45 protein-coding genes, 3 pseudogenes and 1 riboswitch (1 of these 49 running past the window's edge) are annotated in these 57,671 nt (G+C 51.1%); of the genes and pseudogenes, 35 read left to right on the plus strand and 13 right to left on the minus strand.

The window, feature by feature from the left end; genetic code table 11:
- From LVQ76_RS08730 to LVQ76_RS08780, 11 genes and pseudogenes are all read left to right on the plus strand, one after another.
- Nucleotides 1-111: pseudogene (locus tag LVQ76_RS08730) on the plus strand (integrase); the annotation flags it as partial.
- Between the two features lie 39 nt (nt 112-150).
- On the plus strand, nt 151-486 hold the full coding sequence (locus tag LVQ76_RS08735) for a hypothetical protein (protein WP_232921432.1): 336 nt from the start codon (nt 151-153) through the stop codon (nt 484-486).
- A gap of 390 nt (nt 487-876) precedes the next feature.
- Nucleotides 877-973: riboswitch (TPP riboswitch) on the plus strand.
- Nucleotides 974-1,009: 36 nt separating this feature from the next.
- On the plus strand, nt 1,010-1,798 hold the full coding sequence (gene thiM / locus LVQ76_RS08740; protein WP_232865196.1) for a hydroxyethylthiazole kinase: 789 nt from the start codon (nt 1,010-1,012) through the stop codon (nt 1,796-1,798).
- Entirely contained in the window at nt 1,795-2,604 is an 810-nt protein-coding gene (gene thiD / locus LVQ76_RS08745) for a bifunctional hydroxymethylpyrimidine kinase/phosphomethylpyrimidine kinase (RefSeq protein ID WP_232921433.1), read from the plus strand. The genes thiM and thiD overlap by 4 nt, the downstream gene beginning before the upstream one ends.
- A gap of 177 nt (nt 2,605-2,781) precedes the next feature.
- Nucleotides 2,782-3,834, plus strand: coding sequence for a class I fructose-bisphosphate aldolase (gene fbaB / locus LVQ76_RS08750; protein ID WP_232865198.1), 1,053 nt, complete (start codon nt 2,782-2,784; stop codon nt 3,832-3,834).
- 237 nt (nt 3,835-4,071) lie between these two features.
- Nucleotides 4,072-5,226: a mandelate racemase family protein gene (locus tag LVQ76_RS08755; protein ID WP_232921434.1), complete on the plus strand. Its 1,155-nt coding sequence runs from the start codon at nt 4,072-4,074 to the stop codon at nt 5,224-5,226.
- Between the two features lie 72 nt (nt 5,227-5,298).
- Nucleotides 5,299-6,933, plus strand: a complete 1,635-nt coding sequence (locus LVQ76_RS08760; RefSeq protein WP_232921435.1) for an ABC transporter substrate-binding protein — start codon at nt 5,299-5,301, stop codon at nt 6,931-6,933.
- Nucleotides 6,930-7,967, plus strand: a complete 1,038-nt coding sequence (locus LVQ76_RS08765) for an ABC transporter permease (protein ID WP_064512345.1) — start codon at nt 6,930-6,932, stop codon at nt 7,965-7,967. Before LVQ76_RS08760 ends, LVQ76_RS08765 begins: the two co-directional genes overlap by 4 nt.
- Nucleotides 7,964-8,869, plus strand: coding sequence for an ABC transporter permease (locus LVQ76_RS08770; protein WP_232904337.1), 906 nt, complete (start codon nt 7,964-7,966; stop codon nt 8,867-8,869). The genes LVQ76_RS08765 and LVQ76_RS08770 overlap by 4 nt, the downstream gene beginning before the upstream one ends.
- Nucleotides 8,841-9,707: an ABC transporter ATP-binding protein gene (locus tag LVQ76_RS08775; RefSeq protein ID WP_232921436.1), complete on the plus strand. Its 867-nt coding sequence runs from the start codon at nt 8,841-8,843 to the stop codon at nt 9,705-9,707. Before LVQ76_RS08770 ends, LVQ76_RS08775 begins: the two co-directional genes overlap by 29 nt.
- Nucleotides 9,708-9,726: 19 nt before the next feature.
- The gene (locus LVQ76_RS08780) at nt 9,727-10,500 is read left to right on the plus strand and encodes an ABC transporter ATP-binding protein (protein WP_151994529.1); all 774 of its coding nucleotides are present in this window, start codon (nt 9,727-9,729) and stop codon (nt 10,498-10,500) included.
- Between the two features lie 22 nt (nt 10,501-10,522).
- Here the strand turns inward: LVQ76_RS08780 and yegS are convergent, their stop codons facing one another.
- Complete coding sequence (gene yegS / locus LVQ76_RS08785) at nt 10,523-11,422, minus strand: lipid kinase YegS (RefSeq protein ID WP_232904335.1); 900 nt, start codon at nt 11,420-11,422, stop codon at nt 10,523-10,525.
- Between the two features lie 196 nt (nt 11,423-11,618).
- A pseudogene (locus LVQ76_RS08790) lies at nt 11,619-12,053 on the minus strand (tyrosine-type recombinase/integrase); the annotation flags it as partial.
- On the opposite strand from LVQ76_RS08790, the pseudogene LVQ76_RS08795 reads away from it, so the two are divergent.
- A pseudogene (locus LVQ76_RS08795) lies at nt 12,049-13,119 on the plus strand (phage baseplate assembly protein V); the annotation flags it as partial. The pseudogenes LVQ76_RS08790 and LVQ76_RS08795 sit on opposite strands and share 5 nt — an antisense overlap.
- A gap of 531 nt (nt 13,120-13,650) precedes the next feature.
- Nucleotides 13,651-14,724, plus strand: coding sequence for an acyltransferase family protein (locus LVQ76_RS08800; protein WP_232921437.1), 1,074 nt, complete (start codon nt 13,651-13,653; stop codon nt 14,722-14,724).
- Nucleotides 14,725-14,838: 114 nt separating this feature from the next.
- On the opposite strand, the gene LVQ76_RS08805 is transcribed toward LVQ76_RS08800, so the two are convergent.
- The 8 genes from LVQ76_RS08805 to LVQ76_RS08840 all read right to left on the minus strand — a co-directional run bounded on the left by LVQ76_RS08805 (nt 14,839) and on the right by LVQ76_RS08840 (nt 28,209).
- Nucleotides 14,839-15,000 (minus strand): hypothetical protein, encoded by a 162-nt coding sequence (locus LVQ76_RS08805; RefSeq protein WP_232921438.1) that lies wholly within the window; start codon nt 14,998-15,000, stop codon nt 14,839-14,841.
- Between the two features lie 502 nt (nt 15,001-15,502).
- Complete coding sequence (trhP, locus tag LVQ76_RS08810) at nt 15,503-16,849, minus strand: prephenate-dependent tRNA uridine(34) hydroxylase TrhP (RefSeq protein WP_232865205.1); 1,347 nt, start codon at nt 16,847-16,849, stop codon at nt 15,503-15,505.
- Nucleotides 16,850-17,096: 247 nt separating this feature from the next.
- Entirely contained in the window at nt 17,097-17,819 is a 723-nt protein-coding gene (gene baeR, locus LVQ76_RS08815; protein ID WP_064559538.1) for an envelope stress response regulator BaeR, read from the minus strand.
- Nucleotides 17,816-19,210 (minus strand): envelope stress sensor histidine kinase BaeS, encoded by a 1,395-nt coding sequence (baeS, locus tag LVQ76_RS08820; protein WP_232921439.1) that lies wholly within the window; start codon nt 19,208-19,210, stop codon nt 17,816-17,818. Before baeS ends, baeR begins: the two co-directional genes overlap by 4 nt.
- The gene (locus LVQ76_RS08825; protein WP_232921440.1) at nt 19,207-20,622 is read right to left on the minus strand and encodes an MFS transporter; all 1,416 of its coding nucleotides are present in this window, start codon (nt 20,620-20,622) and stop codon (nt 19,207-19,209) included. Before LVQ76_RS08825 ends, baeS begins: the two co-directional genes overlap by 4 nt.
- A 146-nt stretch (nt 20,623-20,768) precedes the next feature.
- Complete coding sequence (gene mdtC, locus LVQ76_RS08830; RefSeq protein WP_232921441.1) at nt 20,769-23,849, minus strand: multidrug efflux RND transporter permease subunit MdtC; 3,081 nt, start codon at nt 23,847-23,849, stop codon at nt 20,769-20,771.
- The gene (locus tag LVQ76_RS08835) at nt 23,846-26,971 is read right to left on the minus strand and encodes an MdtB/MuxB family multidrug efflux RND transporter permease subunit (RefSeq protein ID WP_232921442.1); all 3,126 of its coding nucleotides are present in this window, start codon (nt 26,969-26,971) and stop codon (nt 23,846-23,848) included. Before LVQ76_RS08835 ends, mdtC begins: the two co-directional genes overlap by 4 nt.
- Nucleotides 26,971-28,209 carry an MdtA/MuxA family multidrug efflux RND transporter periplasmic adaptor subunit gene (locus tag LVQ76_RS08840; RefSeq protein WP_232921443.1) on the minus strand — a complete coding sequence of 413 codons (1,239 nt, stop codon included), beginning with the start codon at nt 28,207-28,209 and terminating at the stop codon, nt 26,971-26,973. Before LVQ76_RS08840 ends, LVQ76_RS08835 begins: the two co-directional genes overlap by 1 nt.
- Before the next feature lie 251 nt (nt 28,210-28,460).
- On the opposite strand from LVQ76_RS08840, the gene LVQ76_RS08845 reads away from it, so the two are divergent.
- Both LVQ76_RS08845 and LVQ76_RS08850 read left to right on the plus strand, forming a co-directional pair.
- Complete coding sequence (locus LVQ76_RS08845) at nt 28,461-28,808, plus strand: type II toxin-antitoxin system RelE/ParE family toxin (RefSeq protein ID WP_232865211.1); 348 nt, start codon at nt 28,461-28,463, stop codon at nt 28,806-28,808.
- Nucleotide 28,809: 1 nt separating this feature from the next.
- The gene (locus tag LVQ76_RS08850; RefSeq protein ID WP_154155342.1) at nt 28,810-29,127 is read left to right on the plus strand and encodes a helix-turn-helix domain-containing protein; all 318 of its coding nucleotides are present in this window, start codon (nt 28,810-28,812) and stop codon (nt 29,125-29,127) included.
- Between the two features lie 30 nt (nt 29,128-29,157).
- Here LVQ76_RS08850 and yegD read toward each other — a convergent pair whose 3' ends face one another.
- On the minus strand, nt 29,158-30,516 hold the full coding sequence (gene yegD / locus LVQ76_RS08855) for a molecular chaperone (protein WP_232865212.1): 1,359 nt from the start codon (nt 30,514-30,516) through the stop codon (nt 29,158-29,160).
- Between the two features lie 133 nt (nt 30,517-30,649).
- Here yegD and alkA point away from each other — a divergent pair, with 133 nt between their 5' ends.
- Nucleotides 30,650-31,495 (plus strand): DNA-3-methyladenine glycosylase 2, encoded by an 846-nt coding sequence (alkA, locus tag LVQ76_RS08860; RefSeq protein WP_232921444.1) that lies wholly within the window; start codon nt 30,650-30,652, stop codon nt 31,493-31,495.
- A 7-nt stretch (nt 31,496-31,502) separates the two neighbouring features.
- Here the strand turns inward: alkA and LVQ76_RS08865 are convergent, their stop codons facing one another.
- The gene (locus tag LVQ76_RS08865) at nt 31,503-34,835 is read right to left on the minus strand and encodes a diguanylate cyclase (protein ID WP_232921445.1); all 3,333 of its coding nucleotides are present in this window, start codon (nt 34,833-34,835) and stop codon (nt 31,503-31,505) included.
- A 355-nt stretch (nt 34,836-35,190) separates the two neighbouring features.
- Between LVQ76_RS08865 and udk the strand changes: the two genes are divergently transcribed.
- The 3 genes from udk (at nt 35,191) to asmA (ending at nt 38,433) form a co-directional block, all read left to right on the plus strand.
- Nucleotides 35,191-35,832, plus strand: a complete 642-nt coding sequence (gene udk, locus LVQ76_RS08870) for a uridine kinase (RefSeq protein ID WP_034458495.1) — start codon at nt 35,191-35,193, stop codon at nt 35,830-35,832.
- Between the two features lie 152 nt (nt 35,833-35,984).
- Complete coding sequence (gene dcd / locus LVQ76_RS08875; RefSeq protein ID WP_064512248.1) at nt 35,985-36,566, plus strand: dCTP deaminase; 582 nt, start codon at nt 35,985-35,987, stop codon at nt 36,564-36,566.
- Nucleotides 36,567-36,588: 22 nt separating this feature from the next.
- Complete coding sequence (asmA, locus tag LVQ76_RS08880; protein ID WP_232921446.1) at nt 36,589-38,433, plus strand: outer membrane assembly protein AsmA; 1,845 nt, start codon at nt 36,589-36,591, stop codon at nt 38,431-38,433.
- A gap of 98 nt (nt 38,434-38,531) precedes the next feature.
- Here asmA and LVQ76_RS08885 read toward each other — a convergent pair whose 3' ends face one another.
- Nucleotides 38,532-40,112: a TerC family protein gene (locus LVQ76_RS08885; protein WP_232921447.1), complete on the minus strand. Its 1,581-nt coding sequence runs from the start codon at nt 40,110-40,112 to the stop codon at nt 38,532-38,534.
- 795 nt (nt 40,113-40,907) lie between these two features.
- Here LVQ76_RS08885 and LVQ76_RS08890 point away from each other — a divergent pair.
- The 16 genes from LVQ76_RS08890 to wcaJ form a co-directional block, all read left to right on the plus strand.
- Nucleotides 40,908-42,041 carry a polysaccharide export protein gene (locus LVQ76_RS08890; RefSeq protein WP_151994412.1) on the plus strand — a complete coding sequence of 378 codons (1,134 nt, stop codon included), beginning with the start codon at nt 40,908-40,910 and terminating at the stop codon, nt 42,039-42,041.
- 6 nt (nt 42,042-42,047) lie between these two features.
- On the plus strand, nt 42,048-42,491 hold the full coding sequence (gene wzb / locus LVQ76_RS08895; protein ID WP_034458485.1) for a low molecular weight protein-tyrosine-phosphatase Wzb: 444 nt from the start codon (nt 42,048-42,050) through the stop codon (nt 42,489-42,491).
- Between the two features lie 2 nt (nt 42,492-42,493).
- Complete coding sequence (gene wzc, locus LVQ76_RS08900) at nt 42,494-44,662, plus strand: tyrosine-protein kinase Wzc (RefSeq protein WP_232921448.1); 2,169 nt, start codon at nt 42,494-42,496, stop codon at nt 44,660-44,662.
- Between the two features lie 115 nt (nt 44,663-44,777).
- On the plus strand, nt 44,778-45,614 hold the full coding sequence (gene wcaA, locus LVQ76_RS08905) for a colanic acid biosynthesis glycosyltransferase WcaA (RefSeq protein ID WP_232921449.1): 837 nt from the start codon (nt 44,778-44,780) through the stop codon (nt 45,612-45,614).
- Nucleotides 45,615-45,616: 2 nt separating this feature from the next.
- Complete coding sequence (gene wcaB, locus LVQ76_RS08910) at nt 45,617-46,102, plus strand: colanic acid biosynthesis acetyltransferase WcaB (RefSeq protein ID WP_151994408.1); 486 nt, start codon at nt 45,617-45,619, stop codon at nt 46,100-46,102.
- The gene (locus LVQ76_RS08915; RefSeq protein WP_232921450.1) at nt 46,099-47,316 is read left to right on the plus strand and encodes a glycosyltransferase; all 1,218 of its coding nucleotides are present in this window, start codon (nt 46,099-46,101) and stop codon (nt 47,314-47,316) included. The genes wcaB and LVQ76_RS08915 overlap by 4 nt, the downstream gene beginning before the upstream one ends.
- The gene (wcaD, locus tag LVQ76_RS08920; RefSeq protein WP_151994406.1) at nt 47,291-48,511 is read left to right on the plus strand and encodes a colanic acid polymerase WcaD; all 1,221 of its coding nucleotides are present in this window, start codon (nt 47,291-47,293) and stop codon (nt 48,509-48,511) included. The genes LVQ76_RS08915 and wcaD overlap by 26 nt, the downstream gene beginning before the upstream one ends.
- 8 nt (nt 48,512-48,519) lie before the next feature.
- Nucleotides 48,520-49,272, plus strand: coding sequence for a colanic acid biosynthesis glycosyltransferase WcaE (gene wcaE / locus LVQ76_RS08925; RefSeq protein WP_232921451.1), 753 nt, complete (start codon nt 48,520-48,522; stop codon nt 49,270-49,272).
- An 18-nt stretch (nt 49,273-49,290) separates the two neighbouring features.
- A complete protein-coding gene (gene wcaF, locus LVQ76_RS08930; protein ID WP_232921452.1) occupies nt 49,291-49,830 on the plus strand; it encodes a colanic acid biosynthesis acetyltransferase WcaF in 540 nt (179 codons plus the stop codon).
- Nucleotides 49,831-49,883: 53 nt separating this feature from the next.
- Nucleotides 49,884-51,005 (plus strand): GDP-mannose 4,6-dehydratase, encoded by a 1,122-nt coding sequence (gene gmd / locus LVQ76_RS08935; protein ID WP_232921453.1) that lies wholly within the window; start codon nt 49,884-49,886, stop codon nt 51,003-51,005.
- Nucleotides 51,006-51,007: 2 nt separating this feature from the next.
- A complete protein-coding gene (fcl, locus tag LVQ76_RS08940; protein WP_232865225.1) occupies nt 51,008-51,973 on the plus strand; it encodes a GDP-L-fucose synthase in 966 nt (321 codons plus the stop codon).
- 2 nt (nt 51,974-51,975) lie between these two features.
- Nucleotides 51,976-52,455, plus strand: coding sequence for a GDP-mannose mannosyl hydrolase (locus tag LVQ76_RS08945; RefSeq protein WP_232921454.1), 480 nt, complete (start codon nt 51,976-51,978; stop codon nt 52,453-52,455).
- Nucleotides 52,452-53,672, plus strand: coding sequence for a colanic acid biosynthesis fucosyltransferase WcaI (gene wcaI, locus LVQ76_RS08950; protein ID WP_232921455.1), 1,221 nt, complete (start codon nt 52,452-52,454; stop codon nt 53,670-53,672). Before LVQ76_RS08945 ends, wcaI begins: the two co-directional genes overlap by 4 nt.
- Nucleotides 53,673-53,674: 2 nt before the next feature.
- Complete coding sequence (gene cpsB, locus LVQ76_RS08955) at nt 53,675-55,120, plus strand: mannose-1-phosphate guanyltransferase (RefSeq protein WP_232921456.1); 1,446 nt, start codon at nt 53,675-53,677, stop codon at nt 55,118-55,120.
- 185 nt (nt 55,121-55,305) lie between these two features.
- Nucleotides 55,306-56,676, plus strand: coding sequence for a colanic acid biosynthesis phosphomannomutase CpsG (gene cpsG, locus LVQ76_RS08960; RefSeq protein ID WP_232921457.1), 1,371 nt, complete (start codon nt 55,306-55,308; stop codon nt 56,674-56,676).
- A 67-nt stretch (nt 56,677-56,743) separates the two neighbouring features.
- Nucleotides 56,744-57,671, plus strand: the 5' portion of a protein-coding gene (gene wcaJ, locus LVQ76_RS08965; RefSeq protein ID WP_064512211.1) for an undecaprenyl-phosphate glucose phosphotransferase. The gene runs 467 nt beyond the window's last position; 928 of the gene's 1,395 nt are visible here — the first part of the coding sequence; the start codon lies at nt 56,744-56,746; the stop codon falls past the right edge of the window.

The following is a 57,671-nucleotide window of genomic DNA, read 5'->3' on the forward strand; positions in this document are numbered from 1 at the left end:
TTGGCAGAATATAACAGCGAGCGGCCTCATGAATCCCTGAATAACCTGACGCCGGAAGAATACCGGCTGATGGCTGATAACCCGGAAATCTCAAAAAGTGCGTGGAACTAAAACGGGTGTGCTTACAGTTGGCTTACCGCTTTTAAACTAATGGATCAGAAGTATCGTAAAAATGTGGATTTGGCATATGAAGCATTAAGTGATGCCCTTACTGCTATTGATGCTTTAGGTATTGATACGAAAGTAGCAGCTAAAAAATATGCAGGTGTTCGCACCTCTTTGATCCGAACATACTATCTTGCTGTCGAGCACAAAGAAGAAACAAAACTCCCTAAATGGGTGGAGTTCTGGAATGATTTCTATAACGATGAACCGTCTAACGTCATTGTTACCACATTGCTTTCAAGCCTTATAAGTCTTGCTTCTAATGATTCAAAAGCAATGATTAGTAAGTGTACCAGCAGTTTTGAAAGCCACATCGCCTGATCGTTGATATAAACAACATCGCTATTTACTACACGGCCTCGCTTAACAGTGGGGCTTTGTTGTTTCTGCGGCTTGTTAAAAATCAAAAGCAAGGCTTCCAGAGCCTCAATATGGCGTTAACTTCTATCTTTTAATGGGGGTAGGTAAGGCCGGATAAGATGAAACCTTACAGTGGGTAAATCATGGCTTAAATGATTAATCACTCCACGAATATTTGGTTTTAGCAGGTGTGATAATTGGTGTGATAGAAAGTGTGCTATATGTTCATTTATCATACAGGTTTTAAGCTCCTGCCTAGCGTGAAGAAGGGATGCTGACAGGCCGTGAGCAAGTGCTTGCAATTGCGAACTACTTCCCCTACGCTATTAATATTAAACGAAATTGTTTAACTCTCATGACTCGGGGTGCCCTTCCACGTGAAGGCTGAGAAATACCCGTACCACCTGATCTGGATAATGCCAGCGTAGGGAAGTCAGATGCCTGTCAGGTCATCCCTTCTTCACGCCGGGCAGGAGCTTTCAATATGCAGCCTGACCTGCTACCCGGCCACCGTGCCGCGTCGGTTTTACACAATTTACATCAAGCTTCCCCTTTGGTTCACTGCATGACTAACGATGTGGTGCAGAGTTTTACCGCCAACGTTTTGCTCGCTATTGGCGCAGCTCCAGCGATGGTTATTGAGCCAGAAGAAGCCGCACAATTTAGCCCTATAGCCTGCGCTCTACTCATCAATATCGGCACACTTACCTCTGAGCGCAGTACCGCAATGCTTGCAGCCATTCATGCTGCGAACCAATCTTCTACCCCCTGGGTGCTTGACCCCGTCGCGGTCGGTGGCCTGGAGTTTCGTACACAATTTGCACGCTCGATTCTTGAATTAAACCCTGCCGCAATTCGGGGGAATGCGTCGGAAATCATGGCGCTTGCGGGCGAGCACAGTGGTGGGCGAGGCGTGGACAGTACTGTAGATGCTCTTTCAGCTCTACCCGCGGCACTTAAGCTTGCTCAGATTAGCGGTGCAATTGTTGCGGTAACAGGTGAGGAGGATTACGTCACTGATGGGGAGAATGCCTGGAGCATTGCCGGTGGCGGCGCGTTGATGACGCGTGTTGTCGGCACAGGATGTGCACTTTCCGCGGTTGTTGCTGCCTGTTGTTCATTGCCCGGGTCCCGGTTAGACAATGTCGCTTCCGCCTGCCAGTTTATGAAATGTGCTGGCGAGCAGGCCATTGCTGCAAGCCGCGGGCCTGGTAGCTTCATTCCAGCCTTTCTGGACGCGCTTTATGCACTTAATGCGGAGGCTCTGGTATGAAAGGCGTCAAACGCATTAACGCGCTAACTATTGCTGGAACCGACCCGAGTGGTGGGGCGGGTATCCAGGCTGACCTTAAAACGTTCTCGGCATTGGGTGCGTATGGCACCAGCGTTATTACCGCGCTGGTTGCACAAAATACGCGTGGAGTGCAGTCGGTTTATCGTATCGAACCTGAGTTTGTCGCAACCCAACTTGACTCAGTGCTGAGCGATGTTCGCATCGACACTGTCAAAATCGGCATGCTGGCAGAAACAGATATCGTTGAAGCCGTGGCCGAGAGGTTGGCATTTTACCAAGTCAAAAACGTGGTGCTTGATACAGTGATGCTGGCGAAAAGTGGCGACCCGTTGCTTGCTCCTTCGGCGGTAGAAAGTTTACGTCGCAGGTTATTACCGCAGGTGGCATTGATTACCCCGAACTTACCTGAAGCGGCAGCTCTGCTGAATACGGTACATGCTTGCAACGAACGAGAGATGAAAGAGCATGGGGATGCATTGCTGGGGATGGGGTGCAAGGCCGTGCTGATGAAAGGCGGCCATCTTGATGACGCTGAAAGCCCAGACTGGTTGTTTACCCAAAGTGGAGCGCAGCGTTTTACTGCACCACGTGTGCAAACGCGTCATACCCATGGTACTGGTTGCACATTATCCGCCGCACTTGCGGCACTTTATCCACGCTATAACGACTGGCCTCAAACTATCATAGCGGCGAAAAAGTGGTTATCCCAGGCATTAGAACAAGCGGATTCGCTTGAAGTTGGGCAAGGAATTGGGCCAGTTCATCATTTTCACGAGTGGTGGTAATGGGGTAAATTTCCGCCGGGTATAAAACGTTACACCATAAAACAAACCGAAAGTGCTCCCGAGGTGGCGAATACTGTGAGTCGCGGCCAGGATTATGTCTGCCTGTTTTAACAAAAGCAGGCCAGGAGAATCCATCCTCAGCGGGCAGGGTGCTCGCTGAATTTACGGGAGCGTATTATGACTGATATTGCGCAGCTGCTTGGCAAAGATGCCGACAGCTTGTTACAGCATCGTTGTATGACTATTCCGGCAGACCAGCTGTATCTGCCAGGCTCAGATTATGTAGACCGCGTGATGGTGGATAACAACCGCCCGCCTGCAGTGCTACGAAACATGCAAACGCTGTATAACACCGGGCGGCTTGCTGGCACTGGCTACCTTTCCATTTTACCGGTCGATCAGGGTGTGGAACACTCCGCCGGGGCATCGTTTGCGGCAAATCCTCTCTACTTTGACCCGAAAAACATTGTTGAATTGGCGATTGAAGCGGGCTGCAACTGTGTCGCTTCAACCTATGGTGTGCTGGCATCTGTATCGCGACGTTACGCGCATCGCATTCCTTTCCTCGTCAAACTTAATCACAACGAAACGCTCAGTTACCCAAACACTTTTGACCAGACGTTATACGCAAGCGTCGAGCAGGCGTTCAATATGGGCGCGGTGGCAGTTGGGGCGACCATTTACTTTGGTTCGCCAGAGTCACGTCGCCAGATTGAAGAGATTTCAGTGGCGTTTGAACGCGCACATGAGCTGGGGCTGGTCACTGTTCTTTGGGCATATTTGCGTAACCCGGACTTTAAAAAAGACGGTGTGGATTACCACGTAAGCGCCGATCTTACTGGCCAGGCAAACCATCTGGCCGCCACTATTGGCGCGGATATCGTGAAGCAGAAGATGGCGGAGAATAATGGTGGCTACAAGGCGGTGAACTTTGGTTATACCGATGACCGTGTGTACACCAAACTGACCAGCGATAACCCGATAGACCTGGTGCGTTATCAACTGGCCAACTGCTATATGGGCCGCGCAGGGTTGATTAACTCCGGTGGTGCCGCTGGTGGTGAAACCGACCTGACAGATGCTGTGCGTACCGCTGTCATTAACAAGCGTGCGGGTGGAATGGGGCTGATTCTGGGGCGCAAAGCCTTTAAGAAATCCATGTCTGAGGGTGTTAAGTTGATTAATGCTGTGCAGGATGTGTATCTGAACAGCAAAGTGACTATCGCCTGATTTTCTGCGTATTGCAGGCGGGTTAGCGCAAGCGACGCCCGCCGAAAACTTCCCCGCATCCATCAGTTACCTTCATCACAATTCCATAACATTTTGTGAAAAGCATCACGCCCCCCTGGACATATGTCCAAAAAATTACCCGCATTTAAGCACCTTTGAACGAGGCGGAGGTGATTTTTTACGCATAGAGTAAGTGGTGAAACGCTGTTTTAAATTAACAAAGGGACAATGACAGCCGTGAAAATAGAATCCGTAAACGTAACCGTTTTTACTTACCCAACCCGCCGAGTTTCTGACAGTGCAGGCCATTCTCACCCTGGCCCGGAAAGCCTAGCGAAAATAGCGATGCTGACGATTACCACTGATGAAGGTGACTGTGGTTACTCTTTCGCGCCACCAGAAGTGGTGCGCCCATATGTAGTGAATGCATTCTTCCGCAAAGTGCTGGTCGGGCAAGACCCGTTTAACCGCGAACGTATCTGGCAGGATCTGGTGCACTGGCAGCGCGGCAGCGCACACCAACTTACCGAACGTGCACTCTCGTTTGTTGAGCAAGCACTGTGGGATTTAATTGGCCGCAAACTGAAAGTGCCGGTCTACAAATTGCTTGGTGGATTCCGCGACAAAGTGCCTGCTTACGGCAGCACAATGTGCGGTGACGAACTGGAAGGCGGGTTATCCACTCCGGATGAATTCGGCCAGTTCGCTGAAAAGCTAGTCGCTCGCGGCTATAAAGCCATCAAACTTCACACCTGGATGCCACCGGTTGCCTTCGCTCCCGATCCAAAAATGGATGTTAAAGCCTGTGCCGCCGTGCGTGAAGCCGTTGGCCCGGATATCGATTTAATGCTTGATGGCTACCACTGGTACAGCCGCAGCCAGGCGCTGTACATCGGCAAGGCGCTGGAAAAACTCAACTTTGCCTGGTTCGAAGAGCCGATGGAAGAAGAGAGCATGGCATCTTACGTCTGGCTTTCTGAGAACTTATCTATCGACGTTGTCGGGCCTGAAAGCCTCGGTGGCAAACATCATAGCCGCGCAGACTGGGTAAAAGCGGGCGCGTGCGACATCCTGCGTGCCGGAGCGAACGGCGTTGGCGGCATATCACCAACCATGAAAGTTGCTGCACTTGCCGAGTCCTTCGGCATGGACTGCGAAGTTCACGGCAACGGTGCGGCAAGCCTTGCGGTTGTCGGTGCGATTCGTAACTGCCGCTGGTACGAGCGCGGTTTACTGCACCCGTTCCTTGAATACGATGAGCCAGCAGCCTACCTGAACAGCATCGTTGACCCGATGGACGCCGATGGTTTTGTGCATTTGCCACAACGTCCGGGCTTGGGTGAGGACATCAACTTTGACTATATAGAAACGCACACAATAAGCCGTGATTAACCCGTTACAAAAATAATAAGCCCAGGCTGATAGCGCCTGGGTAATCATTACCCTACAAAAACGGTATCTATCATGAATCGAAGCTCCCGACTGAGGGCGTGGTTGCTCACGCTCCTGTTCATGTTCGGCAGTAGCTCGGCGATGGCGAAAACGCCACCTGACCAGCTGATCATCGGCATGAATATGAATAACCTGCTCACCCTCGACCCGGCCGCCATGACCGGTAACGAAGTGGTGGGACTGGTGGTAAACCTCTATGACTCGCTGGTGGAGTTAGACCCGGCGAAACTCACCAACGTGCGCCCGGCACTGGCAACCTCCTGGGATATCTCGGAAGACGGCAACCGTCTGACATTCCACCTGCGCGATGGCGTGAAATTCCACTCTGGTAACGTACTCACCGCAGACGACGTGGTGTGGTCAATGCGCCGTGTTTTGCACCTCAATCTGGCGCAGGCATCAGTTTGGAAATCCTACGGCTTTAGCAAAAAGAACGTCGATGAGCATGTGAAAGCACTGGATGCCTCGACGGTGGAAATCACGCTGCCAAAAGCCAGCGACCCGCAGCTGGTGATTTACTCGCTGGCGGCGTTGGGAAGCGTGGTGGTGCTGGATAGCAAAACCGTCGAACAACATGTGCAAAACGATGACTGGGGTAACCGCTGGTTGACGACCAACGAAGCGGGTTCTGGGCCATTTAGCCTTGATGTATGGCAGGCAAAAGATGTATTGCGTATGAAGCGCAACCCGGATTACTGGCGCGGCGCGCCTAAACTCTCCCGCGTGGTATTCCGTCACTTCCAGGAGTCGCAAACCCTGCGCCTGATGATTGCCAAAGGCGATTTAGACATTGCCAGCAATATGGCGGTATCTGACGTCAACGCGCTGCGTAAAGACCCCGATTTGACCGTCGATGCAGTAAAAAAAGGCACCATATATTACGTTGCCATGAGCATGAAGGAAGCGCATTTCGCCAACCCTAAAGTGCGCGAAGCGGTGCGCTATCTGATTGATTATCAGGGTATCAATAAAGCGTTGATGCCGGGGTACGGCGTGCTACATCAGCGCCCAATTCAATCTGGAATGCCGGCAACGCTTCCGAACCCAGGCTATGCGCTGGATATTCCACGGGCCAAAAAACTGCTGGCGGAAGCCGGTTATCCTGACGGATTTGATACCACGCTGCGCGTACTTGCGGATCAGCCATTCCTCAATATTGCCATCGCGGTGCAGTCCACACTGATGCAGGCGGGAATCAACGCGAAAATCGTGACCGGCACGGGCAACCAGATTTACGGCGCAATGCGCGAGCGTAAGTTTGACATGTTGGTTGGGCGTGGCGGCAGTGGCGTAGAACCGCATCCGCATTCCAGCCTGCGCTCTCTGGTTTACAACCCGGATAACAGTGACGCTGCGCGTCTGACTAACTTCCAGGGTTGGCGTACCAGCTTCTACGACAAACAAATTAATCAGCAAATCGATAAAGCTCTGGTGGAGCGCGACCCAACTAAGCAGCGTGAAGAGTATCAGGCGATTCAGACCCGTTATGACGAGTTGATCCCTGCATTATTGCCGCTTTCACAAATGGTGGATTCGGTGGTGGTGCGCAATGAAGTGCAGAACTACCAGCCGCACCCATCAGCCACCACTTTCCTGCGTGATGTTTATAAAACGCCTGCTGCTGAAAATGGGGAGAACAAAGGATGAGCATGATCTTGCTGGCGCCGGGCGGCCGTGTCCGGCGTTTTTCAAAGCGCTTAAGCCAGGTGCTGGTCACCTTGTTTGGGTTACTGCTGCTGACCTTCTTTATTGGCCGCGTGATGCCAATCGACCCGGTGCTGGCGATTGTCGGCCCGGATGCAGACCAAAGCACCTATCAGCAGGTTTACCACCAGCTTGGCTTTGATCAATCTCTGGCAACGCAGTTTTGGATTTACCTCGGTGGCTTACTGCATGGCGACTTAGGCAACGCCCTGCTGACCGGAAAACCGGTGGTGGACGATATTCTGCGCGTGTTCCCGGCAACCCTTGAGCTGGCGACGGTGGCCATTATTGTCGGTGCGGGCCTTGGTATTCCACTAGGTGTCTGGGCGGCGGCTCGCCGTAACAGCGTGGTGGATTACGCCGTGCGCATTATCAGCCTCGCGGGTTATTCGACGCCGATTTTCTGGGTGGGGATGATGGGGCTGCTGCTGTTTTACGCCTGGCTCGGTTGGGTGGGTGGCGCAGGCCGCATTGATTTAGGGCTGGATGGCATTGTCCCGCGTCGTACTGGATTGTTGCTGGTGGATGCATTACTGGCGGGGAATAGTGCGGTCTTCTTCAACGCACTTAACCACCTGATTCTTCCAGCATCTCTTTTGGGTTTCCACTCGCTGGCTTACATCAGCCGCATGACGCGCAGCTTTATGCTGGCTCAACTGTCGCAGGAATTCATTATTACTGCGCGTGTGAAAGGGCTAACAGAGCGCCAGGTTATCTGGAACCATGCTTTCAGAAACATTCTGGTGCAGCTGTTAACGGTGGTGGCGTTGGCTTACGGCTCTTTATTGGAAGGTGCGGTGTTAATTGAAACCGTGTTCTCGTGGCCGGGTTTTGGGTCCTATCTCACGGGCAGTTTGCTGTTGGGCGATATGAATGCGGTGATGGGCTGTGTGCTGGTGGTTGGGGTGATCTTTGTGTTGCTGAACCTGCTTTCCGACATGCTCTACCAACTCTTTGATCCGAGGACAAAATCATGACCGTCTCCTTTGGAACACCTCAACTCACCGCTGCTGATGAGCGTTCATTACGCTTCAAACGTGCCGGTCTGCGGGCGATTGGGTTTATTGGCAAAATGGCGCGTAATCCGCTGACGGCGATTGGAGGAGGGATTGTTTTCCTGTTGTTGCTGGTGGCAATTTTCGCCCCGTGGATAGCGCCATTTAACCCACTGGTGCAGGATTTGAATAATGCGCTAACTGCACCAAACGCCACACATTGGTTTGGCACCGATGAGTTTGGCCGCGATATTTTTAGCCGCCTGGTTTACGGCTCACGCATCACGCTTTACATCGTATTACTGGTGTCGATAACCGTTGGTCCGCTTGGCTTGCTGCTCGGTGTGACCGCCGGTTACTTCGGCGGAAAAGTCGATATGGTATTGATGCGTGTCACCGACATCTTCATTTCGTTCCCAAGTTTGGTACTGGCACTGGCATTTGTTGCGGCACTTGGCCCCGGCCTTGAACATGTTGTGATTGCAATTACGCTCACAGCCTGGCCGCCGATTGCCCGCCTGGCGCGTGCGGAAACCCTTTCGCTACGGCAGGCTGATTTTATCTCTGCCGTCCGCCTGCAAGGGGCTTCGCCGGTGCGCGTGCTGTGGCGTCACATTGTGCCGCTGTGCATGCCGTCGGTGATTATCCGCATCACTATGAATATGGCGGGTATTATCCTGACCGCCGCCGGGCTTGGCTTCCTGGGGCTTGGCGCGCAACCGCCAGAACCGGAGTGGGGGGCGATGATCTCCAGCGGGCGCACTTACATGATGGAGTGCTGGTGGGTAGTAACGATTCCGGGGCTGGCGATTTTAATCAACAGTCTGGCATTCAACTTCTTGGGAGATGGCTTACGTGACATCCTCGATCCTCGCAGCGAATAACTCGCCGCAACTGCTTGATGTACGCGACTTGAATGTGACATTCGTTAACGGTCGCCAGCAAACCCACGCGGTACGTGGTGTTTCCTTCCAGCTCGGACGCGAAAAGCTGGCGATTGTCGGCGAGTCCGGCTCCGGAAAATCCACCGTCGGGCGTGCGCTTTTGCAGCTTCACCCTAAAAAGGCGCAGATCACCGCCGATCGTATGCAGTTTGGCGACGTGGATTTGTTAAATGCCACGGACGCGCAAATGCGCGATGTGCGCGGCAAACGAATTTCCATGATTATGCAGGACCCGAAATATTCACTGAACCCGGTGATGTGCGTTGGTGATCAAATTGCTGAAGCCTGGCTGACGCACCATCGCGTCGGCCATAAAGAGGCGAAACAAAAAGTGCTGGAGATGCTGGAAGTGGTGCGCATTCGCCAGCCGGAACGCGTCTATAACCTCTATCCGCACGAAGTTTCCGGCGGCCAGGGGCAGCGCATTATGATTGCGATGATGCTGATCACCGACCCGGAAATGGTGATTGCCGATGAGCCGACTTCCGCACTTGATGTTTCAGTGCGTTTGCAGGTGCTGGCGCTGCTGGATGATTTAGTGCAATCGCGTGGACTGGGGCTGATTTTCATCAGCCACGACATTAACCTGGTGCGCAGTTTCTGCGACCGTGTACTGGTGATGTACGCCGGGCGTGTTGTGGAATCTATCGCCGCCAAAGATCTGGATAACGCGCAGCATCCGTATACGCAGGGGCTTATTAGCGCCTTGCCGGATATGGACAAACGGCGTGCGCATCTGCCGGTTCTACAGCGCCAGGCCAGTTGGCTAACGGAATAAGGAGCAACGTATGTCATCCATGATTGAAGTCAGCCAGCTTAATTTAACCTTTGGCGAAGGGGCGAAAACCAACCAGGTGCTGTTCGATGTGAATTTCAACGTTGGGCACGGTGAGATTTTTGGCCTGGTGGGGGAGTCGGGTTCCGGGAAAACCACCGTGCTGAAATGCCTCGCCGGGCTATTCACGCACTGGCAGGGAAAACTGGTGATCGACGGCACCGAGCTTGAGCACAAAATCAGCCGCGAGCGTTGCCGCATGGTGCAAATGGTATTTCAGGATCCGTACGGTTCGCTGCACCCGCGCCACACCATCGGCGATATTCTGGAAGAACCGCTGCAAATTCAGGGCTTCACCGACCGTGACCGGCGCATCAATATGATGCTCGATAAAGTCGGCCTGAACCGCGCGTTTCGCAGCCGTTATCCGCACCAGCTTTCCGGCGGGCAGCGCCAGCGTGTGGCGATTGCACGTGCGCTGATACTTGAACCGGAAGTGCTGCTGCTTGATGAACCTACTTCGGCATTAGATGTTTCGGTGCAGGCGGAAATTCTCAATTTACTTTCGGATTTACAGCAAGAATCGAAACTTACCTATTTAATGGTGACGCACGATTTAGGCGTCATTGCGCATTTATGCCATCGCGTGGGTGTGATGCAACACGGGCGTATTCTGGAATCGCTCGGCACCGATAATTTAATCAGCGGTGCCGCGCAAAATCCGTATACGCAAATGCTGGTTAACGCCAGCCGCCAATATAGCCGTGAAATGGCCCAGCAGGTGGCGCAGTTCTGACTCGACTCAATTGCCCGTCTGCTTAACCCAGCAGCGGGCAGTTTGGTGGCAGACGGCAGCTCAGCGCATTCGGATGGATATCAATGCGGAACTTCTGACTGGTCAGCGGCTCGCCATCAAGATTAAAAGTAATGTCGTGCGGGGCGGTTATCTCAAACCAGGATGAACGCCCATCAATGATATTTGGGTTGTCGTCCGGCTGCGTCAGAGTTTTAAAAATCGCCGGGAGCAACTCATCGCCGGTGAAAATGCGCAGTTCTAACAGCCCATCGTTAATCAACGCCTGCGGGCAAAGTTCTTGTCCACCTCCCGCCTGACGGCCATTGCCGATGCCAATCACCAGCGCGTCGCCTTGCCACTCAAAATTCTCACCACGAATTTCGCAGCGATCCGGTTTGAGCGTGTCGAGGCGAATCAGGCCGTGAACGAAATAGGCGATCCCGCCCAGTGCCGCTTTAAGTTTTTCCGGTGTTTCGGTGGTGATACGCGTCCCGAAACCACCGGTCGCCATATTGATAAACCAGGCCGATTCGTTCACCTGCACCAGATCGATAGGCGTCCCTTTGCCGACAATTGCCAGTTGCAGCGCTTTGTCCAACTCCTGTGGAATGCCGACGCTGGTGGCAAAGTCGTTGGCGGTGCCGAGCGGTAAAATGCCCAACACCGGACGGTGTTCAGGGGCCAGTTGCGCCAGCGCGGTCGCCACTTCGTTTATCGTACCGTCACCGCCTCCGGCAATAACCGTATCAACGCCCATCCTGGATGCTTCTTCAACATAGCGAATCGCATCACCTTGTTCCCAGGTGACGCGGATGTGTAACGTGTACCCCTCATCACGCATGACGCTGACGGCGCTGCGCAAAATATCGTTATTAGCACCTTTGCCGTTCAGAATGACGAGCGATACCGGAAACTGCTCCATGGAAAACCTCTGGAAATGTAATTGAATTCAAAGTGTATCTTATGTGTGGGATTTGCGGGTAAGAACAGGCTGAGTCTGCGGGGTTTAGCAAAAAAGAAGGCCTGCGGAAGTGCCTTTCTCTTTGGTGTTAATAGGGGCTTTCAGCGGTGCAATGCGGCTTTGCACGGTACGCAAGACTACTGAAAGCCCTCAAAAGCTACCCGACTGTGGACACTGTGTGGACGTTTTGTGCGTCAGTTCCGCCACGTAGCGGATTGAGTGACACAGCGTCCTGCAAGTATTCAGGTGCGAAATGAGCGTAGGTCATGGTCTGCTCAATTCTTGAATGTCCCAGTATTCGCTGTAGCGTGATAATGCTGCCTCCGTTAATCATAAAATGAGTAGCAAAACTGTGGCGAAGTGCATGGGTTGCCTGGCCAGACGGTAAATCCGGTTTAACATCCTTCAGTATTTGCCGGAACTCTTTGTAATGAGCATTAGTAAACAGGAATCCGCGTTTATTGCCTGCAATCATTTCAGCCACTTTCTGAGACACAGGAACTGTGCGCGGTTTGTTTGTTTTGGTCTTCACAAACGTCACACGATTCTGAATGATATGCTCTGCTTTTAACTTCACCGCTTCACCCCAGCGGGTAACGAAAGTCGGGCTGATGAACGATGACATGATGCTGACATGGACGCCGCTTGATACCGACGGTAACCCGTTAATTAAACCCCTGATACGTCGCCAGCTAGAGGCCGTGTGTCCGGAGATTGCCGGCGGGCTGCATGTTCCCCGTATTGCGCGGGTGATTGCGCATTCTGAGCCGGTGAGCAGTGGCAACATTGCCAACGAGTTTCGGCCACGCTATGCCGTGGATCTGCAACTGCAGGACGCAGACGGCAACCCGGTAACAGATACACCGCTTTATAAAGCGGTCCAGGTGCCGGTGCCAATGGCTGGCCATGACAGCGGCATGTTCCAGTTTCCACCGGTCGGAACGCTGGTTGAAGTGGCGTTCATGGATGGCCGGCCAGATAAACCCTTTATTCGTCAGACGTTGCCTGACGGCACCAGTCTGCCCAATGTGAAACCCGGCGAGCAGCTGCAGCAGCAACGTGAAGGTGTGGAAACGCGCGTCACCGTTGAAGGGCATATGCAGCGCACCACTGACCAGACGATTGCGGAATCATCTATGCATCGTGAGGTTAAGGCCGACACGGAAAGCCGCACAATCACGCAGCGTGATACGACCATCCAGGCCGGTGATACAACCAAAGTGATGGGGCCAGCCAGGCTAATGGCCGGTGCCATTCAACAGGCCAGCACCGGTGATTACGCCATCGGCACCCAGGCAAACTACGTCGCGCATGTGGCGCAGGACGCCACGACAGAAGTCGGTGGCAATCAGTCAACGAAAGTCACCGGCAACATCACCACAGAATGCGCGGCGCTGGCTGAGAAGATAGCGGGATTGCGTAAGAGTGTTGCCGCCGGCGGGCAGCAGGTGATGGGGCCAACGGTTCATATAGGCAGTGAATCAGTGAACACCCTGCAGATGATGCTGGAAACTATCGACCTGATGCAGCAGGTGGCCACGTTCTGCGCTGCGCATACGCATCAGAACACTGGCGCACCGACGAATGCTGCCGACTTCACGACAGCGGCCACGGCTGCAACAGCCACTAAGAATAAATACAAAGGCTTAATTGCCTGACCTGCCAGCACCATGTGACAGCCCGCCGAGCGCGGGCTTTTTTGTGCCTCAAATACAGCCCTCAGAACGCACCACAGGCCACGCAAAAGCGCCACCACGTCAACGCATAGGCAAGAAGGATCGTCACCACAGCGGCCCGCAGAAACGCAGCCGCAGCCACCCACGGAACGAATCACATCACGGAAACCGCGCTACACCGCACCCGCCTGCGCTCTTTGGGTCATAAAGTTTTTTCAGTTGGGGATTTGTGCAATTGACCTCCGCAGACCGCGCCAGTGCTGGGGATTTCGTGAGAAATGGCCATTGCACAGAATGTAATGAATTTCAGTGAATTTCAGTTTTCTAGGGGAAAGTAAAGGATCAGAAAGGATCGATAGTGTAGGCGTGGCGCGGCTTCGCGCCATTTTCCGTCACTTTAAAGTCTGACTGTTAATCATTGCTTTGAGTAATATTTGGTATCCACGCATTTAGCATGTGAATGCATTCTGGTAATATCATATACACGTTTAATTTGTGGTTATGGTTTTCAGAATGAGTGCAAAAATTAACTCTGTGCAGGCGCTTAGAGGAATAGCAGCGATAATGGTTATGTTTTTTCATTATCGTTTTTTAATAAATGACAGCCATGATGGGTTGGGTGATAAGTTATTTATATATGGTGGCTATGGGGTTGATATATTTTTTGTAATTAGTGGCTTTGTTATTACGTTATCATCAATAGATAAACCGACAGGTTTTCAAGGTGCCTTTCATTTTATAAAGAATAGAGCTAAAAGACTATTGCCAGCATATTTTATTATTTTAATAATCACACTGGCTTTATCTGGTGGTTTAAGTCTATTCCATTACCATAATAAAGTAGAAAATTTAATAAGTGCATTGTTTTTTATACCCATATATGCAAGTAAGTCCCCGGTATTTATAGATACGTCAGAAATCTATGGAGTAAGATGGACGCTAAATTATGAGATGTATTTTTATTTTGTGATGGCATGTTCTATGTTGTTCACTAGGCGTTGGCTTGTAATGTTTGCTTGGTTTGCTATCGCACTGATTGTTGTTCCGGTTTGCCTTACCCAAACAATACCCCTTCAGCCTGGCGTTGTTTTGAGTCAAAGCGCATATTTCAATTTAATGACTAACCCGATGGTGTTCGAGTTTTTAATCGGAGTGACACTCGGTTTGGCATACAAAAAAATAAAATGTGTAAATGGTTACGCTAAAATAATCACAACACTTTTATCTTTACTCTGCATTATGTTTCTTTATAAGAGTCATGGTGGGCTTGATCGGGAAAACATGCAGGTTGGGTTAATTTCGGGACTTTTATTCTTAATAATCATTATTAATGAAAAATTTTTGGAATCTATCACGCCTAGGTTCTTAGTCTTTCTCGGTGAAATATCATTTTCGCTGTACCTTATACATAATGCCATGAACTCAATAGTTAATAGACGATTGGATAAGTTGGGTGTTCCTGATGGCCTAGGTAAGTTTATATTATATTCTGTGTTATCAATATTTTTAGCCTGGCTATCATATCGTTATATTGAGAGAGCAACATTTTCACGAAAGAAGCGCTTACAACTCAGCAATGGTGATTAGTATATTAAGTAATACTTCGCTCCTCAAAAACAGATGAAATTTTGGTGGCAACTGAGGGGATTTTCGTACCCTCAGTTTTGCGCGCAAAAGATTTATCGAAGCAGTGCTCCTCCTCTAAACATTAAGTTTACGGCGCGGGCTGTAGATCGTGTGATTAACAACAATGAATTTCTTGTCTAACCACTGGGTGACTTGTGCTGGTTGAACACCTGTCAGGCGAGCAAAAGAACGCTGATTCCCGTTGTAGTATTTTTCAATGTATTCAAGCAGCGGCATTTCCCATCACTCCAATTTGCATTCATGTTTATGCTGATATAGTAAAACACTATATGAAAAATTGTTAATATTCAGAATAAGAGGAAAGAAAACCCCGCGCAATGGCGAGGCTTTTGGTCGATCTTTGATGAAAATTTTCGATGCGTGGTCAATGCGTGGACATTGATTGAAATAAATCCTTTTATTTCATTTGGTTATCACCAAAAAAGAAGGCCTGCGGAAGGGAGATTCCACAGGCCAATGAGGTGGTTCCTGGTACATATCCGTCATACTTCAAATTGTAGATGCGTTGGCTTTCCTCGTTCACCCCAGTCACTTACTTGAGTAAGCTCCCGGGGATTCACTGCGTCGCCGCCTTTCTACAATTCGAATTATTAGGATATAGCTAGCATTTATGGGTTATGTTTTTCAGCCCGGCGATAATAACCGTATACAGCGAAGCGGTATGTGATCGGTTTCTAAGAAATGTCCTGGCGCGGAAAAAATACCCACAATGAGTGACTTAGCGCGCGTTCTGAGCAACCAAATTGCGCATCAGCAGCGCGTAATCCAGCGAAACATCTTCTGGTACAGGCATCCAAACGGTGTGGCCATCGCCTGGAGCCACTTCAATCGGCTGCGCTTTGGTATTTTCCAGCACCTCAAGTGTGAAAGTGACGTTACCCTGCGGGGTCATTAACTCAAGGCTATCGCCCAACAGGAATTTGTTCTTCACTTTCACTTCTGCCAGGCCGTCACGGCGTTCACCGGTAAATTCACCGACAAATTGCTGACTTTCAGAAACCGAGTGGCTGTACTCGTAGTTCTGATAAGAATCATGATTATGGCGACGTAAGAAACCTTCGGTATAACCGCGATGCGCCAGCCCTTCAAGCGTGGTCAGAAGCGTTGGGTCGAACGGTTTTCCTGCAGCGGCATCGTCGATCGCACGGCGATAAACCTGAGCGGTACGCGCGCAGTAATAGTAAGACTTGGTGCGGCCTTCGATTTTCAGCGAGTGCACGCCCATTTTGGTCAGGCGCTCAACATGTTCAATGGCGCGCAGATCTTTGGAGTTCATGATGTAAGTGCCGTGTTCGTCTTCGAACGCGGTCATGTATTCACCAGGGCGTTTGCCTTCTTCCATCAGGAACACTTTGTCCGTCGGTGCGCCAGCGCCTAAAGTCGGCTCGATGTTTTGCACCGGAATCGGCTCGTGAAGATGCACGATGTTGCCGACATCATCTTCTTTGCCTTCTTCAACTTTGTATTCCCAACGGCAGGCGTTGGTGCAGGTGCCTTGGTTCGGGTCGCGCTTGTTGATGTAACCAGAAAGCAGGCAGCGGCCAGAATAGGCCATGCACAGAGCGCCATGAACGAAGATTTCCAGTTCCATATCTGGCACTTGTTCACGCACTTCAGCGATCTCTTCCAGGGACAGTTCCCGGGAAAGAATCGCACGCGTCAGACCCATTTGTTTCCAGAACTTCACGGTTGCCCAGTTTACGGCGTTGGCCTGCACAGACAGGTGAACGTCCATTTCCGGGAATGCTTCGCGTACCATCATGATAAGACCTGGGTCGGACATGATCAGCGCATCCGGGCCCATATCGATAACCGGTTTCAGGTCACGGATAAAGGTTTTCAGCTTAGCGTTATGGGGAGCAATGTTGACAACCACATAGAATTTTTTGCCGAGCTCATGGGCTTCGTTGATGCCGAGCTGGAGGTTTTCGTGGTTGAATTCGTTATTGCGTACGCGCAGGCTGTAACGCGGTTGGCCCGCATAAACCGCATCGGCACCATAGGCAAAAGCGTAACGCATATTCTTCAGCGTTCCGGCTGGCGAAAGGAGTTCTGGTTTAAACATGATTTTCTCGTTCTGATTTCAGGTCAGAAATCACCGCACTGGGTGCGATGATTTTAAGGCGCGTGCATAAGGCACAGTTTTAGGGCGGGAATTGTAGCGCTAATGCTCGTCATACTTCAAGTTGCAGGGGCGTTGGCTGCGCTCACTTACCCGAATCACTTACATAAGTAAGCTCATCGGGATAACTTCCCTTGCCGCCTACCTGAAACTCGAATTATTTTGAGCATATTAGTTCCAGAAACTACCTTTACGCAATACGGCACTCGTCGGCTTCCCAACGGTAACCCACACCATATACCGCGCGGATAAACGACTGTTCTTCATCTAATGCTTCGAGTTTACGGCGCAGGTTTTTAATATGGCTGTCGATGGTGCGGTCAGTCACTACGCGGTAATCATCGTAAAGCTGGTTAAGTAGCTGTTCGCGGGAAAAGACTTTGCCCGGTTCGTGGGAAAGGGTTTTTAGCAGTCGGAACTCAGCTGGTGTTAAGTCCAGCAGCTTGTCGCGCCAGCTTGCCTGGAAGCGTCCTTCGTCAATGATTAACGGGCTGATTTCGTCGGCAGCTACCGGGTCGCGCTGGCGTTTGCAGCGGCGCAAAATAGTTTTCACGCGCGCCACCACTTCACGCGGGCTGTACGGTTTACAGATGTAATCATCGGCACCAATTTCCAGCCCTAATAAGCGGTCGATCTCTTCGATTTTGGCGGTGACCATCACAATCGGAATTTCCGAGAAACGACGGATTTCGCGGCATAGCGTCAGGCCATCGGTGCCTGGCAGCATCAAATCAAGCAGGATCAAATCCGGCGGTGTCTGGCGCACGAAAGGCAGCACTTTGTCGCCGTGGGTAATCAACTCTGGCGCATATCCCGCGGCACGTAAGTAATCAATCAACAGTTGGCCGAGCTTCGGCTCGTCTTCAACAATTAAAATACGCGGTGTGTTTTCGTCAATAGGTAATTCGGTCATACAGGTCTCAACGATTCTGGCTCCAGCGGTAACTCTACTGTAATGCTTACCCCGCCGAAAGGCGAATGCGAGGCGTAAAGCTTGCCGTTATGGGCCGCAACGATATTCTGGCAGATGGACAAGCCGAGGCCGGAGCCGCCGCTTGCGCGGTTGCGCGAACCTTCAGTGCGGTAGAAACGCTCAAACAGCATGGTGAGTTGTTCATCGCTGACACCCGGCGCGCTGTCGGCAAAGTGCATGACAAAACGTTGATTCACCACTTCGCCGGAGATAACCAGCTGGCCGCCCGCATCGGTGTAGCGCAGGCTGTTTTCCAACAGGTTATTGAATAACTGCATTAAACGATCGCTGTCACCGAAAATGGTGGCGCTATCAGGCAGCGCCAGGCTAATGCTTAAACCACGTGAGTTAAAGCGTTCGCGGAAGGCTCCCGCCACAATTTCCAACAGGTTAATGATATCCAAAGATTTCTTCTGGTAGGCCAGTGCGCCTTCGTCAGACATCGACAATTGGTGCAGGTCATCAACCAGTTTGGTCAGTGTGGCGACTTCCATTTGCAGTGACGCCACGGATTCCGGCGTGAATTTGCGCACGCCATCCTGAATCGCCTCCAGCTCGCCGCGTAAAATCGCCAGCGGGGTGCGCAATTCATGGGAAATATCCGCCATATACGCGCGGCGCATATTATGGTTTTTCTCAAGCGTGCTGGCGAGCTGGTTAAAGTCCTGCGCCAGTTTGCCGAGTTCATCCTGGCTGGTGGAGTCCACGCGGGTGGTGAAATCCCCGGCGGCAAGTTTGTGTGTCCCTTCAACCAGGCGCTTAACCGGTGCCAGCAGGCCACGCGCTAACAGGAAGGTTGCGGCGGCGGCGAGCAATGTTGCCAGGCCGACGATTATCCAGCTGGTACGTCGTTGTTGACGGTCGAAATTAATATCGGTGTTGCGCGTCAGGCGTTCAACCGGTGAAGCGACAACCCAGCCTGCATCACGGCCATTAACGTTTATCGCCCGGCGCATACCGTCTGTGGGAACCGGGCCACGTGGGCCAACCAGCACTTTGTAATCCTGGTCGACGACCCAGAATTGAGTGCGCCAGCCGTGCGGTGGCAGGTTGTTATTTTCTACATCGCCATGCTCGAATGAACGCAGCAGCTTGAACATAAAGCGATCATTATTGCGCAGAAACTGCCAGTTTCCGTGCTGTTCATACTGCTCGCCCAACGCGTCGCTTAGCATCTCCAGCCGCTGTTCATTGCCGCGTTTGATGTAATCAATAAACCCATGTTCGAAACTGAGCCGCACACCCCAGTGCATGATTGCCAGCACCAGCAAGCAAGTCGAGAAAATCGCGAGGAACAATTTGCCGGTAATTCCAGGCCGCCAGAGCTTCATGAGCTCCTCCTTTTGCGTCGCGCAATCACGACATTTTTGGTGGTGTCTTTCGGGACGCGAGCAAAAATCAGTGCGGGCAGGGCGATAACCACCGCCATGCTGAGATACGTATACATAAACACGCTGTGGACTACGGTGCTATCTGCCGTCAATTGATGATGACCGTACATTCCCAGTAACAACCCGGCGATGGTGACGCCGATACTCATTGAAAGCTGCATCACCATTGAGAGCATGCTGTTGCCGCCGCTTGCCAGGTCATCAGGTAAATCTTTCAGCGTCAGCGTGTTCATTGAAGAGAAACGCGTTGAGTTCACCATGCCGAGCAGGAACAACACCACTGGTAGCAGGTAGTACCAGCCCAGCAGCGCGGTTGCCATAAACAGCAGAATTACCAGCGCTAAACCGAGCGTGGTGGCGACTAACACATTGCGATAGCCAAAGCGGTTAACCACCTGCACTACGATGCGTTTCATGCCCATGCTGCCGAGCACCATTGGCACCATCATCAGGCCCGCATGGAATGGCGAAAAACCGAGGCCTATTTGCAGGAATACCGGTGTCATAAACGGGATCATGCCGCTGCCGATGCGGCCGCAAAAACTGCCTAGTAGCCCGAGAGAAAATGTCTGCGTCTTAAAAAGGTTTAGATTGAATAGAGCGTTGTCATTGGCTTTGGCATGCCATAAGTAGAGCGCCATTGCCGTAGCACCGCCAGCAACCAACAACCACACAGTGGATGGGCTAACGCCTAAACCTTTCGCGCCATCAAGCGCAATGGTCAACGCCGCCATGCCAAATGCCAGATAGACAAAGCCCATCATGTCGAATTTACGTGTCTGCATGGTGTAGTTCGGCATCAGCCATAGCGTGGCGATGGCTCCGATAATGCCAACCGGCAGGTTAATCAGGAAGATCCAGTGCCAGGATGCATATTCAACCAGCACGCCGCCGAGCGCCGGGCCAAGCAGCGGACCAATTTGTCCGGGCAACGTGACGAAGGTCATCGCTGCCATATATTGCTCGCGCGGCACGATTTTCATCACCGTTAAGCGCCCGACGGGCACCATCATCGCACCACCGATACCTTGTACTACGCGCGCCATCACAAGCTCGTTAAGCGTTGAGGCGTGCGCGCAGAGCAATGAGCCAATGGTGAAGAGCACAATTGCGGTGAAGAAGATATTGCGCACGCCAACGCGGTCCGCCAGCCAGCCGCTTGCGGGCAACATTACCGCCACCGTCAACACATACGACACGATAACCGAGTGCATGTGTAACGGGCTTTCGCCCAGGCTCGCCGCCATAGAGGGCAGGGCGGTGTTGACGATGGTGGTGTCGAGCGACTGCATAAAGAAGCCAAAGGCGACTATCCACAGTTGCCAGCGCACGGCGGCAGGCAATTCGGTCATTTAAATATCCTTCATACTTGAAGCTGCAGCAGCGTTGCTGCGCTCTTTCGCCCAAATCACTTACTCAAGTAAGCTCATCGGGACTCATTCACTTGCGGCCTTGCTGCAACTCCAATTATTTTGGATATTCCAGTGCCATGGGATGATTAATCCGTTGTCGCAAGACGATCATTTTTACGCGCAAACCGCATCCGCAAACGATCAAAGAACAGATAAACCACCGGGGTGGTGTACAGCGTTAAAAGCTGGCTTACAAACAGGCCGCCAACAATCGTGATCCCTAGCGGCTGGCGCAGTTCCGCGCCGTCGCCACTGGTCAGCACCAATGGCAATGCACCGAAAAGTGCGGCAAGTGTGGTCATCATGATTGGGCGAAAACGCAACAGGCAGGCCTGGAAAATGGCTTCTTCAGGTTGCAGGTTGCCGTTACGCTGTGCGTCGATGGCGAAATCCACCATCATGATGGCATTTTTCTTCACGATACCAATCAGCAGCATGATGCCAATGAGCGCGATTAAGCTAAACGGCGCGCCAAAAATTTCCAGAGCTAACAACGCGCCAACCCCCGCGGAAGGCAGGGTAGAGAGGATCGTCAGCGGGTGAACGTAACTCTCATACAAAATCCCCAGCACGATATACACCGTGGCGATGGCAGCAATAATCAGCAAAACCTGGGATTTCATGGTGTCCTGGAATACCTGCGCGGTTCCGGCGTACATGCCGCGCACCGTGGATGGCACGCCGAGCGCGGTCATGGTGCGGTCGATAGCATCACTGGCTTCCGATAACGAAACCCCGGTTGGCAAGTTAAAGGAGACGGTGGAGGCGGCTGATAACCCCTGGTGGTTAACGGCAAGAGGCGCGTTCGCCGGCTGCCATTTGGCAAAATAAGAAAGAGGGATTGGTTTACCCTCTTTATTAGTGACAAACATTTGGTCCAGTGCGCTGATGTCCTGGGTGTAACGCGGATCGACTTGCATCACCACTTTGTACTGGTTTAGCGGCTGATAAATTGTCGAAATCTGCCGCTGGCCAAAGGCGTTATTTAGCAGATTATTGGCATCTTGAACGCTTATACCCAACCGCGACATGGTTTCACGATCATAAATCAGATCCATTTCTGCGCCGTTATTCTGGCTATCAGAGTTCACATCTGCGAGTTGTGGCAGTTTAGCCAGAGCCTGACGAATCTTTGGCTCCCAGGTACGCAGGTCGGCCAAATTATCTGATAGCAGCGTGTACTGGTAACTGGCATTGGCCTGGCGTCCGCCAACACGAATATCCTGCACGGCCATTAAGAACAGGCTTGCACCAGGTTCTTTTGCCAGTGATTGACGTAAACGATCGATAACCTGTTGCGCCGTCTCTTTACGTTCAGAAAGCGGCTTCAATGAGATAAACATCATACCGCTGTTTACCCGTGAACCACCCGTGAAGCCCGTTACATTATCCACTGCCGGATCATCCCGGACGATTTTCATAAAGTCCTGTAGCTTCCCACGCATCGCCTGGAATGAAATGCTTTGGTCGGCCTGAATGTTGCCCATCAAGCGCCCGGTGTCTTGCTCGGGGAAAAAGGTTTTTGGAATCGCGATATACAGCCAGATATTCAGTGCGATGGTTGCCAGCAGCACAACACCCACCAATTTCGTATGGTTTAGCACCCATTTCAGAGAACGCCCATAGCCTTGTTGCATTGCGACAAGTACGCGTCCAAATCCACGGTTACGGGTTGGGGTATGCTGCGGTTTATTCTTTAGTAACCAGCCACACATCATCGGCGTCAGCGTAATCGAAACCACCAGTGAGATACCGATGGCGACCGAAAGCGTGACTGCAAATTCTTTAAACAGCCGGCCCGGCAAGCCGCCCATTAACAGCAAAGGCAGGAAAACAGCGACTAACGACAGGCTCATCGACAACACGGTAAAACCGACTTCGCGCACACCCTGAAGTGCTGCCTGCAACGGTTTCACACCCGCTTCGAGATGGCGGGAAATATTCTCCAACACCACTATAGCGTCATCCACCACAAAACCGGTGGCGATGGTTAGCGCCATCAGCGACAGGTTATTGAGGCTAAAGCCGCACAGGTACATAGCGATGAAGGTGCCGATGAGCGACACCGGAACCGCTACTGCGGGTATGAGTGTTGCGCGCCCGGACCGCAGGAACAGGAACACCACCAGAATCACAAGTGCGACTGAGATAACCAACGACTGCTCGACTTCAGCAAGAGAGGCACGAATGGTTGGCGAGCGATCCTGGGCGATTTGCAAATCGATCGACGCAGGAATAGTTTCCCGCAACTCAGGGATTTTCGCCCGAATCCTGTCAACCGTCTCGATGATGTTCGCTTCCTGGGATTTACGAATCATCAGCAAAATCGCGGGTTTCGCGTTGGTCATCCCGGCGTTACGCACGTCCTGTACTGAATCGGTGACGTTAGCGACATCACTCAGTTGTACCGCACCACCATTGTTGTAATGAATGATTAACGGCTTATATTCCGCTGCGGTTTTTAGCTCATCATTTGTCTGCAATTGCCAGCGTTTAGAACTATCTTCCACCGCACCTTGTGGACGGCGCACGTTGGCATTGTCGATAGCGGTGCGGACGGCATCGAGCGAAACGCCCTGGTTGAATAGTGCTTGTGGGTTGAGATCTACACGCACCGCAGGTAGCGAACTGCCGCCGACATCCACATCACCCACGCCATCAATTTGCGAGACGGTTTGCGCCAGTTGTGTGGAGGCGAAATCGTAGAGCTGGCCTTGCGAAAATGTATCGGAAGTCAGCGTCAGAATCATAATGGGTGCGTCTGACGGGTTAGCTTTGCGGTAGGTCGGGCGGCTTGGCATTCCGCTTGGTAGCAGGCTTTGCGCGGCGTTTATCGCTGCTTGCACATCACGCGCGGCTCCGTTGATATCGCGGTCAAAAGTAAATTCCAGAATGATGCGCGTGCTGCCAAGCGAACTCGACGAGGTCATCTCATTCACGCCAGCAATACGCCCGAGCGCCCGTTCAAGTGGCGTTGCCACTGACGATGCCATGGTTTCAGGTGAAGCGCCCGGCAGTGAAGCGCTGACCATAATGACCGGGAAATCCACCTGTGGCAACGGGGCCACAGGCAGCAGGCGGAAGCCCAACACGCCGCACAATGTGATGGCGGCGGTCAGCAGAATGGTGGCGACGGGCCGGTAGATGAACAGTGCAAAGAATTTCACAGCACTTCCTCATCACGACGACCAAAGCGGCGGCGCACCGCATGCGACAGGTTATCGAACAGCAAATAGATAACCGGCGTGGTAAACAGGGTTAATACCTGGCTCACCAGCAGACCACCGACCATGCCAATCCCGAGCGGGCGGCGCAGTTCTGCACCCACACCGGTTGAGAGCATCAACGGCAGTGCACCAAGCAGGGCGGCGAGGGTAGTCATCAGAATCGGACGGAAACGCAGTAAACAGGCCTGGTAAATCGCATCGTATGGTTTCATGCCTTGTTCACGCTCAGCCGCGAGGGCGAAGTCGATCATCATGATGGCGTTTTTCTTCACTATGCCGATAAGCAAAATGATGCCGATGATGGCAATGACATCCAGTTCGGCTCCTGCCAGCATTAACGCCAACAGTGCGCCTACGCCCGCAGTCGGCAGTGTCGACAGGATAGTTATCGGGTGAATGAAGCTTTCGTATAACACGCCGAGCACGATGTACATAGCCACCACTGAAGCCACGATTAGCCAGATGGTGCTCCCTAATGCGTTCTGGAAGGCGAGGGTGCTGCCCTGGAATTGAGTGGTGATATCAGCGGGCATGGCGAGATCTTTTTCCGCCGCTGTAATCGCTTTAACCGCATCCTCCAACGAATGGCCGCTCGTGACGTTAAATGAGAACGTCGTAGATGGGAACTGGTCGAGATGGTTTATCGTCAACGGGGCAAAACGCTGCTCGATTTTGGCAATGCTACTCAGCGGCACGCTGCCGCCATCAGTGCTGGCAAGGCGAATATTATCCAATCCGCTCAGGCCTGGTGTGGTGCTGGTATCGTGCTCAAGTACCACGCGATACTGGTTGGCCTGAGTATAAATAGTGGAAATCAGGCGCTGACCAAATGCGTTATAGAGCGCGTTATCGACATCTGACATGGAGATACCAAGGCGGCTGGCACTGGCACGGTCAACATTTACATAGGCCACCAGCCCCTGATCCTGCCAGTCGCTGCTGACGTCAGCCAGTTGCGGCAATGCTCGCAATTTTTCAGTTAACTGCGGCACCCAGGTGCTGAGTTCATCCAACGAAGTAGTCTGCAAAGTGAACTGATACTGCGTACGGCTAACCGTTGTATCGATGGTCAAGTCTTGCACTGGTTGCAGGTAAAGCTCGACCCCCGGCACTTTGGCCACGTTAGTTTGTAAACGCTCAATCACTACCGGAATACGGTCGTCACGGTCGCTCAATGGTTTGAGGTTAATTTGCAAACGCGCACTGTTCAGAGATGGGTTGGTACCATCCACTCCTATAAATGAAGTCAGGCTTTCGACCGCAGGATCTTTCATTATCACATCTGCAACCTGCTGTTGGCGCTGCGCCATGCTGGCAAAGGAGACAGATTGCGGTGCCTGTAAAGTGCCCTGAATAATGCCGTTATCCTGGATCGGGAAGAAGCCTTTCGGAATGAAAATCCACAGTACAACGGTGAGTGCCAGGGTGCCAAAAGCGACTCCCAGCGTGAGCCACGGGTGGTTTAACACGCGGGTCAACATGCGCCCATAACCGGTAATTACACGATCGAAGAAGCGCTCACTGGCGCGGGAGAAACGGTTTTGCTTGCGCAGTGATTCGTGGCTTAACATCCGTGCGCACATCATTGGCGTAAGCGTCAGCGACACTACCGCCGATATCAGAATCGCAATAGCCAACGTGACGGCAAATTCCCGGAACAAACGGCCAACGATATCGCCCATAAACAGCAGCGGGATCAGCACCGCAATCAGCGAGAAGGTCAGCGAGATAATGGTAAAGCCAATTTCCCCCGCCCCTTTTAGCGAGGCGGCGAGGGGCTTTTCGCCTTTTTCGATATAACGCGAGATGTTTTCGATAACTACGATCGCATCATCGACCACAAAACCGGTAGCGATGGTTAACGCCATCAGCGTCAGGTTGTTTATCGAAAAGTCGAGAAACACCATCACCGCAAAAGTCCCGATCAACGACAGTGGCACTGCAACTGCCGGGATAATGGTCGCCGGAACGTTACGCAGGAACAGGTAGATAATCATGACAACCAGCGCGATGGCGAGCATCAGCTCATGCTGGGTGTCGTTAACGGAGGCGCGGATGTTGGTTGTGCGATCGCTGAGCAGTTTGACTTCAACCGATTTCGGCAGGCTTTTGGTTAGCGCGGGCAGCATCGCGCGGATGCTATCGGCGGTGTCGATAATATTCGCCCCCGGCTGGCGCTGCACATTCATCACTATCGCCGGTTGCTTGTTCGCCCACGCACCAAGCCAGGTGTTTTCTGCCCCTTGCTCAACGGTTGCCACATCACCAAGACGAATTGGTGCACCGTTCTGATAAGCAATAATCAGGTTGCGATACTCTTCAGCCGATTGCATTTGGTCATTGGCCGAAAGCGTGACGGCGCGTTCAGGGCCATCCAGGCTGCCTTTTGCTGAGTTAACGTTGGCGCTGGTGATGGCCGTGCGCACGGTTTCGCTGGTCAAGCCCAGTGCGGCAATCGCCGGTGCGTTAAGTTTCACGCGCACCGCAGGGCGCTGGCCGCCGGAAAGCGTGACCAGGCCAACGCCGGAAACCTGGGAGATTTTCTGTGCCACGCGCGTTTCTACCATGTCTTCGACCTGCGTCATCGGCATGGCAGTTGAGGTGACTGCGAGAGTCATAATTGGTGGATCCGCCGGGTTTACTTTGCTGTAAACTGGCGGATTCGGCAGGTCGTTTGGCAACAGGTTAGTGGCGGCGTTAATCGCGGCTTGTACTTCCTGTTCGGCAACATCAAGCGGCAACGTGAGCTGGAATTGTAATGTTACAACCGATGCACCACCGGCACTTTGTGACGACATCTGTTTGAGGCCCGACATCTGGCCAAACTGGCGCTCAAGCGGCGCGGTAATGGCTGATGTCACTACATCCGGGCTGGCTCCAGGATAAAGCGTTACCACCTGAATTGTTGGGTAATCCACTTCGGGTAATGCAGATACAGGCAAGAAGCGATAGCCAATAATACCGGCCAGCAAAATGGCCACCATCAAAAGTGTGGTGGCAACTGGCCGTAGGATAAACAGGCGCGATGGGCCACCTGTGGCGCTCGGTGGTAACACCTGCATCAGGAAGCCGCTCCGTTACGTTTGTGTTTTGGTGCAGCTTCGGTATTGCTGGTTGTCGCTGATTGTGCTTCGACCACTTCCACTTTCGCGCCTTCCGTCAGGCGATCAATGCCGTCCGTTACCACTCGCTCACCTGCAGAAAGGCCAGCGGTGATAACAACTTTCTGGCTATCCTGAATGCCGGTGGTTACCAGGTGTTTGCTGACTTTATCTTCGCTATTGAGCACCCAGACAAAGCTGCCTTCATTGCCCATTTGTACCGCAGCAGTGGGAACAACCACGGCATCTTGCTGGGTATCAACCAGCATGCGGGCATTAACAAACTGGTTTGGGAACAGTGCATCGTCTTCATTATTAAAGCGGGCTTTGAGTTTGATGGTGCCAGTGGTGACATCAATCTGGTTATCCAGACTCAGCAGTGAGCCGCTGCTGAGCTTTTGCTTATTAGTCCGATCCCAGGCTTCAACACTCAGTGTTGCTCCTGCCTTTTGCGCTTTAACCACGGTGGCAATATCACCTTCAGGCAGGGTAAAGATCAGGTCAATAGGATGTGTTTGGGTCAGCACTACAATCCCTGCGGTATCACTGCTGGAGATCTGATTGCCGACATCGACTTGTTTTAACCCCACGCGGCCATCGATTGGTGCGGTGATTCGGCTCCAGTCGAGCTGCAACTGAGCGCTGGCAACTGCGGCTTCATCAGCTTTAATCGTGCCGACAGATTCATTGACTAACGCTTGTTGAGCGTCTAATTCCTGACGTGACACGAGATTGGTTTTAACCAGTTGCTGGAAACGCGCCAGGTCACGGCGTGCATTGGCAAGCGTTGCCTGATCTTTTGCCAATTGACCCTGAGCCTGGGCAAGGGTGATTTTGAACTGGCTTGGGTCGATTTCAGCCAGTAAATCACCAGCTTTTACCTGCTGCCCTTCCTGGAAGTGAATCGCCAGTAATTGCCCATCCACACGGCTGCGCACAGTAACGGTGTTCGCGGCAGTGATAGTGCCAAGACCTGTGAGATAACGGGGTACAGATTCACTGGTCGCCGTTGCGGCCTGAACCGGCGCTAGTGCACCGCCGCGCATCCCCTGGCGGTTGCCGGCATGGCGCTGCTGAGTTGATTGCGAACCTGCGGTGTCGTTACCCGTGCTCGAATGGCGCCAGTAAAAAATGGCGGCGATAACGACAATGACTGCTGCTGCAATCCATAACCCACGTGCGGTGAATGTGCCTTTCATAGATTTACGTCTTCTCTTCCTGAAACGATTATCCCCGTCGTACTCAGGGGTTAGGCCTAATGATACTAGTGTAGTGAGTTAAGGCGGCGGAAAAATGGAGGAAATATGAAGTACTGTATGGATAAGTCTGAGATGGCGGTTTTTTACGAGGCGGCTCGTAGGAATACGGTTGAATAGTATCCTGCTTATATTTCCAGCAATAAACTGTGGTTTATATTTTAGATATAAACTATAGTTTATGAGGCAACGCTATGACATGGACGATCTTGACCACAAAAAGATTTGAAGAATGGTTTGATGAACAAAACGATGATCTTCAGGAAAGAGTGCTTGCGGTGATGGGGCGTTTACAGTTTTGGGGGCCGGGACTCTCTCGTCCTTTTGCTGATACGGTAAAAGGTTCGCGCTTTGCGAATATGAAAGAGCTGAGAGTGCAACATCATGGCAAGCCCATCAGGGCATTTTATATTTTTGATTATCGGCGTAATGCAATTTTGCTTTGCGCTGGCGATAAATCGAAAAGCAAGCATTTTTACGAATCGATGATCACTGTCGCTGATAAAGAGTTTTTGGCCTGGTTGAAGGCACAGGAGAAATAATATGAAAAACAACCCGAAAGGTTACAGCACATTAGAAGAGTTGATTGCTCGTCGTTCACCTGAAAGTCAGAAACGAATTGCTGAAGCGACTCAGGAACTGATTCTGGAAAGCTGTTTGCATATGATGCGTGAGCAAATGGGCTGGTCGCAACAACAACTGGCAGACGCGATGGGCATTAGCCAGCCTGCGGTAACGGCAATTGAAAAACGCGGCAATGAGGTCAAACTGGGGACACTAAAGCGTTATATCGAGGCATTGGGTGGCAAGCTTTCACTGCAAATTGAGTTTCCGGATGGCATTAAACAGCTGAAGATTTAAAACGCCGCAGGTTTCCCCACGGCGGTTTGATTATTCGCGGAACACCACATCAGCCCAACGGGCCAGGCCTGCAGTTACGGAGCCGAAGTCATCGCCTCCAGCCAGTGGGATGCCCGGCAATTGCTGAGCCAATGCATGTTTCAACAATGGTGAGCGAGCACTACCACCAGTGAGATAAATCACATCCGGTTTCACGGCACTGTTTTCCAGCGCGAGTGTGACTTGTTCGAGAATACGTTGCAGCGGCTGACTGATAGCGCTTTCCAGATCCGGTTGAGTAATCTCGCAGCCCAGTTCTTTACTGATAAACGGCAGCATGGTGGCGACTTGCTGACTATCGGACAGCGCGATTTTACTCTCTTCCGCAGCACGCACCAGGCGATAGCTTAGGCGCTGGCGCCAGACCTTTTGCAGGAACGCCACTTTTTCAGGTTCACGCGAATCGCGTACCAGTTCGTTGAGCATGCGGCCATTAGCACTGCTATAAAAATCGTTTTGCGCCGGGACGTCGTTAATTGCGACCGCATTCCACCACGGCAACACCGGCAAGGCGATACCTTTTTCGGTTTGCCCGCCCATGCCCAGTAATGGGGAAAGCTGTTTAAAGGCCAGCATAATATCCAGATCGTTACCGCCAACACGGCAACCGCTGTGGCCTAATAGGCTCTGTTCGCGATCACGACGAGCACGCCATTGCGGCCCCATCAGCAATACTGAACAGTCAGTGGTACCACCGCCGATATCGACGACTAACACCTGTTTCTCTTCTTTTAATGTGGCTTCAAAATCAAGTCCGGCCGCAACCGGCTCAAACTGAAACACCACATCTTTAAATCCTGCGCGATGAGCGGCACGGTCAAGGATCCCTTGAGCCTGCTGATTGGCTTCATCACCACCTGTGCCCTGGAAGTTAATCGGGCGGCCGATCACAGCTTGAGTAATCGGTTCGGCAACCTGGCTTTGGGCCTGATTACGGATATGTAGCATCATCGCGCAGACTAAATCTTCGAATAGAGCGACTTGCTGAGGTTTCAGGCCTGTAGCACCGAGGAAGGATTTTGGTGATTTAACGAAGTAAACTTCTTCCGGGTCTTCCATGTACTGGCGCAGGGAACTCAAGCCAAATTGCACACTGTTGGGCAAGACATCGATATCTTCTTCGCGATTAAAGGATACCGCGCGACGCAGCAATGCCTGGGTTTCGGTACCAGTGGCGGGAACCTCGTGATGGCGATAGAGCCACTCACTTACTGATTCACGTGTCGGAGCGCACAACATTGACGGAAGCAGTTTTGAGCCGTTTTCCATCTCCAGCGCCTGTGGAACGCCGTCACGCATCACTGCTACCGAGCAGTTTGCAGTACCATAATCGAAGCCAATAAATTGCATATAATCCCCATGCCGGTGAAGAAGGGGGGCGACTTTAGCGGAATGTGGCGCATCGGGCAACTGAATATCAAAGCAAGGCATTATTAGTGGCGTGCGCCTATGCTATTGCGATAGCTAACGACAGGAAGAAACAATGTATCAGCTGGAGTACACCCCACCTTACGACTGGAAGTGGATGTTTGGTTTCCTGGCCGGGCGAGCGGTTAGTGGCGTCGAGATTGTCACCGATGAGTATTACTGCCGCAGCTTTGCGTCAGGGAAGTATCAAGGGCTAGTTACGCTTGAGCCTGATGAAAAAGCCTGCCAGCTAAAAGTGACGCTGAGTGCGGGTCTGGAGCCGGTTGCCGATGTGGTTTTGCAGAAAGTGAAACAACTGCTCGATCTTGACTGTCAGCCCCATACCATTCTTGAAAGTCTTGGTGATCTAGCGACTGCACGGCCTGGCCTTCGTTTGCCAGGCTGCATGGACACCTTCGAGCAGTCTGTCCGCGCGATTTTAGGGCAACTGGTGAGCGTGGCAATGGCGGCTAAACTTGCCAGAAAACTGGCGCAGGCTTTTGGTGAACCGCTGGTGGATTTTCCTGATTGGCGAATTTTCCCCACCCCTGAACGACTGGCATCGTTGAGCCCTGAACAGTTAAAGCTGCTTGGTATGCCCTTAAAGCGTGGCGCTGCGATCATTCATCTGGCGCAACAAATGGTAAAAGGCGAGTTTCCACTCCATAGCCCTACAGATGTTGAGCAAGGTGTGAAAACGCTCGTCACTTATCCAGGGATTGGTCGCTGGACGGCAAACTACATTGCTTTGCGTGGTTGGCAGGCAAATGATGTTTTCTTACCAGACGACTATCTGATTAAGCAGCGATTTCCAGGTATGACGCCAACTCAAATTCGCCGTTACGCCGAACGCTGGAAGCCCTGGCGCTCCTACGCGTTATTGCATATTTGGTATAGTGAGGGCTGGGTTCCAGGTACTTAAAAGCGAGTTAATTAATCGCGAAATAGCTGGTGTTCAACAGTATTTCCAACGGGGTTGGTTGGGTCACTGCCTCACCGAAAATAAGGTCAATGCCAATGCCTGACAGCGTATCCATCACCATTGGCATATCGGCAGGCCCCGCGATCGTTTGTAATGATTGGCGCTGGGCGTGGCCATGAATGATGGTCACCATCATTTCATCCATCAGATTGCAGTGAACATTACTAATCAGTTCGTCATCGACAATGATGTAGCTGAAACGCTGGCGTGAGACGTGTTTAAAGATATCCAGGTCTCGGCCTACGTGGCTTAGGATCAACTGGCATCCACTATCGCGCAGCCTTTTAAGGTTGCTGTCGATTTTTTCATCATCACTTTGCAACACTTCGCAATTGACCATCAGGTGTAACAGACGAGCAGGTAGTGGGCTGCGGGATAAGCCTCTTAACAGCTCGTCGACAACTTTATCATTCGCAAGGCCCGGGGAAGAAATAGGAAGCGCGATGCCAAAGCCTTTGCTTGCTACTTGTTGAGAAAACTTGCTGAAAAATTCGTTAAAAACCCTCAGGTCGAGAGCGCATTGCAACTCTTTGTCGGTAACGGCTGTGCGGAACGGGGACTCATCAATCACGACATTATCACTTCCCCAGAAGCGTAACGACACCATATAAAAACTGGTTGACTCTGGAACGCGTGGCGGGGCAACTCCTCTGGCTACCATCAGGATCGGGTTCTCGTTGATGATGCGCTTTTGCTCATCGATGGTCATATGTTGATCTTCTTTGCGAATCTCATGCTGAGAAGATTCAAAGACGGTCACACGGCCGCGACCACCATTTTTCGAGGCATAACAGGCGATATCGGCCTGAGAAAGCACTTCAGAGGCAATTCTGTTATCGGCATCAATTTGGGTTATCCCCGCGCTGGCGCCAATGCGGTGCAAACGCCCGTTCCACGTAAAGTGATAGTCATTAATGCTTTGGATAATACGCTCAGAAATATAGCGCGCATTGTCAGAAGAGCAATCAGGGAGTAACAAACCAAATTCATCGCCGCCCAGACGAGCCAGGAAATCACCTGTTCGCAACATGCTTAGCATCAAAGAGGAGAGCTCGCGCAGCAGCGCATCGCCCGCAGCGTGCCCTGCGGTATCATTCACTGCTTTGAACCGGTCGAGGTCGATAAACACGAGCGCATGGCGCTGGCGGTTTTCTCCAGCACTCTGCAATAACCGCTTGAGATGGTTTTCGAAACTGACGCGGTTTGCCAGGTGTGTCAGCCCATCATGTGAGGCACTGTAGCTCAACTGTTTAAGCATTTTACGCGATTCGGTAACATCCTGAATGACCAGTACCGAGCCGATGCTTTGCCCATCCAGCGTTGTTAGTGGTGTGATGCTGTAATGAATATCGTAACTGCCGCCATTGCGGCAATGCAGAACGACATCGTGTTCAATGGTCGTTCGCGCATAATCGCCACTATGAATATTCTCCATCACGGGCCCGGTATCGCCAAACGTGATGTGCAGAATGGCCAGAATATGCTGACCGATTGCCTGCTGTTGTGGCCAACCGCTGAGCTTTTCGGCAATAGGGTTCATAAAGGTGATATTCATATCTACATCGGTACAAATGACCGCTTCACCTATCGAATCCAGCGTAATGTGTAGACGCTCTTTTTCCTGATACAACGCTTCGTTCAGTTGTTTAACTTCCGTCATATCCATGTTGATGCCGAGCAGGCGCTCAACATCACCATTTTTATTCAACACCCGGTTTGCGAGTGAGCGAATATGGCGGATGCCTTCTTTGACATGAATACGATATTCCATCTTGAAAGGCACTCGAGCCTTCAAAGCATCGCGAACTGTTTTTTCAGCCTGTGGCGCATCCTCGGGGACGATAGATTCAAGCCACAGAGCGTAGGTGGGTTTCATATGTGCCGGGACTTCATAGAGATCAAACATACGTTTGTCCCAACTGATTACGTCGCTGCCAAGATCCCATTCCCAGATACCGATGCCACCCGCTTCATTGGCAAGTGTAATGCGCTCCATCAAGCGTTTATTCACCCACTCGGTATGCTTGAGATCGTTAATATCTTCAATCTGCGCGATTAAATAGAGCGGCGTGCCGTCAATATCACGCACGATAGAAACCGCCAGCAATGCCCATACGACATCGCCTTTGCTGGTGTAGTAACGTTTTTCCATCGAATAGCTGTTGATACTGCCACTTACCAGCATATTAAGTTGCTGTAAATCAGCGTGTAAATCTTCCGGATGCGTGATTTGCTGGAATGTCAGCGAGCGTAGTTGTTCGGCGCTATACCCGAGGAATTTGCAAAGCGATTTATTGACCTGCAACCACTGGCCATCGGTTGATACCAACGCCATACCGATGGCGGAATATTCCATCGCGTTACGGAAACGCGCTTCGCTTTCGGTGATGTGTTTACGCTCCTCGCGAAACGAATACATCACCATTGTCATTACATTTGCTGGTAATAAAATCATCAGGAACGGCAGCCAGGGGGCATTATTCATGATGTCCGTGTGCGGTTGCATGTCTACCGTGCTATTGGTTGCCATCATTAAAGAGACAACCATTAATGTAGCCAGGAAAATAACGAAAGCTTCCAGACGCGGCAGGCGAATAGCACTCCACATCAGAAAAACAATAATAAAGGTAAATGGCCACGGCATATAACGCAGAGCAAGATAGCTAAGTGTCAGGGTGATAACAAAAGTGAATATTGTTTCTAATAATAGTTTCGGATTTTTATGGCGTAATAAATAGCTTGGTTTAAACAATAATGCTGTTGGGACTAACGCCAAAGTGCCGATGGTTTCGGATAAAACCCAAACGAAAAAAGTTTTAGCAATGTTTCCGCCATCAGGACCCGCGAGCCAAACTGCCAGCACGCCGCCAATAAGAGGGGGAACTATGGCACTGCAGAAAACCAGACGAACCCAATTATTGAGGTTTTGCAATGGGTTAATTTGCGTGAGGAAACGCCGCATTAACGATGCGCCAAACAATGCCTCGATAATATTTATAGCGGTGTAGCCGAGATTAATCTCATGTATGGGCTGCAAAATAGCAGAAGCGCATAAACTTCCGAGAGCGCATACCACAATGATCATTGGCCATTGACGGACTGGATTACGGAATAAGGCCACCATCATGATGGATGTTGGGAACCAAAGCGGTGCTAAAACAGTACCGACCAGAGACAGTTCCAGGGAGTACAAAGTGAATATAAAACTTAAGAAGCCCAACCCCGCAGGCAAAATGAAGGAAGGCATTGCGATTAACTCTTTTGTGCTTTGTTTGATCATTACCGCAAATCCGTTAAGGCGTGCCGCCAGGTGCCATGCCCGGATGCAAATAAAAAGATAAGTTTCGGTTTATGCTAGTACAAACAATTTACAATTCCTATGCAGGCCGATCATAATTTAACACCAAGAAGTAATAAAAAGTGTTATTTGACATACTTATTTTTACCATCAAGTAATAACCATGTTTTTATAGTTGTTACTCATTGACTTCCACCTACCTGATACCTGTCAGTTAAAATCACCCTTGCGTGTGCATTACTCTGGTATCAGCGGGCGGATCTCCCTATAATTGCCGCGTTTGACGTCTTTTGCGTCGCCCTTCCTCAACATTTAAGTCAACAAGGCTCGTTACAACATGACTGACAAGTCCCATCAATGCGTCATCATCGGGATAGCCGGTGCGTCGGCTTCAGGAAAAAGTCTTATTGCCAGCACACTGTATCGCGAACTGCGCGATCAAGTTGGTGATGAACACATTGGTGTCATTCCAGAAGACAGTTACTACAAAGACCAAAGCCATCTTTCGATGGAAGAACGAGTTAAGACCAACTACGACCATCCAAACGCGATGGACCACAACTTGCTGTTTCAGCATTTACAAATGCTCAAATCAGGTAACCCTATCGAACTGCCTGTCTACAGCTATGTTGAACATACCCGTACCGGTAACACTGTTCACTTAATGCCGAAGAAAGTCATCATTCTGGAAGGGATTTTGTTGCTGACGGATGCCCGTCTGCGCGAAGAGATGAACTTCTCCATTTTTGTTGATACGCCGCTGGATATTTGTCTGATGCGCCGTATGAAACGCGATGTTAACGAACGTGGCCGTTCAATGGACTCTGTGATGGCCCAGTATCAGAAAACCGTTCGTCCTATGTTTTTACAATTCATCGAACCTTCCAAGCAGTATGCCGATATTATCGTGCCGCGCGGGGGTAAAAACCGTATCGCCATTGATATCCTCAAGGCAAAAATCAGTCAGTTCTTTGAATAATCTTCAGGCTTAACAGCCTTTCGCGAACGAGTTCTACTTATTCGCTCGCAAAAACGTAATGTAATCCCGGTATTTACCCTTCGTAGCGTGGCTATCTTAGCCCCGCTGTGGCAGGGTAAACAAAACTGAGCTTGAGATAAGGAGCATCACTAATGCGTTTGTGTGACCGCGATATAGAAGCCTGGCTCGATGACGGGCGCTTAACGATTACCCCTCGTCCGCCAGTTGAACGCATTAGCGGTGCTACTGTTGATGTGCGTTTGGGGAACAAATTCCGTACTTTCAGCGGCCATACGGCACCGTTTATAGATTTGAGCGGTCCTAAAGACGAAGTGACTGAAGCGCTGGAACGCGTCATGAGCGACGAAATCGTCCTCAATGAAGGCGAAGCATTCTATTTGCACCCAGGCGAACTGGCTTTAGCGGTAACGCTTGAGTCCGTAACGATACCCGCTGATTTAGTCGGTTGGTTAGACGGTCGTTCATCTCTGGCGCGTTTGGGTCTGATGGTCCATGTAACCGCACACCGTATCGATCCAGGCTGGCATGGCTGCATCGTTCTGGAGTTCTATAATTCCGGTAAGCTGCCTTTAGCCCTGCGTCCTGGTATGATGATTGGTGCTTTGAGTTTTGAACCGCTTTCAGGCCCTGCCGCACGCCCTTACAACAGTCGCCAGGACGCGAAATATCGCGATCAGCAAGGGGCTGTGGCGAGTCGTATTGATAAGGACTGAGTTGCATCTGTATGGGGATTGTATGAGACGATTACTTACCACGCTGATGATTTTGCTGGTTGTGCTGGTTGCCGGCCTTTCTGCGTTGGTGTTATTGGTTAACCCCAATGATTTTCGTGCATATATGGTAGGCCAGGTTGAAGCTCGCAGTGGCTATCAACTGGATTTAGACGGGCCGCTGCGTTGGCACGTCTGGCCACAACTTAGTATTTTATCAGGACGTATGTCATTGACCGCACCAGGTGCTAGCCAGCCCTTAGTACGTGCTGACAATATGCGCCTGGATGTCGCCTTATTACCTCTGCTTTCTCATCAACTTAAGGTTCACCAGGTGATGTTGAAAGGTGCAGTAATTCAACTCACTCCCCAGACAGAAGAGCGCCGCGCGAAGGATGCCCCTGTCGGGCCGTCGGCTCCCACCCCGCCACCTGATGAAGACAGCGGTTGGTCTTTTGACATAGCTAAACTAAAAGTTGCCGACAGTGTGCTGGTTTTCCAGCACGCTGATGACGAACAAATTACGGTGCGCAATATCAATGTGCAAATGGAGCAAAATGAGCGAAAACAAGCGCACATTGAACTGAGCAGCCGCATCAATCGTGACCAACGTGATCTGACCTTGTCATTGGTGGCCGATCTTGATGCCAGCAATTATCCGCAGCAACTCAGTGCCAATATCTCCAAACTCGATTACCAGCTTCAAGGTGCCGACCTTCCCGCTAAAGGGGTTACGGGCAGTGGAACCTTTGCGGCACGCTGGCTTGAACCACAGCGCCGTCTTGAACTTAATCAATTGCAACTGACTGCCAATGATAGCGACTTGCAAGGTAACGCCAGTGCTGTGCTGGAAGACAAAACGCAGTGGGTAATCGATTTACGCTCAAGTAAATTGAATCTGGATGGTCTGGTTGCTGGCAACTCAGTGACGAATGTCAACGTGCAGCAACAGGCACAGCAACAAAGTGCGCTACCACGTCCGATCATTGCTTCCGGTGTCGAAGAGACCAACTACCAGAGTCTGCGCGATTTTACTGCCCAGGTTAACATTGCCGCGTCCAGTGTGGTGTGGCGAGGACTGGATTTCACCGATGTTCAAGCGGCAATAACCAACAATTATGGCTTGCTGACGGTTTCTGAACTGATGGGGAAATTTGGCAAAGGGAGTATGTCATTCCCGGGCGAGCTTGATGCACGCCAGAGTCAGCCGCAACTATCATTTAGCCCAAAAGTTGAAGACATAGAAATTGGGCCGATTCTGACTGCGTTTAACTACCCAATCGCGTTGTCTGGATTGCTATCAATGGAAGGGGAGTTTAGCGGTGACAGACTCAATGCCGAAGCTTTCCGTCGTAGCTGGCAGGGGGACGCGAGCATTACGATGCTACATACCACAATGCAGGGTATGAACTTCCAACAGCTAATACAGCAAGCAGTAACCCGCAGCAATGATGATGTTCAGGCCCAGGAAAATTATGACAATGTCACCATGTTGGATAATTTCTCGGCGCAGGCAAGTCTCGATAATGGCGAGTTATCCCTCAAGAAAATGGTTGGCGAATCTTCCATGTTGGCGCTGACAGGCGCGGGGACTCTTGATCTTGTTAAGCAGCAGTGCGATACCCGCTTTGATGTCACCGTAGTTGACGGTTGGAAAGGGGATAGCAAGTTGATTGAGGTGCTGAAAACCACCCCAATACCGCTGCGAGTTTATGGGTCATGGCAGAAGCTGAATTACTCTTTGCAAGTGGACCAGGTGCTGCGTAAACAGTTGCAGAGTGAAGCAAAACGTCGCCTGAATGACTGGCTGGGCAAGCATAAAGACAGCAGCAAAGCGAAAGACGTTAAAGATTTGCTAGATAAGCTTTAGTCATTTCATACGTCGGATGTTGCTGCGCAAATCTCTCCTACAAATACTCTATTTCGTAGGTAGGATTAGCGCAGCAACATCCGACTTTATTATTTAAATCACACCTCAAAATCCATCTCATCGTCGCGGGTCTTCGGCACAATTTGCACCTTCTGTACGCGATGGCTTTCCACCTGCAATGTCCGCAACAGAAAATCTCCCACCTGAACAGCTTCTCCTGTTACCGGAATATGTTGTAACGCCTCCATCAGCAGCCCTGCAATCGTGTGATAGTTGCGTTTGTCATCCAGTGGTATAGGCACATACTGCACTAAGTCTTCGAGCGGCATATGACCGTTTGCGGTCCATGTTCCATCAGGGTTTTTCTGAATATCATGGCGCGCGTCTATCTCTTCAGCTTCATTCGGCAAGTTACCGGCAATGGTTTCCATCACATCACTCAATGTCACCACACCTTCTACCGAACCAAACTCATCTACCACAAAGGCAAAGTGAGTTCTGGCGTTGCGGAACTGCTCTAGTGCCGCCAATAAAGGCAGTGTTTCCGGGAAGACAAGTGGTTGGCGAATTAATACTTCGAGGTTGAGCGGTTCGCCTTTGAGCGACTGCTGGAGCAAATCAATGACGTGCACTACGCCCAGAATCTCATCGCTTTCGCCAGTTATGACCACGCGTGTATGCTGGTTCTTATCAAGCAAGGCTCGTATTTGTTCTTCCGGGTCGGCCAGTTTAATGTGCTCGACATCGTGACGTGATGTCATGATGCTGCTCACCGTGCGCTGGTTGAGATTAAGCACACGTTCAATCATCAGCCGCTCTTGTGGCTCAAATATCTCATCTTGCCGGGCGTGGTCAGCAATCAGCGATGCGGTTTGCGCATCCAGTTCAGCTTCTTCTTTCTTACCGTTTAATAAACGCAGCACGGCTTCAGCGGTGCGTTGGCGCAACGATTGATCGGCAGACAAGAAGCGGCGGCGGTTGAATATTGCCAGCTGGTTTAAACTCTCAATCATCACCGAGAAGCCGATAGCAGCGTATAAATAGCCTTTCGGGATATGGTAGCCAAAGCCGTCTGCGACCAGGCTAAAGCCTATCATCAGCAGAAAACTCAGGCACAGAATCACAATAGTAGGATGGTTATTCACGAAGCGTGTGAGTGCTTTACTGGCAAGCAACATCAGGCAAATCGCGATAATCACCGCTGCCATCATCACGGGCAGATGGTCGACCATGCCCACGGCGGTTATCACCGAATCGAGAGAAAACACCGCATCCAGAATGACGATTTGCGCGACTACCGGCCAGAACCTTGCTCCCCGTCGCTGCGTATGGGTTTCACTATCCTTACCCTCAAGCCGCTCATTGAGCTCAACAGTCGCCTTAAATAGAAGAAACAAACCACCAAATAACATGATCAGATCTCGGGCACTAAACCCGAGTTCGCCCACGCTGAAGAGTGGTCGTGTTAACGTGACCAGCCATGAAATGGAGGCCAGCAACAGCAAACGCATCAACATGGCAAGAATAAGGCCGGTGACGCGTGCTTTGTCGCGTTGGGATGGGGGTAGTTTTTCGGCAAGGATAGCGATAAACACCAGGTTATCGATGCCGAGGACCAGTTCAATAACGACTAACGTTATCAATCCGGCCCAGATTGAGGGGTCGGCAATCCATTCCATGCCTTAATGCACCTCTTGTTAGATGACAAACGTCACACTTAAAGGATGGTTAACCGCGCGGGAAATTGCAATGCCGCAGGGTGGGATAAATCATGTTGCCCTTTAAATGTTAAATATTGCCGGGTTAATTCCATTTAATTACTAAGGTAAATAATTAATTATTTTCTTAATAATAGCCCAGTGGTTCTTATTATAATGAAATTCACATGAGATATATCTGTATATCACATTGCGACTTATCACTTATTAATATTCTGTCAATATAAAGAAATTCCTAAACGCATGTAAATGTGCCGTTAATATTATTCTTAAAAGTCCCTGTCTGGTTCTGTGGAACCTTGCCTGATATAGGGTTAGCTGTAACAATCGATATCGGTGTCTGATATTAGATGTATTTTTTATATTCGCTGAAGCTGTGATATTTAACCTGGTGCCATAGGGCTTATCTCCAGAGAATTGTTCTTTGGGTTTACTTTCTGGAATCGTTATTTCTTATAAATTGTCTTTTTTCAGTAGGTTGGTGACTGTAAGCCAGGGGCGGTAGCATGCCCGAAGGCCAGAGAATAAGCCTCAATTATTCTGTCAATAGGATATCGGGAAATAAGCGTTTTTTTAGGATTGATGCCAGATGTTTTCTGCGTCAACCAGGTTTTAATTTAGGCCTTATTCAAAAACCTAACGAATCACTTATTTTATACCCAAAATAATTCGAGTTGCAGCCAACACCCCTGCAGCTTGAATTAAGAAGGGTATATTCGCTCAGGATAATTACTCTGCCATAGTGATAAATACTCAATGATTAAATACAAACTTAAATTGATGCCTTTATTGGTGTCGGTAACCCTAATGAGTGGTTGCACAGTGCTCCCCGGTAGCAATATGTCTACGATGGGGAAAGATGTTATCAAGCAGCAGGATTCAGATTTTGATCTGGACCGCATGGTTAATGTGTACCCGTTAACACCGCGTCTGGTTGAGCAATTACGCGTACGTCCAGCGGTCGCGCAGCCAAATATGTCTCTCGACCAGGAGATCTCTGCTTACCAATACCGCGTGGGGCCAGGAGATGTTCTGAATGTCACGGTCTGGGATCACCCAGAACTCACCACTCCGGCGGGCCAATACCGTAGCTCAAGCGATGCGGGTAACTGGGTACAGTCAGACGGCACCATGTTCTATCCGTATGTCGGCAAAGTAAAAGTCGCGGGTAAAACCTTGTCTGAAATCCGCAGTGATATTACCGGCCGCCTTGCGACGTACATCGCTGACCCGCAGGTGGACGTTAATATCGCTGGCTTCCGTTCGCAAAAAGCCTATGTCTCAGGCCAGGTGAATAAATCCGGCCAGCAGCCAATTACCAACGTACCGCTCACTATTCTTGACGCTATCAATGCCGCAGGAGGCCTGACTGATGCGGCCGACTGGCGCAATGTCGTGTTGACGCACAACGGCCAGGAAAAACGGATTTCCCTGCAAGCGTTGATGCAAAACGGCGACCTGAGCCAGAACCATCTGCTTTATCCAGGCGACATTTTATTCGTGCCGCGCAATGACGATCTGAAAGTGTTCGTGATGGGTGAAGTGAAGAAACAAACCACCCTGAAAATGGACTTCAGCGGAATGACGCTGACCGAAGCGCTGGGCCAGGCAGAAGGTTTGGATATGACAGCTTCCAATGCCAGCGGCATCTTCGTTATTCGCCCAATCAAAGAGAAGCAGGGCGGTAAAATCGCCAACATTTATCAGCTCGATATGTCGGATGCGACGTCGCTGGTGATGGGCACAGAATTCCAGCTGCAACCTTACGATGTGGTGTATGTGACCACAGCACCTGTCACGCGTTGGAATCGTCTGATCAACCAACTGCTGCCGACGATCAGTGGCGTTCGTTATATGACGGATACCGCCAAAGATATCCATACCTGGTAACACGCTATGTTCAACAAAATTTTGGTTGTTTGTGTGGGGAATATTTGCCGTTCCCCAACCGCTGAGCGGTTACTCAAAAGCTATCACCCGCAGCTCACCGTGACCTCGGCGGGGCTGGGGGCTTTGGTCGGGAAAGGGGCTGATGCTGGTGCTGTTCGTGTCGCCGAGCAGCATAACCTCTCCCTTGAGGGGCACTGCGCAAAACAGGTTTCCGGCAAAATGTGCCGTGAATACGACCTGATCCTCGCCATGGAAAAACGCCATATCTCCGCACTTTGCGAAATGGCTCCAGAGATGCGCGGCAAAGTGATGCTGTTTGGTCACTGGGATGCGGAACGGGAAATTCCCGACCCGTATCGCAAAAGCCACGACGCTTTTGAAGCGGTTTACGGTCTTCTGGACCAGAACGCCCAAAAATGGGCTAACGCACTCAACGCTCATCAGGGATAACAATGACAGAAAAAGCACGCCGTTCGAGCGCCCCGACTGAGGGCAATGACGAAATTGATATTGGCCGATTGTTCGGAACGGTTCTTGAAGCCCGCTGGTGGGTTTTGGGGATCACCGCAATCTTCGCGATTATGGCGACCGTCTACGCGATGTTTGCCACGCCAATCTATAAAGCCGATGCGCTGGTGCAAATCGAACAAAACGCCGGTAACTCGCTGGTCAACGACATCAGTTCCGCGCTATCTAACAAGCCGCCGGCTTCCGCTGCCGAGATGCAGCTGATTCAGTCGCGCCTGGTATTGGGTAAAACGGTCGACGATCTTAACCTGGATATTTCAGTCGAAAAAAACAGCTTCTGGTTATTAGGTGCGGGCTGGGACAGGCTGCAAGGTCGCCAGAACGATACCGTTGTTGTTGATACCTTTAACCTCCCGGCAGGGCAGGTCAAAAATGTATTTACCGTGGAAGTGGTTAGCCCAACGCAGTATTTGCTGACTAACGACAATGGTTTTAGCGCCAAAGGGCAGGTCGGGCAAACGCTCAATCAAGGCGGCGTCACGATGCTTGTCAGTGCGATTAAAGCGCAAGTGGGCGATACCTTTACCGTCAATAAATACTCAACGCTTGGCATGATCAATCAGCTTCAGGGCAACCTGACCGTAGCTGAAAATGGCAAAGATACCGGCGTGTTAAGCCTCTCTTATACCGGCGAAGACAAGGATCAAATCCGCGCCATTCTCGACAGCATTACGCGTAACTATCTGGCGCAGAACGTGCAGCGTAAATCGGAAGAAGCGGCTAAAAGCCTGCAATTCTTAGCGCAGCAGCTGCCGGAAGTCCGCAGCCACCTCGATGCTGCCGAAAATAAACTGAATGCTTATCGCCAACAGCAAGACTCGGTTGACCTGTCACTGGAAGCCAAATCCGTGCTCGACACTATGGTGAACATTGATGCGCAGCTCAATGAACTGACCTTCAAAGAGGCTGAAATTTCCAAACTCTATACCAAAGTTCACCCGGCTTATCGCACCTTGCTGGAAAAACGTCAGACGTTGCTTGATGAAAAAGCGCGCCTGAACGGTCGTGTTACCGCGATGCCAAAAACGCAGCAAGAAATCGTGCGTTTAACGCGTGATGTCGAGTCTGGTCAACAGGTATACATGCAGTTGTTGAACAAGCAGCAAGAGTTGAAAATCACTGAAGCCAGCACCGTGGGTGATGTACGTATCGTCGATGCGGCAATTGCCCAACCAGGCATGGTGAAACCGCAGCGTGCCCTGATTATTCTCGGCAGCATTATTCTTGGCCTGATGTTGTCCGTTATGGGTGTGCTGTTACGCTCCTTGTTCAACCGTGGCATCGAAAGCCCTGCGGTACTCGAAGAGGCAGGGATTGGTGTGTATGCCAGCATCCCGCTCTCTGAATGGCAGAAATCCCGCGACAATGCCACGGTGCGCAGCGTCAAAGCGGCGAAGCGCAATAAGCAAAGCCAACTATTGGCGGTGGGGAACCCAACGGACCTGGCCATCGAAGCGATTCGCAGCCTGCGTACCAGCCTTCATTTCGCCATGATGCAGGCATCCAATAACGTACTGATGCTGACCGGTGTTAGCCCGTCGATTGGTAAAACGTTTGTTTGTGCCAACCTGGCTGCCGTAATTAGCCAGACCAATAAGCGTGTGCTGCTTATCGACTGCGATATGCGCAAAGGTTATACCCACGAGCTACTGGGCACGACCAACAACAACGGTCTTGCAGAAGTGCTCTCAGGCCAGGCGGAAATTACCCGCTGTGCGCAAAAAACCTCCGTACCCAATTTTGACCTTGTGCCGCGCGGTGTAGTGCCGTCCAACCCTTCTGAATTGCTGATGAGTGAGCGCTTTGCGGAGTTAATCGCCTGGGCAAGCAAAAGCTATGACCTGGTGTTGATTGATACCCCGCCGATTCTCGCCGTTACTGACGCCGCTGTTGTTGGCCGCCATGCGGGCACCACGCTGATGGTGGCGCGCTACGCGGTGAATACGCTCAAAGAGGTCGAAACCAGTCTTAGCCGCTTTGAACAAAATGGCGTCACCGTACGTGGTGTGATCCTCAACTCCATCTTCCGCCGTGCGGCAGGGTACGAGGATTACGGTTACTACGAGTACGAATATAAATCTGATGCTAAGTAATCAGGCATCAACTGGCGGATGACGCTTTGCTTATCTGCCCTACAAATCTCGCCGTAGGGTAGATAAGCGATAGCGCCATCTACCAATAAATAAAAACGATTTCAGGGGGAGCGCCATGAAACGCCCACTTATCTCTATTTATATGCCGACATGGAACCGCCAGCAGTTGGCTATCCGCGCCATCAAATCGGTGCTGCGCCAGGATTATGAACACTGGGAAATGTTAATCGTTGATGACTGCTCTTCATCTTTTGAACAGCTTCAGCGCTTTGTTGATGAGCTGGGTGACTCGCGTGTGCGTTACATCCGTAATGATTTCAACTCTGGCGCCTGTTCGGTGCGCAACCAGGCTATAAGACAGGCTTCGGGTGAGTTGATTACTGGTATTGATGACGATGATGAGTGGACCCCCAATCGCTTGTCAGCGTTCCTTGAGCATAAACAGCAGCTGGTGACGCACGCCTTCTTGTATGCCAACGACTACGTTTGCGAGGGGCAAGTCTATTCGCAGCCCGCAAGCTTGCCGCTCTATCCTAAATCCCCATTCTCATTAAAACTGTTTTATAAGCGTAATATCATAGGTAATCAGGTGTTTACCTATGCTGACCGCTTCAAAGCATGCCTGTTCGATACCACTCTCGCAGCGGCTCAGGACTACGATATTTTCCTGCGTATGGTGGTGGAGTATGGTCAGCCGTGGAAAGTCGAAGAAGCCACGCAAATTTTGCATATCAATCATGGCGAAATGCAGATAACTAAATCGCCGAAAAAATTTGCCGGGTATTTCCACTTCTATCAAAAGCACAAAGACAAATTCGACCGTGCCAGCAAGAAGTATCAGCTATTTACCCTGTACCAGATCCGCAACAAGCGTATGTCTTTGCGCACGTTATTAGCGCTATTGAGCGTGCGAAATACTAAGCGGCTAGCTGATGGGCTGCGGGGGAAATAACAGTGCTTGAAGACCTACGCGCAAACTCCTGGAGCCTTCGCCCTTGTTGCATGGTGATGGCTTATCGCATCGCTCATTTTTGCTCGGTATGGCGCAAAAAAAGCGTCATCAACAATTTGTGGGCAGCTCCGATAATCCTGCTTTATCGCTTTGTGACTGAATGCCTGTTTGGCTATGAAATCCAGGCGGGTGCCACCATTGGACGTCGTTTTACCATTCACCACGGTTATGCCGTTGTGATTAATAAATTCGTGGTTGCCGGGGATGATTTCACTATTCGCCACGGCGTCACCATCGGTAATCGTGGCAAAAGCAACGCCTGCCCGGTGATTGGCAACGGTGTTGAACTGGGTGCCAACGTGGTGATTATTGGCGATATCACCCTTGGGAATAACGTCATTGTTGGTGCTGGGAGCGTGGTACTCGATAGCGTGCCAGACAATGCGCTGGTGGTTGGCGAAAAAGCACAGGTAAAAATAATCAAATGAATATCATGCAATTTAACGTGCGTCTCGCGGAAGGCGGCGCAGCGGGCGTGGCGCTGGATCTTCATCAGCGTGCCAATGCCGCAGGTTTTAGCTCGCGATTTATTTACGGCTACGGTAAAGGCGGCAAGAAAAGTGCCAGCCACGACAAATTCCACGGCGTGGAAAAACACACACCGCGTCTGACGTCGATCGCCAACATTATCCTGTTTCGCTTTTTCAACCGCGACCCGTTCGGCAACCTGAATAACCTGTATCGCAAAGTGACTCGCGCCCAAGGCCCGGTAGTGCTGCATTTTCATGTGGTACACAGTTACTGGCTGAACCTCGAAGAGATGGTGACGTTTTGCCAGCGTGTAAAAGCGCATAAATCGGATGTCACTTTTGTCTGGACGCTCCACGACCACTGGAGCATCACCGGGCGCTGTGCGTTTCTTGATGGCTGCGACGGCTGGAAAACGGGCTGCCAGAAATGCCCGACGCTAAACAACTACCCACCCGTGAAAAAGGATCGTGCACATCTTCTGGTGCACACCAAACGCCAGTTGTTCCGCGAAATGTTAGCGCTAGGCTGCAAATTTATTTCGCCAAGCCAGCATGTGGCTGATGCCTTTAACCTGATTTACGGAGCAGGGCGCTGCAAAATCATCAATAACGGTATTGATGTGGCAACCGAAGCGATTCTGGCTGAATTACCGCTCACGCAAGCCGCGGGCGTTAAGCCAAAAGTAGCGGTGGTAGCCCATGATTTGCGTTATGACGGCAAAACCAATCAGCAACTGGTGCAGGCCATTATGGCGCTGGGCGATGAAGTCGAGTTGCACACCTTCGGTAAGTTTTCGCCGTTTAACGGCCCGAAAGTGGTGAATCACGGTTACATGACCGATAAAAAAGCGTTGATGAGCGAGCTTAACGAAATGGACTCGCTGGTATTCAGCTCGCAGGTCGACAACTACCCGTTAATTCTGTGTGAAGCACTATCGATTGGCGTGCCGGTTATTGCCACGCAAAGTGATGCAGCGGATGAAGTGTTGCGTAAAGTTGGCGGAAAAACCTTTAGTGATGCTCGGGTGCTCGAACTGGTGAAAATGCCAAAAGAGCAGTTAGCGCAACAGGTGTTTGGCAAAGAGTTGCAGGTGTTTAAAGCTGCAAGCCGCCAGGCGTTTAGTGGGCAACAGATGCTGGAGGAGTATGTCTCGTTCTATCAGAATCTGTAGTTATCTGCTGTTACCGTTTATCTATCTGGTGGTCAACGTCAAGTTGGCCTCATTGGGGGAAAGCTTCCCGATAACGATAGTCACCTTCTTGCCCGCAATCCTCTTTTTGTACATTGAACGAATCAGCGTCAAAAAATTGATGATTGCGCTGGGTATCGGTGCCGGACTGACCGCATTTAACTACATCTTTGGCCAATCGCTTGATGCCAGCAAATACGTCACCTCGACATTATTGTTCGTTTATATCGTGCTGATTATGGCAATGACATGGAGCTGCCGTTTCAAAACTATTTCACAGCGTAATCACCATAAAATTCTGCGGTTATTTTATGGCGTGGTGGGTATTATTGTGATGCTTGCTGCGGCGGAGATGGCTCAGATTATTCTGACTGGTGGAAGTAGCCTGATTGAGAAAATTTCGAAGTTTCTTATATACAGTAATAGCTATGTTCTGAACTTTATTAGCTTCGGTGGCAAGCGCACCACGGCACTCTATTTTGAACCGGCGTTCTTCGCTCTGGCGTTAATCTCAATTTGGCTCAGTATCAAACAGTTTGGTATCAAAACACCGAAAACAGATGGTATGATTCTTTTAGGGATAGTACTTTCAGGGTCGTTTTCAGGGGTAATGACTTTTATCCTGTTCTATCTTCTTGAATGGGCATTCCAGTACCTTAATAAAAGTGCCATAAAGAAGAAGTTGCCATTGGCAATTATTTCTCTTTCCGTGTTTTTAGTAGGGTTAATATTTGCATTCCCTTATATCGCGACCCGCCTTGGCGATTTGGGAACCGAAGGTTCGTCATCTTATTATCGAATTATTGGCCCGTTAGCGATGGTTGGGTATTCATTAACCAATATCGATGGGGTAGTGCGTTTCGGATCTTTATATGAATATGTCGCATCATTCGGAATCTTTAACGGTGCGGATGTCGGTAAAACAGTAGACAATGGTTTGTATCTGTTAATTATTTATTTTTCATGGTTCGCGGTATTACTGACCATTTGGTATATGTGGAAAGTCATTAAAATGATGCGCACAGCTTTTGGTAATAATGAAAATTACCGCGTCCAATTATGGCTTTTTACACCTGTGTCGTTATTTTTTACCGGTTCAATTTTTAGCCCTGAATATGCGTTCTTGATTGTGTGCCCGTTTATTTTGCGTAAGGCACTTAATATTACACAGCGCTGAGGTCCATCATGCTATTAAGTGTCATTACTGTTGCTTATAAGAATCTTGCCGGAATAGAAAAAACCTGGCAGTCGCTGACTCACTTAGCGAAGGCACCGGGCATCACATTTGAGTGGATTGTAGTAGATGGTGCCTCAAATGACGGCACCGCAGAGTTTCTGGAAAACCTCAATGGTCATTACCAGTTACGTTATGTCAGCGAGAAAGATAACGGTATTTATGATGCGATGAACAAAGGTATTGAGATGGCCCAGGGCCGCTTTGCTTTGTTCCTCAATTCCGGTGACATTTTCCACCAGGATATCGCCACCGTCGCGCATCAACTGGCTGCTATGCCGTCAACTGATAATGCGATGGTGATTGGCGATGCGTTATTAGATTTTGGCGACGGTACAAAAATAGAACGCCGCGCAAAGCAGGGCTGGTATATCTACCACAGTTTACCTGCCAGCCATCAGGCGATATTTTTCCCGGTCTCCGGGCTGCGTAAATACCCTTACGATCTGCAATATAAAGTCTCATCGGATTATGCACTTGCCGCACGGATGTATAAAAAAGGTTATGCATTTAAACGCGTCAAGGGATTGGTGTCTGAATTTTCCATGGGAGGCGTATCGACATCAAATAATATTGAATTGTGTCGGGATGCAAAAAATGTTCAGCGGAAAATATTAGGCGTACCGGGCTTTATTGCGGAATTATCTTATAAGCTCCGTCTGCGTACTACCGGAAAAGCAAAAGCACTTTATAACAAAGCCTGATTCTCACAGGAATAACTTATGCAGGAATTAAATGGCTTCTCGGTACCGAAAGGTTTTCGGGGTGGGAACCCTATTAAGGTTCAACTGTGGTGGGCGGTACAAGCAACATTGTTTGCCTGGTCCCCTCAATTATTTTATCGCTGGCGTGCTTTTTTATTACGTTTATTTGGCGCGCAAATTGGCAAAGGTGTTGTGATTCGTCCGTCAGTGAAAATTACTTACCCATGGAAATTAACGCTGGGCGATTATGCCTGGGTAGGCGATGACGCAGTGCTATATACGCTGGGTGATATCACGATAGGGGCGAATTCTGTGGTGTCACAAAAGTGTTATTTATGCACCGGTAGCCACGATTATATGAGTAAGCATTTTGATATTACCGCTTCACCAATTGTTATCGGTGAGAAGTGCTGGCTGGCAACAGATGTATTTGTTTCACCAGGCGTGAATATTGGAAATGGCACCGTCGTAGGTGCGCGTAGCAGCATTTATAAATCATTACCGGCGAATGCCGTTTGCCGGGGTAACCCAGCAGTAAAAATACGCGATCGAGCGTGAGCGCTTTATTTAAAGCAAAGCTCTTAATTTAATCTTCAATCATAGGAATTATTATGACTAAAGTAGCTCTCATCACGGGTGTAACCGGGCAAGACGGCTCCTATCTGGCGGAACTGCTGCTGGAAAAAGGTTATGAAGTTCATGGTATTAAGCGCCGTGCATCTTCCTTCAACACCGAACGTGTTGATCATATTTACCAGGATCCACACACCAGCAACCCAAAATTCCATCTGCACTACGGCGATCTGACAGACAGCTCAAACCTGACTCGTATCTTGCAAGAAGTACAGCCGGACGAAGTGTATAACCTTGGCGCCATGAGCCACGTTGCGGTTTCTTTCGAATCCCCGGAATACACCGCCGACGTGGATGCGATGGGAACATTGCGCCTGCTCGAAGCGATTCGCTTCTTAGGCCTTGAGAAGAAAACCCGTTTCTACCAGGCGTCGACTTCTGAGCTGTACGGCCTGGTGCAGGAAACGCCGCAGAAAGAAACCACGCCTTTCTACCCGCGCTCCCCGTATGCGGTTGCCAAACTTTATGCCTACTGGATCACCGTAAACTACCGCGAATCCTACGGCATGTTTGCCTGTAACGGCATTCTGTTTAACCACGAATCCCCACGCCGTGGCGAAACCTTCGTCACCCGCAAAATCACCCGCGCAATCGCCAACATTGCTCAGGGCCTGGAAAAGTGCCTGTATCTGGGCAACATGGACTCCCTGCGTGACTGGGGCCATGCCAAAGATTACGTGAAAATGCAGTGGATGATGCTGCAACAAGACAACCCGGAAGACTTCGTAATTGCGACCGGCGTTCAGTATTCCGTGCGTGAATTCGTCGAAATGGCAGCGGCACAACTGGGCATCAAACTGCGCTTTGAAGGCACCGGCGTTGACGAGAAGGGCATTGTTGTTTCTGTCACGGGCCACGACGCGCCGGGCGTGAAACCAGGCGATGTGATTGTCTCTGTTGACCCGCGTTACTTCCGTCCTGCTGAAGTGGAAACCCTGTTGGGCGACCCAACCAAAGCACACGAAAAACTGGGCTGGAAACCAGAGATCACGCTTAAAGAGATGGTTGGCGAAATGGTCGCTAAAGATCTGGAAGCGGCGAAAAAACACTCGTTGCTTAAGTCCCACGGTTACGAGGTTGCCATCGCGCTGGAGTCCTGAGCATGAATAAACACCGTATCTTTGTTGCCGGCCATCGGGGGATGGTCGGTTCGGCCATTGTCCGTCAGCTTGAACAACGCGCTGATATCGAACTGGTGCTGCGTAGCCGCGACGAACTCAACCTGTTGGATGGTGCGGCGGTTAATGCATTTTTTGCCGAGCAGCACATTGACCAGGTTTACCTGGCGGCGGCGAAAGTGGGTGGAATTGTTGCCAACAACACCTATCCAGCCGACTTCATCTACGAAAACCTGATTATTGAGAGCAACATTATTCACAGCGCGCACACGCACAATGTGAACAAATTGCTGTTCCTCGGCTCATCGTGCATTTACCCGAAAATGGCGAACCAGCCGATGGCGGAAAGCGAGCTGCTGCAAGGCACGCTTGAAGCGACTAACGAACCGTATGCGATTGCCAAAATCGCCGGAATCAAACTGTGCGAGTCGTACAACCGTCAGTACGGTCGCGATTATCGTTCGGTCATGCCGACCAATTTGTATGGGCCGAACGATAACTTCCATCCAAGCAATTCGCATGTGATCCCGGCGTTACTGCGCCGTTTCCACGAAGCGACGCAGCAAAACTCGCCGGATGTGGTGGTGTGGGGTAGCGGCACGCCAATGCGCGAATTCCTGCATGTCGATGATATGGCGGCAGCCAGCATTCACATTATGGAAATGGCCAGCGAAGTGTGGCAGGAAAATACCGAGCCGATGCTTTCGCATATTAACGTCGGTACCGGTGTGGATTGCACCATTCGCGAACTGGCGCAAACCATCGCCAAAGTCACGGGCTACCGTGGCCGTGTGGTGTTTGATGCCACTAAACCTGATGGCACGCCGCGCAAACTGCTGGATGTTACCCGCCTGCGCCGCCTGGGCTGGTACCCGGAAATCACCCTGGAGCCTGGCCTTGCCAGCACCTACCAGTGGTTCCTCGAAAACCAGCAACGGTTCCGGGGGTAAATATGTTTCTGAGTGCTGAAGACTTCTCAACCGTTGTCCGCTCCACACCGCTGATCTCAATCGATCTGATCGTTGAAAATCAGGCAGGAGAATTCCTGTTGGGGCAACGCACTCAGCGCCCGGCGCAGAACTTTTGGTTCGTGCCGGGAGGCCGGGTACAGAAAGACGAAACGCTGGAGCGGGCTTTTGCACGCTTAACCGAAGCTGAATTAGGCACGCCGTTCACGTTGCAGGACGGTGAGTTCTACGGCGTGTGGCAGCACTTCTATGACGACAACTTCTCCGGACCTGAATTTTCCACGCACTATGTCGTGCTGGGTTTCCGCCTGCGTGTTGATTCCGATGCGCTGCAACTGCCGGACGCGCAGCACAGTGATTATCAGTGGTTAACGCCTGAAGAATTGTTGGTCCGCGATGATGTGCACGACAACAGTCGGGCTTATTTTCTGACCGACAAGGCAGATAAGGTTATCGGATTATGAAAATCCTGGTCTACGGCATTAACTACTCACCGGAGCTGACGGGCATCGGCAAATATACCGGCGAAATGGTTGAATGGATGACACGCCAGGGCCATGAGGTGCGTGTTATTACCGCACCACCTTACTATCCGGTTTGGGAAGTGCATCCCGATTATTCCGCCTGGAAGTACAAGAAAGAAGTGGGTGCCGCTACCGTCTGGCGCTGCCCGCTGTATGTACCAAAGCAGCCTTCAACGATAAAGCGCCTGATTCATTTGGGCAGCTTTGCACTGAGTTCTTTATTTCCGCTGCTGGCGCAACGTCGCTGGAAGCCGGACCGCATTATCGGTGTGGTGCCGACGCTGTTTTGTGTGCCGGGCATGCGTCTGCTCGCAAAACTTAGCGGGGCGCGCACGTTGCTTCACATTCAAGATTATGAAGTCGACGCCATGCTTGGCCTCGGAATGGCAGGTAAGAAGCAGGGCAAAGTGGCCCGTCTGGCCAGCCGTTTTGAACAAAGTGGTCTGCACAACGTCGACAATGTTTCGACAATTTCCCGTTCGATGATGAATAAAGCGGCCGAAAAGGGTGTTGATCCGAAGAAAGTGATCTTCTTCCCGAACTGGTCTGAAGTAGAGCGTTTTCGTGGTATTTCCCGTGAAGAAATCCTTGCGGTTCGTGACAGCCTGCAATTGCCTGCTGATAAAAAAATCATCCTCTATTCCGGCAATATCGGCGAAAAACAGGGGCTGGAAACGGTCATTGAAGTGGCGGAGCGTTTTGCCCTCCAACCGTATGTATTCGTGATTGTCGGCCAGGGCGGCGGCAAAGCTCGGCTGCAAAAACTGGCGCAGGACAAAGGGCTGCACAACGTGGTGTTCCATCCGTTACAGCCTTACGACGCGCTGCCAGCGTTGCTTAAGCTTGCTGATTGCCATTTGGTGATTCAGCGCCGTGGTGCGGCTGATGCCGTTTTGCCATCAAAACTGACCAACATTCTTGCTGTGGGCGGCAATGCGGTGATTACCGCAGAAGCGGACACCGAGCTAGGCCAGCTTTGCGACGCATTTTCCGGTATCGCGGTGTGTGTTGAGCCGGAGTCGGTTGATGCTCTGGCTGATGGCATTCAGCGCTGCCTGCAACTGCCGGAACATAACATCGTGGCATGTGAATATGCCGAGCGCACGCTCGAGAAAAACAGCGTGTTGAATCAATTTATTGCGGACATTCAGGGTTAATTATGACTAATTCCAGACTCTATCCGGTCATCATGGCTGGAGGAAACGGTAGCCGCTTGTGGCCGTTGTCCCGCGTGCTTTACCCGAAACAGTTCCTGTGCCTGAAAGGCGAACTGACGATGCTGCAAACTACCGTTAGCCGTTTAAACGGCGTCGAGTGCGAAAGCCCGGTGGTAATTTGCAATGAAGAACACCGTTTTATCGTCGCCGAACAACTGCGTGAGCTGAACAAGCTGACGGAAAATATTGTGCTGGAGCCTGCCGGGCGCAATACCGCACCGGCGATTGCGCTGGCGGCATTGGCCGCGATTCGCAACCAGTCGGATACCGATCCGCTGATGCTGATCCTCGCCGCCGACCATGTTATCCAGGACGAAGATGCATTCCGAAACGCAGTACGTAATGCGCTGCCGTATGCCGAAGCCGGGAAACTGGTCACCTTTGGCATCGTTCCTGACTTGCCAGAAACCGGCTACGGCTACATTCGCCGTGGCGAAGTGGTAAACCCGAATGCACCTGATGTGGATGCGATTGCGTTTGGTGTGGCGCAGTTTGTCGAAAAACCGGATATCGCCACCGCGCAGGCATACGTCGCCAGTGGCGAATATTACTGGAACAGCGGCATGTTCTTGTTCCGCGCCGGGCGCTACCTCGAAGAGTTGAAAAAATTCCGCCCGGATATTCTCAGCGCCTGCGAAAAGGCGATGGCGAACATCGACCCGGATCTCGATTTTGTGCGCGTTGATGAAGCTGCATTCCTGGCATGTCCTGACGAGTCTATTGACTACGCGGTGATGGAAAAAACTGCCGATGCGGTAGTTGTGCCAATGGATGCCGGCTGGAGCGATGTCGGTTCATGGTCTTCTCTTTGGGAAATCAGCACCAAAAACCAGCAGGGCAATGTGCATCACGGCGATGTGATCAGCCACTCTACCGAGAACAGTTACATCTATGCCGAATCTGGCCTGGTCACCACCGTTGGCGTGAAAGATCTGATTGTTGTGCAGACCAAAGATGCGGTGCTGATTGCCGACCGCGACCACGTGCAAAGCGTGAAGAAAGTGGTTGAGCAGATCAAATTCGATGGCCGCCACGAACACCACAACCACCGCGAAGTGTATCGCCCGTGGGGCAAGTACGACTCCATCGACGAAGGAGAACGCTACCAGGTGAAACGCATCACCGTGAAACCAGGCGAGGGTCTGTCTTTGCAGATGCACCATCACCGCGCCGAACACTGGATTGTGGTAGCGGGCACCGCAAAAGTGACGCTGGGTGAAGAAGTGAAACTGCTCGGCGAAAACGAGTCCATCTACATTCCGCTGGGCGTCACCCACTGCCTGGAAAACCCCGGAAAAATCCCGCTCGACCTGATTGAAGTGCGTTCCGGCACTTACCTCGAAGAAGACGACATTGTGCGCTTCGAGGATCGCTACGGACGCATCTAACCATCATATTTCACGCTGCAGATGCGTTGGCTTCCTTTGCGCACACCGGTCACTTAGTTAACTAAGCTCCCGGCGATGCACGCAGTTGCCGCCTTCCTGCAACGCGAAATCTAATGGTTATACATTTTAGAAAAAGTTATCTCCGTACTGGAGAGGGCTGACTGTTGCCTGAAAAGAGGTAAAACATGACTGAATTGACCTGTTTTAAAGCTTACGACATTCGCGGCAAGCTGGGCGAAGAGCTGAATGAAGAGATCGCTGAACGTATTGGCCGCGCTTATGGCGAGTACCTGAAACCGAAAACTATTGTACTGGGCGGCGATGTGCGCCTGACCAGCGAAGCGCTCAAGCTGGCGCTGGCAAAAGGGTTGCAGGATGCGGGTGTGGACGTGCTGGATATCGGCCTGTCCGGTACCGAAGAAATCTATTTCGCTACCTGGCATCTGAATGTGGACGGTGGCATTGAAGTGACCGCCAGCCATAACCCGATGGACTACAACGGTATGAAGCTGGTGCGCGAAGGGGCTCGCCCGATTAGCGGCGACACGGGCCTGCGTGATGTGCAACGCCTGGCGGAAGCCAATGACTTCCCTCCGGTCGACGAGAAAAAACGCGGTAGCTACCAGAAGATTTCGGTGGTTGAGGCGTACATCGACCACCTGTTCTCGTACATCAACGTGGCAAATATCAAACCCCTGAAGCTGGTGATTAACTCCGGTAACGGTGCGGCAGGCCCGATTGTGGACGCTATCGAAGCCCGCTTTAAGGCACTCAATGTCCCGCTGACATTTATCAAAGTGCACAACCAGCCTGACGGCAATTTCCCGAACGGTATCCCGAACCCGCTGCTGCCGGAGTGCCGCGACGACACCCGCAACGCGGTGATTGAACACGGCGCGGATATGGGCATCGCCTTTGACGGTGATTTCGACCGCTGCTTCCTGTTCGACGAAAAAGGGCAGTTTATCGAGGGCTATTACATCGTCGGCCTGCTGGCGGCGGCTTTCCTCGAAAAACAACCAGGGGCGAAGATTATTCACGACCCGCGTCTGTCGTGGAACACGGTGGATATCGTGGAGCGCGCAGGTGGCACGCCGGTGATGTCGAAAACCGGCCATGCGTTTATCAAAGAGCGTATGCGCCAGGAAGACGCCATTTACGGCGGCGAAATGAGCGCCCACCACTATTTCCGTGATTTTGCTTACTGCGACAGCGGGATGATCCCGTGGCTGCTGGTGACGGAGCTGCTGTGCCTGAAAGGTAAAACCCTGGGTGAACTGGTGCGTGACCGTATGGCGGCATGGCCGGCGAGCGGGGAAATCAACAGCAAGCTGGCGGACCCGAAAGTCGCGATTGCGCGTGTGCAGCAGCACTTTGCGCCGCACGCGCAGGAAGTGGACCACACCGATGGCGTGAGCATGGCGTTTGCCGACTGGCGCTTTAACCTGCGCAGCTCAAATACCGAGCCGGTGGTGCGCCTGAATGTGGAGTCGCGTAGCAACGAGCAGCTGATGCAGGCGCGAACGCAGGAAATTATGGAACTGTTGAATCAGTGATCTGCGGGGACGGAAATCTCCTGAGGCAGGAAAGGGGATCCGTCACCCTTTTAATAAAGGTAAAACGATGACAAACCTAAAAAAGCGCGAGCTGCCAAAAACGAACGCATCGTTAATCTCTATGGTGCAACGTTTTTCTGACATAACCATTATGTTTGTTGGGTTATGGGTAGTGTGTCAGGTTAACGCGTTACCGTTTTTGTATATGCATTTGCTGATGGCGTTACTCGCCCTCGTGGTCTTCCAGATGATTGGTGGAATGACCGATTTTTATCGCTCCTGGCGCGGGGTGAGAATTTCCAGCGAACTGATGCTGCTGTTGCAAAACTGGACGCTAAGTCTGATTTTTAGTGCCGGATTACTGGCGTTTAACCCTGACTTTGATGGCTCTTTCTGGGTGTATCTGGCCTGGTATGTGTTGACCAGTTTTGGCATGGTGATGTGCCGCTCGTTTATTCGCTTCGGTGCCGGTTGGTTGCGCAATATGGGCTACAACACACGCCGTATTGCTATCGCGGGTTCACTGCCGGTGGGTTACACGCTTGCCGAAAGTTTCCGTAACGAACCGTGGTTAGGCTTTGATGTCACCGGGGTTTATGACGATCAGCAGCCTGAATCCCCACACGGTGATTATGCCGGCTCTTTTGCCGACCTGGTTGAACAAGCGCGTGCAGGGCAAATCGACAATATCTATATCGCCATGGCGATGAGTGAAGAAGCGCAGATTAAAACTCTGGTACGCGAACTCACGGACACCACCTGTTCTGTGATGCTTATCCCTGATGTCTTCACCTTCAATATTCTTAACTCCCGTACTGAAGAAGTTAACGGTGTGCCGGTTGTACCGCTGTTTGCTACCCCACTAAACGGCATTAACCGGATTCTGAAACGCCTCGAAGATATCGTGTTGTCGGCGATGATCCTGCTGTTTATTTCTCCGGTACTGCTTTGCATTAGTGCTGCGGTAAAACTGACCTCGCCGGGCCCGGTTATTT

The organism is Buttiauxella cochleicola (genome assembly GCF_021283185.1).
Lineage (GTDB): Bacteria > Pseudomonadota > Gammaproteobacteria > Enterobacterales > Enterobacteriaceae > Buttiauxella > Buttiauxella massiliensis.

Coding starts and splice junctions, on each gene's coding strand:
- LVQ76_RS08945 (WP_232921454.1), top strand. CDS start 51,976: ATGTTTCTGAGTGCTGAAGACTTCTCAACCGTTGTCCGCTCCACACCG.
- wzb (WP_034458485.1), top strand. CDS start 42,048: ATGTTCAACAAAATTTTGGTTGTTTGTGTGGGGAATATTTGCCGTTCC.
- cpsG (WP_232921457.1), top strand. CDS start 55,306: ATGACTGAATTGACCTGTTTTAAAGCTTACGACATTCGCGGCAAGCTG.
- fbaB (WP_232865198.1), top strand. CDS start 2,782: ATGACTGATATTGCGCAGCTGCTTGGCAAAGATGCCGACAGCTTGTTA.
- wcaF (WP_232921452.1), top strand. CDS start 49,291: ATGCAGGAATTAAATGGCTTCTCGGTACCGAAAGGTTTTCGGGGTGGG.
- thiD (WP_232921433.1), top strand. CDS start 1,795: ATGAAAGGCGTCAAACGCATTAACGCGCTAACTATTGCTGGAACCGAC.
- wcaA (WP_232921449.1), top strand. CDS start 44,778: ATGAAACGCCCACTTATCTCTATTTATATGCCGACATGGAACCGCCAG.
- wcaD (WP_151994406.1), top strand. CDS start 47,291: ATGTCTCGTTCTATCAGAATCTGTAGTTATCTGCTGTTACCGTTTATC.
- baeS (WP_232921439.1), bottom strand. CDS start 19,210: ATGAAGCTCTGGCGGCCTGGAATTACCGGCAAATTGTTCCTCGCGATT.
- LVQ76_RS08805 (WP_232921438.1), bottom strand. CDS start 15,000: ATGCCGCTGCTTGAATACATTGAAAAATACTACAACGGGAATCAGCGT.
- wzc (WP_232921448.1), top strand. CDS start 42,494: ATGACAGAAAAAGCACGCCGTTCGAGCGCCCCGACTGAGGGCAATGAC.
- cpsB (WP_232921456.1), top strand. CDS start 53,675: ATGACTAATTCCAGACTCTATCCGGTCATCATGGCTGGAGGAAACGGT.
- LVQ76_RS08845 (WP_232865211.1), top strand. CDS start 28,461: ATGACATGGACGATCTTGACCACAAAAAGATTTGAAGAATGGTTTGAT.
- gmd (WP_232921453.1), top strand. CDS start 49,884: ATGACTAAAGTAGCTCTCATCACGGGTGTAACCGGGCAAGACGGCTCC.
- LVQ76_RS08770 (WP_232904337.1), top strand. CDS start 7,964: ATGACCGTCTCCTTTGGAACACCTCAACTCACCGCTGCTGATGAGCGT.
- LVQ76_RS08890 (WP_151994412.1), top strand. CDS start 40,908: ATGATTAAATACAAACTTAAATTGATGCCTTTATTGGTGTCGGTAACC.
- udk (WP_034458495.1), top strand. CDS start 35,191: ATGACTGACAAGTCCCATCAATGCGTCATCATCGGGATAGCCGGTGCG.
- wcaI (WP_232921455.1), top strand. CDS start 52,452: ATGAAAATCCTGGTCTACGGCATTAACTACTCACCGGAGCTGACGGGC.
- dcd (WP_064512248.1), top strand. CDS start 35,985: ATGCGTTTGTGTGACCGCGATATAGAAGCCTGGCTCGATGACGGGCGC.
- LVQ76_RS08850 (WP_154155342.1), top strand. CDS start 28,810: ATGAAAAACAACCCGAAAGGTTACAGCACATTAGAAGAGTTGATTGCT.
- LVQ76_RS08760 (WP_232921435.1), top strand. CDS start 5,299: ATGAATCGAAGCTCCCGACTGAGGGCGTGGTTGCTCACGCTCCTGTTC.
- asmA (WP_232921446.1), top strand. CDS start 36,589: ATGAGACGATTACTTACCACGCTGATGATTTTGCTGGTTGTGCTGGTT.
- LVQ76_RS08800 (WP_232921437.1), top strand. CDS start 13,651: ATGAGTGCAAAAATTAACTCTGTGCAGGCGCTTAGAGGAATAGCAGCG.
- LVQ76_RS08735 (WP_232921432.1), top strand. CDS start 151: ATGGATCAGAAGTATCGTAAAAATGTGGATTTGGCATATGAAGCATTA.
- LVQ76_RS08915 (WP_232921450.1), top strand. CDS start 46,099: ATGAATATCATGCAATTTAACGTGCGTCTCGCGGAAGGCGGCGCAGCG.
- LVQ76_RS08780 (WP_151994529.1), top strand. CDS start 9,727: ATGATTGAAGTCAGCCAGCTTAATTTAACCTTTGGCGAAGGGGCGAAA.
- fcl (WP_232865225.1), top strand. CDS start 51,008: ATGAATAAACACCGTATCTTTGTTGCCGGCCATCGGGGGATGGTCGGT.
- thiM (WP_232865196.1), top strand. CDS start 1,010: ATGCAGCCTGACCTGCTACCCGGCCACCGTGCCGCGTCGGTTTTACAC.
- LVQ76_RS08865 (WP_232921445.1), bottom strand. CDS start 34,835: ATGATCAAACAAAGCACAAAAGAGTTAATCGCAATGCCTTCCTTCATT.
- wcaE (WP_232921451.1), top strand. CDS start 48,520: ATGCTATTAAGTGTCATTACTGTTGCTTATAAGAATCTTGCCGGAATA.
- LVQ76_RS08765 (WP_064512345.1), top strand. CDS start 6,930: ATGAGCATGATCTTGCTGGCGCCGGGCGGCCGTGTCCGGCGTTTTTCA.
- baeR (WP_064559538.1), bottom strand. CDS start 17,819: ATGACCGAATTACCTATTGACGAAAACACACCGCGTATTTTAATTGTT.
- trhP (WP_232865205.1), bottom strand. CDS start 16,849: ATGTTTAAACCAGAACTCCTTTCGCCAGCCGGAACGCTGAAGAATATG.
- yegD (WP_232865212.1), bottom strand. CDS start 30,516: ATGCAATTTATTGGCTTCGATTATGGTACTGCAAACTGCTCGGTAGCA.
- LVQ76_RS08835 (WP_232921442.1), bottom strand. CDS start 26,971: ATGCAGGTGTTACCACCGAGCGCCACAGGTGGCCCATCGCGCCTGTTT.
- yegS (WP_232904335.1), bottom strand. CDS start 11,422: ATGGAGCAGTTTCCGGTATCGCTCGTCATTCTGAACGGCAAAGGTGCT.
- LVQ76_RS08825 (WP_232921440.1), bottom strand. CDS start 20,622: ATGACCGAATTGCCTGCCGCCGTGCGCTGGCAACTGTGGATAGTCGCC.
- LVQ76_RS08885 (WP_232921447.1), bottom strand. CDS start 40,112: ATGGAATGGATTGCCGACCCCTCAATCTGGGCCGGATTGATAACGTTA.
- alkA (WP_232921444.1), top strand. CDS start 30,650: ATGTATCAGCTGGAGTACACCCCACCTTACGACTGGAAGTGGATGTTT.
- LVQ76_RS08840 (WP_232921443.1), bottom strand. CDS start 28,209: ATGAAAGGCACATTCACCGCACGTGGGTTATGGATTGCAGCAGCAGTC.